Genomic DNA, 56,657 nt, shown 5'->3' on the forward strand with positions numbered 1-56,657 from the left:
ACGGCACGAGGAACGCGGGCAGCGGGGTGGAGGCGATGGCCTCGGCCAGGGCGTCGCCCACGCCGGAGCTGCGGAGCACCTGGCCCAGCGCGCCGCCGGCGCCCGTGATGAGCAGGATCAGACCGGCCGAGGCCGCGGCCTCGGCGAACCAGCCGTGCGCCTTGTTCCGGGCCGTCCACCGGGGCAGGAGCACGTAGAGGGCCAGGACCATGCCGATGATCAGCGCGACCACCGGGTTGCCGATGAAGGCGAACGGGACCGCCCAGGCGGAGGGCTCGTACCCGTCGCCGCCCACGACCCCCTGGGCGTTCTGGTCGATCGCGCCGGTGACCGTGTTGAGGATGATCAGCAGCAGCGGGATGACCAGCGGCAGGGATCCGACGAACGCGCCGATCTGGTGCGGCTCGGCGCCGGCCGGCGGCTCGCCGAGGTCGTGGGACGGCTCCGCGGCGGGCGCCTGGGCAGCCTCGTCGTCGAGACCGTCCCGGGGGCCCTCCTCCAGGTCCGTGCTCCCGACATGGGAGCTGCCCCCGACGCCGGCCGTGGCAACGGTGCCGTAGACGGCCTCGCGCACGTGCTCCTCGATCTTGGGCTCGAGCTGGGGGCCGATCCACTTGGCGTAGAAGACCACGACGGGCAGCAGGAGCACGGTGAAGGCCAGGCCGACGAGGATGATCGCTCCGATGTCCGCGCCGAGGATGCCGGCCACGGCCAGGGGGCCCGGGGTGGGCGGCACGAGGTGGTGGGTGAGCGTCATGCCGCAGCCCAGCGCCAGGGCGAGGGTCACGTAGCCGGCGCGCTTCACCCGGGCGATGGACCGGGCGAGCGGGTTCATGATCACGTAGCCGGAGTCGCAGAACACGGGGATCGAGACCAGGGCGCCCACGCTGCCCATCGCCCACGGCTCGCGGCCGTGGCCGAAGACGCGGAGGAACGCGAGGGCGAGCGCGTTGGCGGCCCCCGACACCTCGAGGATCTTGCCGATGCCCACGCCGAGGCCGATCACGATGCCGATCGAGGCCAGGGTGTTGCCGAATCCGGTGGTGATGGCCGAGACGATGTCGAGCACCGGCTGGCCCGCGACCAGACCGGTGACGAGGGCGGCGATGAGCAGCGCCACGAACGCGTCCAGGCGCGTGCGCAGCACCAGGACGATGATGGTGGCGATGCCCAGCACGAGTGCCAGGAGTAGTTGCAGATCCACGGTGATCGGCTCCTCGGGGACGTGGGGCGACCGGGCTGCTGCCCGGGCGCGCGAATTGACGAGATCGGCGCTCCATGTGAGGCTAATCACACATATGACGTCTGACAAGAGGCAGGTACGCGCCGTGAACCCCGATCCCGACGTGCGCACCGCTCCCCCCGTGAGGGCCGCGGCGCACCGGCGAGCCGATGGCTAGGAAGTCGCTGGTCGAGGCCGTCGCCGAGGACCTGCTCGAGCGCATCCTCGGGGGCGAGGTGGCCCCGCACGAGGCCCTGCCCCCCGAGGCCGAGATCGCACGGGAGTCCGACGTCAGCCGGCTCACCGTGCGCGAGGCCCTCAAGGCGCTCCAGGCGCAGAACATCGTCTACGTGCGGCGCGGCCTCGGGACCTACGTGAACCCGCCCGACGCGTGGACCGGTCTCGAGGCGATCCTGAAGGCCGCCTCCCGGGGGGCGACCTCCCACCAGGTGGCGCTGCGGCTGCTGGAGGTGCGGCGCATGGTGGAGACCGGCTCCGCGGAGCTGGCCGCCGTGCACGTCACCCCGGAGGACCTCGCCGCCATGGAGACCGCGGTCCGGGACCTCCAGCGCGCGCACGAGGCGCAGGACCTGGACGAGGTCACCCGCGCCGACATGGCCTTCCACGACGCGGTGCTCCGGGCCTCGGGCAATCCGTTCGTGCCCGTCCTGCTGGCCCAGCTCTCCCAGCTGCTCTACGCCGAGCGGCGGGCGACCTCCGCCTTCCCCGAGGTGCAGCGGCACGCCATCGAGCACCACCGGCTCGTCCTGGAGGCCATCGGCACCCGCAACCCCGAGACGGCGCGCAAGGCCATGGAGGCCCACATCGACCAGACCTCCGCCGACTACGAGCACTACATCGGCCGCGGGCCCGCACCCGGCGGTCCCGACCCCGCAACCGGCCCCATTCCCCACAGCACAGGAGACGACTGACATGACCGAGACCATCGCCTTCCCCGCCGAGCGCACCGCCGTGCTCACCGGCGCCGCCTCCCCGCGCGGCATCGGCCGCGCCGCCGCCGACCTGCTCGCGAGCCAGGGCTGGAACGTCGCCGTCCTCGACATCGACGGCGAGGCCGCCGCGGAGGCCGCCCAGGACATCGCCGGACGGCACGGGGTGCAGACCCTCGGGCTGCGCACGGACGTGTCCGACCAGGCCTCCGTGGACGAGTCCGTCGCGCGGGTCGAGGCGGAGCTCCCGCCGATCGTGGCCCTCGTCAACCTCGCGGGCATCAGCTCGCCCACGGAGTTCATGCAGGAGACCCGGGAGGCCTGGGACCGGGTCTTCGCGATCAACATGACCGGCACGTTCATGGTGACCCAGCGCGTGCTGGCCGGGATGATCGAGCGCAAGGTCGGCCGCGTGGTCAGCGTCTCCTCGATCTCCGCCCAGCGCGGCGGCGGGACCTACTCCAAGGTGGCCTACAGCGCGTCCAAGGCCGCGATCATCGGCTTCACCCGGGCCGTGGCGCGCGAGATGGGCGAGCACGGGATCACCGTGAACTGCATCGCCCCCGGTCCTGTGGACACCGACATCATGGGCGGCACGCTGAGCGACGAGCGCAAGGCGGACATGTCCAAGGACATCCTGGTGGGGCGTGTGGGCACCGTGCGGGACATGGCGGCCCTGCTCGCGTTCCTCGTGGGACAGGACGCCGGATTCATCACCGCGGCGACATATGACATCAACGGGGGGCTGCAGATCTCCTAGCCGCACCGCATTTCCCGGTCGCGGCGGCTGCCCCGGTCGTCGCCCGGAACGACGCCGGGACGGCGCCGGCTCGGCACTGCCCCGGCGTCGTCCGGCACCTCCCCGGGCTCTTCCGGGGAGGTGCCGGAGGGGCTCACCAGCGGGGGTGGATGTCCGCCCGGAAGTACGCGTCGTAGATCCTGCGGACCCCGGCGTCGATCTCCCGGCCCAGGTCCCCGGTGTCCGCCGCCGAGGCGTTGCCGCGGACCTGCTCCACGCTGCGCGCCCCGGGGATCACGGTGCTGACGCCGTCCTGGGCGATGATCCACGCGATCGCGGCCTGCGCCGTGGTCACCCCGTCCGGGAGCAGCCCGGCGAACTCGCGGACGGCCTCGAGGCCGCGCTGGAAGTCCACTCCGGAGAACGTCTCGCCGACGTCGAAGGCCTCGCCGCCGCGGTTGTAGTTGCGGTGGTCGTCGGCCGCGAACCGGGTGTCCGCCGTGTACTTCCCGGACAGCAGCCCCGAGGCCAGGGGCACCCGGGCGATGATCCCGATCCCGGCCTCCTTCGCCGCCGGCAGCACGGCGTCCAGCGGCTTGAGCCGGAAGGCGTTGAGGATGATCTGGACGGTGGCGGTGCTCCCGCGGGCGATGGCCGCGAGCGCCTCGTCGGTGCGCTCCACGCTGACGCCGTAGTGGCGGATCGCGCCCTCCTGGACCAGGGTGTCCAGGGCGTCGTAGACCTCCTGGTCGCTGTATACCGGCGTGGGCGGGCAGTGCAGCTGGACCAGGTCGAGGGTGTCGGTGCCCAGGTTCCGGCGCGAGCGGTCCACCCACTGCCGGAAGTTCGCGAGGGTGTAGTTCTCCGGGACCTGGTCCGCGCGGCGGCCCATCTTCGTGGCCACGGTGATGTCCAGGTCGGGGCGCTCGCGCAGGAACGCGCCGATGGTCTGCTCGCTGCGGCCGTCGCCGTAGACGTCGGCGGTGTCGAAGAACGTGACCCCCGACTCCACGGCGGCCTCCAGGACGGCGGTGGCCTCGGCGGGGTCGACGTCCCCCCAGTCCGCACCCAGCTGCCACGTGCCCAGGCCCACGGTGGAGACCTTCCGTCCGGTCCTGCCGAGTGTGCGTTGCTCCATGCGTAGAATCCCGTTCCGCGATCGGTGGAGGGTCTCCCGGGTGCCCGGGGGACGGCGGCCCGGGTTCCGGGGGCGCCGGGGACCACCATGCGGTGTGACGTGTCCACCGCGCAAGCACCCGGGGGTGGGGCGGGCCCTCCCGAGGGACCTGTCCGCTGGGTCCGTCCGGTGCCGTGCAGTACCGTTCTGGCCATGACCGTCGACGGTGGTGCGAACTCCGCACGGCCTCCGCGCGCCCCCAACATCCGGGACGTGGCCCGTGCGGCCGGGGTCTCCCACCAGACGGTCTCCCGGGTGATCAACGGGCACCCCGCGCTGCGCGACTCGACCCGGCAGCGGGTGCTGCAGGCCATGGAGGAGCTGCGCTTCCGGCCCAACCGGGCCGCCCGCGCCCTGGTCACGAGCGAGTCGAGGACCATCGGCGCCCTCGTCTCCTCGGGCGCCGAGTACGGTCCGTCCGCCAGCCTCCGGGCGGTCGAGACGGCTGCCGACGAGGCCGGCTACGTGGTGGACACCGTCCACATCGACCACGCGGACCGCGCCTCCATCGAGTCGGCCCTGGACCGGATGGTCGGCCACGCGGTGGAGGGGCTGGTGATCCTCGCGCCGCAGTCGCGCACGCTGGAGGTGATCGAGCAGCTGTCCATCCGGATCCCGTTCGTCACCGTGCACTCCCTGCACAGCGAGGACCACCGGATGTCGGTCGACCAGCTGGCCGGCGCCCGGCTGGCCACCCGGCACCTGCTGGAGCTGGGGCACCACCGCGTGGTCCACGTCCCCGGCCCCGAGGGGTGGGTCGAGACGGACGCCCGCCGCCAGGGCTACCGCGAGGAGATGACCGCCTGGGGGTTCGAGCCCGTGGTGGTCCCCGCCGGCGCGTGGACCGCGGAATCCGGCTACCGTGCGGGTCTCGGGCTGTGCGGGAGCCGGGAGTTCAGTGCGGTCTTCTGCGGCAACGACCACATCGCGCTCGGCCTCGTCCACGCCTTCGCCGAGGCCGGGCTGGACGTGCCCGGGGACGTCAGCGTGGTGGGCTTCGACGACGTCCCGGAGGCCGCGCACTTCCTGCCGCCGCTGACCACGGTGCGCCAGGACTTCCCCGAGCTGGGCCGGCGCTGCATGGCCGTGCTGCTCGCCGAGCTGCGGGGGGAGCAGCCGGTCCGGCCCGGGGACGTGGAGCCGGTGCTGGTGGTCCGCGCCTCCACCGCCGCGCCCCGGACGACGCCCGATCAGGGGCGATAGACGCCGGTCCACCCCGTTACCAAACTGTTACCAAGTGATGTGGGACACGTGCTCCCGCGCTGCGGTAGGTTGGCCCGAACATTAGATGTGACCGTTCACATTCCGAGGTGGGCCGGCCGGTGGCCACCCCTCCGGAGCGTGCGGCTCGAACGACAACGAGGTCCTCCGTGAGCCAGCCCAGCCCAGATCCCACGTACGTCATCGGCGTCGACTACGGCACCCTGTCGGGGCGCGCCGTCGTCGTGCGGGTGCACGACGGCGCCGAGATGGGCTCCGCGGTGCACGAGTACGAGCACGGCGTGATGGACACCGTGCTCGCCGCCACGGGGGAGGCCCTGCCGCCCGAGTGGGCGCTCCAGGTCCCCGCCGACTACGTGGACGTCCTGCGGCACGCGGTGCCCGCCGCAGTCCGCGCCGCCGGCGTGGACCCGAGCACGGTGGTGGGTGTGGGCACCGACTTCACCGCGTGCACCATGGTCCCCGTCCGGGCCGACGGCACGCCCCTCAACGAGCTGCCCGGTCTGGCGGACCGCCCGCACGCCTACGTGAAGCTGTGGCGCCACCACGCCGCCCAGGGCCAGGCGGACCGCATCAACGAGCTCGCGGCCCGGCGCGGAGAGCGCTGGCTGGCCCGGTACGGCGGTCTCATCTCGAGCGAGTGGGAGTTCGCCAAGGGCCTGCAGCTGCTCGAGGAGGACCCCGAGCTGTACCACCTCATGGACCACTGGGTGGAGGCCGCCGACTGGATCGTGTGGCAGCTGACGGGCAGCTACGTGCGCAACGCGTGCTCCGCCGGGTACAAGGGCATCCTGCAGGACGGCGAGTACCCCGACCGCGAGTTCCTCGGTGCCCTGAACCCCGGCTTCGCCGGCTTCGCGCAGGACAAGGTCGACCACCCGATCGGGGCCCTCGGCGCCGCCGCGGGCACGCTCAGTGCGCAGGCCGCGGAGTGGACGGGCCTGCCCGCCGGCATCGCCGTGGCCGTGGGCAACGTCGACGCGCACGTGAGCGCCCCCGCCGCCCGGGCCACCGCCCCGGGGCAGATGGTGGCGATCATGGGCACCTCCACCTGCCACGTCATGAGCTCGGACACCCTGCGCGAGGTCCCCGGGATGTGCGGCGTGGTGGACGGCGGGATCATCGACGGGCTCTACGGCTACGAGGCCGGGCAGTCCGGGGTGGGCGACATCTTCGGCTGGTTCACGGCCCACTTCGTGCCGGGGCGGCTCCAGGAGGAGGCCGCCGAGCGCGGGCTGAGCGTGCACGAGCTGCTCACCGAGCAGGCGAGCCGCGAACCGGTGGGCGCGCACGGGCTCCTGGCCCTGGACTGGCAGTCCGGCAACCGGTCCGTGCTCGTGGACCACGAGCTCTCCGGGCTGCTCGTCGGCCTCACCCTGGCCACCCGCCCGCACGAGGTCTACCGCGCCCTGCTGGAGGCCACCGCCTTCGGGACCCGCACGATCGTCGAGGCCTTCGCCGCCTCCGGGATCCCCGTCACCGAGTTCGTGGCGGCCGGCGGGCTGATCAAGAACGCGTTCCTCATGCAGATCTACGCCGACGTGCTCGGCATGCCGATCTCGGTGATCGGCAGCGACCAGGGCCCGGCCCTGGGCTCCGCCATCCACGCGGCCGTGGCCGCCGGCGCCTACCCGGACGTCCGGTCGGCCGCCGCGGCGATGGGCCGGCTCGAGCGCAACGCCTACACCCCGAACCCCGCGCACACCGAGGCCTACTCCGTCCTCTACGAGGACTACACCGCGCTGCACGACCACTTCGGCCGCGGCGGCAGCGACGTCATGCGCCGGCTCAAGGCGCTGCGGCGCAACGCCCGTTCCACCCAGGAGGTCTCCGCGTGAACGCCCTGACACCCGAGCTCGAGGAGCGGATCGCCCGCGTGCGGCGCGAGGTCGCGGACCTGCACGCCGAACTGGTCCGCTACGGGCTGGTGGTCTGGACGGCGGGCAACGTGTCCGGGCGGGTCCCCGGCACGGACCTCTTCGTGATCAAGCCCAGCGGGGTGAGCTACGACGACCTCGGCCCGGAGAACCAGATCCTGTGCGACCTGGACGGCCGGCCGGTGCCCGGCACCCCCGGCGCGGAGCGCTCGCCGTCCAGCGACACCGCCGCCCACGCCTACGTCTACCGGCACATGCCGGAGGTCGGGGGAGTGGTCCACACCCACTCCCCCTACGCCACGGCCTGGGCGGCCCGCGGCGAGGCCATCCCCTGCGTCCTGACCGCCATGGCGGACGAGTTCGGCGGGGAGATCCCCGTGGGGCCCTTCGCGATCATCGGCGACGACTCGATCGGCCGCGGCATCGTGGAGACCCTCTCCGGCCACCGCTCCCGCGCGGTCCTCATGCTCAGCCACGGGCCCTTCACCGTCGGCAAGGACGCCCGGGACGCCGTCAAGGCCGCGGCCATGCTCGAGGACGTGGCCCGCACCGTGCACCTCTCCCGCCAGCTGGGCGAGCCGCTGCCCATCGACCCCGCGCACGTCGACTCCCTGTTCGACCGCTACCAGAACGTCTACGGCCAGCAGCCCGCGGCCGTCCCCACCACCCCAGGAGCGCACTCCCGTGAATCCTCTGCCCACCGCCCTTGACCACTACGAGGTCTGGTTCCTCACCGGCAGCCAGGACCTCTACGGCGAGGACACCCTGCGCCAGGTGGCCGAGCAGTCCCGCGAGATCGTCCGCGTGCTGGGCGAGGCCGGGCTGCCCGTCGAGGTGGTCTGGAAGCCCACGCTGAAGGACGCGGACTCGATCCGCCGCACGGCCCTCGAGCTCAACGCCGCGGACGGCGTGATCGGGGCGATCGCCTGGATGCACACCTTCAGCCCCGCCAAGATGTGGATCACCGGCCTCGACGCCCTGCGCAAGCCGCTGCTGCACCTGCACACCCAGATCAACGTCGAGCTGCCGTGGGGCGAGATCGACTTCGACTTCATGAACCTCAACCAGGCCGCGCACGGCGACCGCGAGTTCGGCTACATCCAGACCCGGCTCGACGTCCCGCGCAAGACCGTGGTGGGCCACGTCTCGACCCCCGGCGTCACCGCGCAGATCGCCTCCTGGCAGCGCGCGTGCGCCGGCCGCGCGGCGGTCCAGGGGCTCAGGGTGGCCCGGTTCGGCGACAACATGCGCAACGTCGCCGTGACCGAGGGTGACAAGACGGAGGCCGAGCTGCAGTTCGGGGTCTCCGTGAACACCTGGGGCGTCAACGACCTCGTGGCCGTGGTGGACGCCCAGTCCGAGGACCGCGTGGACGAGCTCGTCGCCGAGTACGAGGAGCTCTACGACGTGGCCCCCGAGCTGCGCCGCGGCGGGGAGCGCCACGAGTCCCTGCGCTACGGGGCCCGGCAGGAGCTCGGGATGCTCCAGTTCCTGGAGGAGGGCGGCTTCGGGGCCTTCACCACGAACTTCGAGGACCTCGGCGGGCTGCGCCAGCTGCCGGGCCTCGCCGTGCAGCGGCTCATGGCCCGCGGCTACGGGTTCGGGGCGGAGGGCGACTGGAAGACGGCCCTGCTGGTGCGGGCGGCCAAGGTCATGGGCGCCGGGCTGCCCGGCGGCGCGTCCCTCATGGAGGACTACACGTACCACCTGGTGCCGGGGGAGGAGAAGATCCTCGGCGCCCACATGCTGGAGGTCTGCCCGAGCCTCACCACGGCGCGGCCCTCCCTCGAGGTGCACCCGCTGGGCATCGGCGGACGGGAGGACCCCGTGCGCCTGGTCTTCGACACCGACGCCGGCCCCGGCGTGGTCGTGGCGATGTCCGACATGCGGGACCGCTTCCGGCTCACCGCCAACACCGTGGACGTCGTGCCCCCGGACGCCCCGCTCCCGCACCTGCCGGTGGCCCGGGCCGTCTGGCGGCCGCACCCCGACCTCGCGACCTCGGCCGCGGCCTGGCTCACCGCCGGCGCCGCCCACCACACGGTCCTCAGCACCGCGGTGGGCGCCGACGTGATCCGGGACTTCGCCGACATGACCCGGACCGAGCTGCTCGTCATCGACGGCACCACCACCCTGCGGGAGTTCCAGCGCGAGGTGCGGTGGAACGCGGCCTACTACCGGCTCGCCCAGAAGCTCTGAGCGGGACGACCGGGACGGCCGGAACGACCATGATGACCAGGACCCCCGACGACCACCACGAGATCTCACCAGCACCGACCTCGCTCGAACACTCCCACCACCGGGCAGCGCGGCCCGGACCGACGAAAGGCACGACCATGACCCCGAAGATCGACCTGAAGAAGACCCTCACCGGGGTGACCGCCCTGACCCTCGCCCTGGGCCTCACGGCCTGCGGCGGCAACCGCGGCGGCGGCGGCGAGGAGGGCTCCAACGAGGGCGCCAAGATCGGCGTGGCGATGCCCACGCAGCAGTCCGAGCGCTGGATCGCCGACGGCGAGAACGTCAAGGCGCAGCTCGAGGAGCTCGGCTACGAGGTGGACCTCCAGTACGCCAACGACGACATCCCCACCCAGATCTCCCAGATCGAGAACATGATCAACGGCGGGGCCAAGGCCCTGGTGATCGCCTCGATCGACGGCACCACGCTGACCAGCGTGCTCGACACGGCCGAGACCCAGGAGATCCCCGTGATCGCCTACGACCGCCTCATCAACGAGTCGGACACTGTGGACTACTACACGACCTTCGACAACTACGAGGTGGGCGTGCAGCAGGGCACGTCGCTGCTCACGGGCCTCGGGGTCCTCGACGAGAACGGTGAGCCCACCGGCGAGAAGGGCCCCTTCAACGTGGAGCTCTTCGCCGGCAGCCCCGACGACAACAACGCGACCTTCTTCTGGGACGGCGCGATGGACACCCTCAAGCCCTACCTGGACGACGGCACGCTCAACGTCCCCAGCGGCCAGACGGAGTTCGAGCAGGCCGCCATCCTGCGCTGGCTGCCGGACACCGCCCAGGACCGGATGGAGGACCTCATCACGGTGGGCGGCGGCGACCAGCTCGACGGCGTGCTCTCCCCGTACGACGGTCTCTCGATCGGCATCATCTCCGCGCTGCGCTCCGGCGGCTACTCCCAGGACGAGCTGCCCGTGGTGACCGGCCAGGACGCCGAGGTCGGCTCCGTGAAGTCGATCGTCAACGACGAGCAGTACTCCACGATCTTCAAGGACGTCCGCGAGCTCGGCGAGCGCGCGGTGCTCATGGTGGACTCCCTGATGCAGGGCGAGGAGCCCGAGGTCAACGACGAGGAGACCTACGACAACGGCGTGAAGGTGGTCCCCGCCTACCTGCTCGAGTCGCAGATCGTCACGAAGGACAACTACCAGGAGGTCCTCGTGGACAGCGGCTACTACGAGGCGTCCGAGCTCGAGTGATCGCGACCGGCCGGGCGGCCCTCCGCCGCCCGGCCGGTCCGTCCCGTCCACCCACCCACCAGCTCGAGACGAGGAGGCCCGCATGAGCGAGCACGTTCTGGAGATGCGCCGGATCAGCAAGTCCTTCCCCGGCGTCAAGGCGCTGCAGGACGTCACCCTGGCCGTCGCCCGCGGCGAGGTCCACGCGATCTGCGGGGAGAACGGCGCCGGCAAGTCCACCCTCATGAAGGTCCTGTCCGGCGTGTACCCGCACGGCACCTACGAGGGGGACATCGTCCTGGAGGGCGAGACCGTCTCCTTCCGGGACATCAAGGACAGCGAGCGCAGCGGGGTGGTCATCATCCACCAGGAGCTGGCCCTGTCCCCGTTCCTGTCCGTCGCCGAGAACATCTTCCTCGGCAACGAGCGCGCCACCCGCGGGTTCATCAACTGGAACGAGACCAACGCCAGGGCCGCCGACCTGCTCCGGCGCGTGGGCCTCGACGTGAACCCCAGCGTCCCGGCCGGGGACATCGGGGTGGGCAAGCAGCAGCTCGTGGAGATCGCGAAGGCGCTCTCCAAGGACGTGAAGCTGCTCATCCTCGACGAGCCCACGGCCGCCCTCAACGACGAGGACTCCGCGCACCTTCTGGGCCTGGTCCGCGGGCTGCGCGAGGACGGGATCACCTGCATCATCATCAGCCACAAGCTCAACGAGATCCGGGCGATCGCCGACTCCGTGACGATCCTGCGCGACGGGCAGACCATCGAGACCCTCAGCCTGCACGACGGGTCGGTCACCGAGGACCGGATCATCAAGGGCATGGTGGGCCGCGAGCTCACGAACCGGTACCCCGAGCGGGTCCCCGACATCGGCGCGGAGGTGCTCCGCGTCGAGGACTGGACCGTGCACCACCCCCGGGAGCACTTGCGGGTGGTGGTGGACAACGCGCACCTGTCCGTGCGGGCGGGCGAGATCGTGGGCATCGCCGGGCTGATGGGCGCCGGGCGCACGGAGCTGGCCATGAGCATCTTCGGGCGCAGCTACGGGTCCAACATCACCGGGCGGATGTACAAGAACGGCGAGGAGATCACGGCGCGGACCGTCAGCGAGGCGATCCGGCACGGCATCGCCTACGCCACGGAGGACCGCAAGCGCTACGGGCTCAACCTCATCGACGACATCAAGCGGAACATCTCCTCGGCGGCGCTGGGCAAGCTCACGTCCGCGGGCTGGGTCGACGGCGGGCGCGAGACGCTCGTGGCGCAGGACTACCGCACCAGCATGAACATCAAGGCGCCCTCGGTGTCCTCGATCACCGGCAAGCTCTCCGGCGGCAACCAGCAGAAGGTCGTCCTGTCCAAGTGGATGTTCGCCGACCCCGACGTGCTCATCCTCGACGAGCCCACCCGGGGCATCGACGTGGGGGCGAAGTACGAGATCTACACGATCATCAACAGGCTGGCCGCACAGGGGAAGGCGGTGCTGGTCATCTCCTCCGAACTGCCGGAGCTGCTGGGGATCTGCGACCGGATCTACACGCTCGCCGAGGGCCGGATCACCGCCGAGGTGCCCATCGCCGAGGCCACCCCCGAACGACTCATGCAGCACATGACCAAGGAAAAGGACTGACCCATGGCTTCCACCCTCGTCGACGAGGACCGGGCTCTCGACAGCCGGGGCCCGCAGAAGGCCTCCACCGTGGCCGGCGCCGGCCGGTTCCTCATGAGCCGGCTCCGCCAGATCGGCATCTTCCTGGCCCTGCTGGTGATCGTGACGCTGTTCCAGGCCCTGACCGGCGGCGCGCTGCTGCAGCCGGACAACGTCTACAACATCATCGTCCAGAACAGCTACATCCTGCTGCTGGCGATCGGCATGGTCATGATCATCGTGGCCGGGCACATCGACCTCTCGGTCGGCTCGGTGGCCGCGTTCGTGGGCGCCATGTCCGGGATCATGATCCGGGACTGGAGCCTGCCGTGGTGGGTGGCCCTCCTCGCCGCCCTCGCGGTCGGTGCCCTCGTGGGCGCCTGGCAGGGCTTCTGGGTGGCCTACATCGGGATCCCCGCCTTCATCGTGACCCTCGCCGGCATGCTGGTCTTCCGCGGGCTGACGCAGATCGTGCTCGAGAACCAGCGGATCACCGGCTTCCCGCCGGAGTACCGCCAGCTCGGCGGCGGCTCCCTCTTCCCGGGGCTGTTCCCGCCGGCGACCAACATCCTGGACTGGACCACGGTGGGCATCGGCCTGATCGCCACGGCCATGCTCGTGCTGAGCCAGCTCCGGGGCCGGGCCAACCGGGCGAAGCTCCACCTCGAGGACGAGCCGCGCGCCTGGTTCCTCACGCGGCTGGTCTTCGGCGTCGTCGTCATCCTCGCGCTCACCTTCCTGCTGGCCAGCTCGCGCGGCGGGACGCCGATCGTGCTCGTGGTCCTCGGCGTGCTGGTGGTCGCCTACAGCGCCGTCATGAACCGGACGGTGTTCGGCCGCCACGTGTACGCCCGCGGCGGCAACCTCCAGGCAGCCCAGCTGTCCGGTGTGAACACCAAGCGCGTCGACTTCCTGCTCTTCGTCAACATGGGCGTGCTGGCCGCGCTGGCCGGGCTGGTGTTCACCGGCCGGCTCAACTCCGCCGGGCCGGGCGCCGGAAACCTGTTCGAGCTGGACGCGATCGCCGCGGCCTTCATCGGCGGCGCCGCCGTGACCGGTGGCGTGGGCACCATCATCGGCGCCATCACCGGCGGTCTGATCATGGGCGTGCTCAACAACGGCATGTCCCTCATGGGCGTGGGCATCGACTACCAGCAGTTCATCAAGGGCCTGGTGCTCCTGCTGGCGGTCGGGTTCGACGTGTTCAACAAGCGCCGCGCCTCGAACGCGCTCAAATGACCGCGCCCGCCCCGCGGTCCTTCGGGACGCTGCCCGACGGTCGGGAGGTCACCGCGCACACCCTCGCTACCCCGGGCGGGCTGAGCCTGCGCGTGCTCGACCTCGGCGCCGCGGTCCAGGCCCTGCACCTGCCCGGCCCGGCCGGGGGCCCCGGCACCAACGTGGTGCTGGGGCACCCGGACGCCGCCGGCTGCGCGGCACCCCCGGAGGCCTTCCTGGGGGCGGTGGTCGGCCGCTGCGCCAACCGGATCGCCGGGGCCCGCTTCGACCTCGACGGGACCACCGTGGAACTGGCGGCCAACGAGGGCGGCAACACCCTGCACGGCGGCCCCGACGGATTCCACCGCCGCACCTGGCGGACGGTCTCCGCGAGCCGCGACGTCCTGGTGCTGGAGCTGGTCAGCCCGGACGGTGACCAGGGCTTTCCCGGCGAAGTGGTCCTCCGGGCCCGGTACGCCGTCACGGACGACGTCCTCGCTCTGGACCTGGAGGCCCGCACCGACGCCCCGACCGTGGTCGGGCCCGCGAGCCACGTCTACCTCAACCTCGCCGGGGAGGGGTCGGGGACGGTCGACGACCACACGCTCACCGTCGAGGCCGACCGGTACCTGCCGGTCGGCCGGGACGGGGTGCCGCTGGACGGCCTCGCCGCCGTGCGCGGGACGCCGCTGGACCTCACCGCCCCCGCCCGGCTCGGGGACCGGGTGCGGGCGGAGCACCCGCAGATCGCGGCCGTGGGCGGGATCGACCACTCCTTCCACCTGCGCGGCACCGGGCTGCGCGCCGCCGCCCGGCTGGAGCACCCGGCGAGCGGGCGGTCCGTGGAGCTGTGGACCGACCAGCCGGCCCTGCAGGTGTACACGGGCAACGCCCTGGACGGCACCATCACCGGCACCGGCGGGCGCGCCTATCCGCGGGGAGCGGGGATCGCCCTGGAGCCCCAGTACCACCCGGACTCGCCGAACCGGCCGGAGCTCTCCGACCCGGTGCTGCGCCCGGGGCAGACCTACCGCTCCCGCACCGAGTGGCGCTTCCGGTACTAGCGGCCCCCGGCCTTGTTCTCGCGCCGCTTCGCCATGATGCGGCCGAAGACCGCGGTGCCGACCATGAACAGGATCCTTCGCATGCTGGTGCTCCTTCTTCTCGCTGGGGTGCTGCTCGGATGACGTGCTCGGTCCACGCTACGGGGTGTCCCGGCAAAAGGTAAGTGAGCTGAAGAGTTCTCGACCGAGAGCGAGCGCGCCCGGGGCTCCCTGCGTCAGCGGGTGCGGGGACGGTGCCCGGCGTCGTCACGGTGCCCGGCGCCGACGACGGAACGGCCCCTGCGCCGCAGCGCCGGGGCCGTTCCGTCCGTCCTGCCGGGGATCATGCCTCCGGGAGCTTGGCCGCGAGGATCCCCCGGATGTAGTCCCGGTTCATGGCCGTCACCGTGAGGCCGTCGCCGCCGTAGTGCTCCACGCACATGGGGCCGTCGAAGCCGGCCTCCAGGGCCATGCCGATGGCCTCGCGGTAGTCGATGAAGCCGAGGGCCAGCGGCGCCGGCGCCGAGGCGTAGGAACCGGTCGCGGGGTCGTGGTCCCGGAAGTAGTTCTTGAGCTGCCAGTAGTTGGTGTGGGGGAGCATCTTGGTCAGCATCTCCCGCCAGTCCTCGACCTCCCGGTGCAGGCGGACGATGTTGCCGATGTCGGGGCACAGCCCCACGTTGGGCAGGTCCACGGCGGTGACGAGCTGCACGGAGCTGTCGGCGGTGCCGAGGAAGGTGCCCTCGTACATCTCCAGCGACACGCTGACCCCACGCTCGGCGGCGTACTCGCCGAGCTCGCGGAAGCGGGCGGCGGCCTTCTCCCGGTTCTCCGGGGTCTCCTCGTCCTCGGCGCCCTCCGCGAGCCAGAACCAGGTGGCCTGCTTCTGCGGCTCGGTGAACGGGTCGTGCAGCCCCAGGCACACCATGGGCACCTCGAGGTCCGCCGCGGCGTCGATGGTCCGCTTCGTGTAGGCCATGTTCTCCCGGGCCCGGTCCTCGTCCGGGGTGATCACGCTCTTGCGGGTCACGGCGATGTCGCTGAAGGCGAGGTCGTAGGAGCGGGCCGTCTCGAGCAGCCGGCGGCGGCCGTCGGTGTCGAGGTCGGCGGGCCGGACCCAGGAGTCGGTGAGGTCGACGTGGTCGAAGCCCGCGAGGCGGACCTCGCGCAGCGTCTGCTTCCAGGCCTCGGGGCCGGCGGTGGTGCGGTCGCGGCCGTCGGCGGTGGTGCCGGTGAAGTTCAGCAGGGCGGCGCCGATCGGCCAGGTCTCGGGGGTGTGCGGCATGGTTCTCTCCTTGTCGGGCGCCTCGTCGGGCGCCGTGCTGGGTGGTGTCCGGGGTGCGCGGTGGCACCGGTGCTCGGGGCGGCGCGGGCTCACACCATGTGCTTGCCGCCGTCGATGAAGTACGAGGCGCCGTTGACGAACCCGGCCTCGTGGCTGGTCAGGAAGGCGACGAGGGCGGCCACGTCCTCCGGCTGCCCGACGCGGCCGGCGGGGATGCCCGCGGACATGGCGGACTTGCGGTCCTCGGTGAGCGCGCCGCCCATGATGTCCGTGTCGATGGGGCCCGGGACGAGCGCGTTGCAGGTGATCCCGTGCGCTCCCAGCTCCCGGGCGCCGCCGCGGGTCAGGCCGAGGACCGCGGCCTTCGCCGCGGCGTACCCGGTCTTCGAGAACGTCCCGCCGCCGTCGTAGGCGGTGATCGAGGACGTGTTGACGATCCGGCCGCCGTGGCCGCCCTCGACCATGCGCCGGGCCGCCGCCTGCATCATGAGCAGCGTGCCCGTGGCGTTGACGTCCATGACCCGGGTCCAGACGTCCTTCGTGAGCTCGAAGAAGGAGTGGGGGCTGGCGATGCCGGCGAGGTTCACCTCGGCGAGCACGGGCGGCAGGTGGGCGTCGATCTCCTCGAACGCGGCGTCCACGGAGGCGGGGTCGGCGACGTCGACCGGGATGCCGCGCACCGGGGCCTCCGTCCGTCCGGCGAGCTCGGCGGCGAAGGAGCGGACGCCCTCGGCGTCGACGTCCAGCACCGCCAGGGCCCATCCCTCCCGTGCCAGGCGGCGGGCGACGTGGCGGCCGATGCCGCGCTCGGCCCCGGCGCCGGTGACCACCGCCGTCCGGTGCGCGGGGAACTGTCCATCGGTCATGAGAACTCCTTCGGGGCGATCAAATTCGGGGCGATCAGGTGCGTGGCCATCGGGCGCGCGGTGGATGCCGGGCGTGGTCGTGGTGCCCGTGGCCGGCTCACGCGGCCAGGGCGTAGACGACCCAGGCCAGGGCGAAGGCCATGAAGCCGATCGCGGTGCCGACCACCGACCAGGTCTTCAGCGTGGTCAGGGTGTCGAAGCCGCAGAACTTGCCGATGAGCCAGAAGCCCGAGTCGTTGACGTGCGAGAAGGTGATGGAGCCCGCCGCGATGCCGACGACGATGGCGGCCAGCCCGACGCCGGACAGACCCAGCTCCGCGACGGCGGGCGCCATGATGGAGCCCGCCGTGGTCGCGGCCACGGTGGCCGAGCCCTGGGCCACGCGGAAGGCGATCGCCACGAGGAAGCCGGCCAGGATCACCGGGAGCCCCATCGCGTCCAGGCCGCCGGCGATGGTGCCGCCGATCCCGGTCTCGGTGAGCACCCGGCCGAAGGCGCCGCCGGCGCCCGTGATGAGGATGATCGAGCAGACCGGAGCGAGGGCGTGGTCGACCAGGTCCTCCAGGGCGCCGCCGATCGAGCCGCGGCCGCGCCGCGGCCGCAGGTACAGCAGGTACATCGCGAACAGCGTGGCGATCAGCAGCGCGATCGGGGTGTTGCCGATGAGCCGGGACAGCCGGAACAGGACGTTGTCCTCGCCCACGGACCCGCTGGCCTCCAGCGTGGTGAACAGCGTGTTGAAGAAGATCAGCACGAGCGGCAGCAGCAGGACGAAGATGATCGTCCAGAAGCCGGGCCGGGGCATGTCGTCCTCGAGCTCCACCTCGCCCAGGAGGTTCGGCACGGGCATGTCCGGGTAGCGCTTGGCGATGACCAGGCTGAGCCGGTAGCCGGCGAGGTACCACGTGGGCAGGCCGACCAGGAGCGAGACGAGCACGACCATCCCGACGTCGGCGCCCATCACCGTGGCGGCGGCGGTGGGGCCCGGGTGCGGCGGGGTGAGGGCGTGCATCATCAGGAAGGCGCCGATGGAGGGCAGCACGTAGAGCATGAAGGAACCGCCCAGACGCCGCGCCACCGTGTAGATGATCGGCAGCATCACGATGAAGCCGGCGTCGAGGAAGATCGGGAACGCGTAGAAGAGGGAGGCCACCGCCAGGGCGAGCGGGGCCCGCTTCTCCCCGAACCGCCGCAGCATCGCGTCGGCGAGCACCTGGGCGCCGCCCGAGACCTGGACCAGGCGGCCGAGCACCGCGCCGAAGCCCACGAGCAGGGCCACGTTGCCCACGGTGGTGCTGAACCCCGCGACCACCACGCCCACGACGTCGGCCACGCCGATGCCGGCGGCCAGCGCCGTGAGCAGGCTGATGATGATCAGGGAGAAGAACGCGTGGACGCGGAGCTTGATGATCAGGAAGAGCAGCGCGGCGATGGCCGCGACCGCGATGGCGAGCAGGGCCCACGTGGGCCTTTCCGCCAGGACGAGCGCGTCCGCCGTGGCGGCGGGAAGAAGGATGTGCATAGCTGAATCACCTTTGATCAGAACGCGGGCGGGCCACCCTGTGCTGTGGCGTGGACCACATTCGACGGGCCATTGGCCAATACCCTATAGGATATTGGTGGACTGTCCAGTGGGTGGGGCGTCGTCCGGAGCGGTCCGGCCGCCCTCCGCGCCCGCTACTGCGTGGGACAATGCCTGTTACGGCGGACGCGAGTGAGGAAATCGGCATGGACACGACTGTTCCGGGCGGGACGTGGGTGCAGCGCAGCATCCTCGCGGACCAGGTCTACAAGGAGATCCTCGCGCGCCTCATGGACGGTGACCTGAAGTCCGGGGACCCCATCAGCATCGACGGCACGGCGCGCGCGCTGGGCGTCTCGCCGACCCCGGTCCGGGAGGCCCTGGCGCGGCTGGAGTCCACGAACATGGTGGTCCGCGCCGCGCTGCGCGGCTACCGCGTGGCACCCCTGCTCACGCACGAGGAGCTGCTGGACCTCATGGACGCGCGCCTGCTCATCGAGCCGTACAACGCCGAACTGGCGTGCGGCCGCGCGGACGCAACCTTCCTGGAGTCCCTCGAGCGGTCCATCGACGACCTCCGCGAGGCGCCGAACGGGCCCCACTTCTCCGACTACCGCTCCTACTGGGAAGCGGACGAGCGCTTTCACCGGCTCATCGCGGAGCAGGCCGGCAACAAGTTCGTCCTCGGCGCCTACGAGTCCCTCGGCGGGCACGTGCACCGGTTCCGGCTCTTCAGCGGACTGGGGGTGCAGGACGCGCGGAGCGCCATCGAGGAGCACGCGCGGATCCTCCAGGCGCTGCGCCGCGGCGACCCCGCGGCCGCGCGGATCGCCATGGCCGGGCACATCTGCGGCGTGCGGGAGCGGGCCATCCACGAGCACGAGAGCGCCGGCCAGGACGCCCGGAGCGAGAGCGCCTGAGGCCCCTCCCGCACCCCTCGACACCTCCCGGTGTGGTTGACACCACACTCCGGTCCGTGGATCCTATAGGAAACACGGCGAAGACCTGATCCGGTTCCCGCGGTCGCTCGCGACCCGCGCTCCGATGCCGCCGTGTCCCACAGACAGAACATGTGCACATCAGAGGAGATGGGGATCATGGCTCAGCGCTCGGTAGCAGTAGTCGGTTCGGGATACATGGGCGGGGGCATCGCCCAGGTGCTCGCCCTCGGCGGCGCGCGGGTCGCGCTCGCCGACATCTCGCAGGAGATCGCCGAGAAGAACCTCGAGCGCCTGCTCGGGGAGGCGGAGCAGTTCGTCGCCGACGGGCTCTTCCCGGCGGACGCGGTCGAGCGCCTGCGGGAGAACCTGTGGGCCGCTCCCAGCATCGAGGAGGCCGTCGCGGACGCCTCCTACGTGGAGGAGGCCGTCCCGGAGAAGCTCGACATCAAGCACGGCACCCTGCGCCGGATCAGCGACGCCGCTCCGGCGGACGCCGTGATCGGCTCCAACACCTCCACCATCTCCATCGCCCAGCTCGCCGAGGTCGTCGAGAACCCGGGCCGTTTCCTCGGGGTGCACTTCTCCAACCCCGCGCCGTTCATCCCCGGCGTCGAGGTCATCCCGCACGCGACCACCACGCCCGAGACGGTCGCGGCGGCCCAGGAGATCGTCGAGCTGACCGGCAAGAAGTCCGCCGTGGTCAAGGACGTCACCGGTTTCGTGCTCAACCGCCTGCAGTACGCCCTCTTCCACGAGGCCGCCCAGCTGGTCGAGGAGGGCATCGCCACCGCCGAGGACGTCGACACGCTGGTGCGCACCACCTTCGGCTTCAGGCTGCCGTTCTTCGGCCCCTTCGCGATCGCGGACATGGCTGGACTGGACGTCTACTCCTTCTGCTACGCCTCCCTGCAGACCTCCTTCCCCGAGCGCTTCGCCACGCCCAAGGCGCTCCAGGACCTCGTCGACGCCGGGAAGCTCGGCACCAAGTCCGGCGCCGGCTTCCTGCAGATCCCCGCCGAGCGCTCGAACGACCTCGTCGCGTACCGCAACAAGGCGTACGTGGCCATGGGGCAGCTCCTGGACGACCTGGGCCCCAGCCCGGTCGACGAGGAGACCGCCCAGCAGGGCGGCGCGTCCGCCCCCGCCGGCTGAGCTGGCGCCACCGCACACCCCGCCGGCCGGAGCGGCGCTCGACGTCGATCGCCGCTCCGCCCGGCCACCCTTCCGAGACCACGAGGCTGGAACGATGACTTTTCTTGTGAACGATCCTGCGGAGTTCGCGTCCGACGCGCTGCGGGGCTATGTGGCCGCCCATCCCGAGCACGTGGTGGCCGCCCACGGCGGGGTGGTGCGCGCCTCCGAGACGCCGGCGGGTCAGCCGGCGCTGGTGATCGGCGGGGGGTCGGGGCACTACCCGGCGTTCGCCGGGTGGATCGGGCCGGGGATGGGCCACGGCGCCCCGTGCGGCAACATCTTCTCCTCGCCCTCGGCCTCCCAGGTGTACTCCGTGGCGCGCTCGGCGGAGAACGGCGGGGGCGTGGTCCTGGGCTTCGGCAACTACGCCGGGGACGTGCTGCACTTCGGGCAGGCCGCGGAGAAGCTGCGCGCCGAGGGCGTAGACGTGCGGATCATCCGGGTCTCCGACGACATCGCCTCGGGTCCGGCCGGGGCCCACCGTGAGCGCCGCGGCATCGCCGGGGACCTGCCGGTGTTCAAGATCGCCGGGGCGGCGATCGAGGCCGGGGCCGATCTGGACGAGGCCGAGCGGGTGGCGTGGAAGGCCAACGACGCGACCCGGTCCTTCGGGGTGGCCTTCGAGGGCTGCACCCTGCCCGGTGCCGGGGAGGCGCTGTTCCACGTGCCGGCCGGGGAGATGGCGATCGGGCTCGGGATCCACGGCGAGCCCGGCGTGCGCGAGGTGCCGATGGGCACCGCCGACGAGGTCGCCGACCTCCTGCTGGACGGTGTGCTGGAGGAGGAGCCCGAGCGGACCGAGGGCGGCTACCAGGGGCGGGTGGCGGTGCTCGTCAACGGTCTGGGCACGGTCAAGTACGAGGAGCTGTTCGTGGTCTACGCCCGGGTGGCCGCCCGGCTGGCCGAGAAGGGACTCACCGTGGTGGCCCCGGAGGTCGGGGAGCACGTCACCAGCCTGGACATGGCAGGGTGCTCGCTGACCGTGGTGTTCCTCGACGAGGAGCTCGAGCGCTACTGGCTGGCCCCGGCCGACACCCCGGCGTTCCGCCGGGGTGCCCCGGACACGGCCGGGCGGCCGGCGCGGACCGGGGTGCACACCCCCGGCGCGGAGGAGGTGCCCGAGGCCACCGCGGAGTCCCGGTCGGCGGCCGAGCGGGTCGTGGCGGCCCTGGCGGTGCTGGAGGCGACCGCGGCCGAGCACGAGGAGCACTTCGGCAAGCTGGACGCCATCGCCGGCGACGGCGACCACGGCCAGGGCATGGCCTACGGGACCCGGGGCGCGCTGGCGGCCGCCCGGGACGCGGCCGCGGCCGGTGCCGGGGCGCGGACCGTGCTGCTGCGCGCCGGGGACGCCTGGGCCGAGGAGGCCGGCGGCACCTCCGGTGCCCTGTGGGGCGCGGCGCTGACCGCGGCCGGCGGGGTCTTCGACGACGCCGCCGGGGCCGGGTCGGACGAGGCGGTGGCCGCCCTGGTGGCCGGGATCGACGCGGTCGTGCGGCTGGGCGGGGCCCAGCCGGGGGACAAGACCATGGTCGACGCCGCCCTGCCGTTCCGCGAGGCGCTGCTGGCCGAGTTCGAGACCTCCTCCGACCTGGCGGGCGCCACGAAGAAGGCCGCCGCCGTGGCGCGGGAGGCCGCCGAGGCCACCGCGGACATCACCGCCCGCCGCGGGCGCTCAAAGGTGCTGGGCGACAAGAGCCTGGGCACCCCGGACCCCGGGGCGCTGTCCTTCTCCGTGCTCATGGACGCCCTGGGCGATCTCTTCGCCCGGACCCCGGACGCCCGGTAGGAGGCGGTCGTGACGGTGTGGGTCGGCACGAGCTGGAAGATGAACAAGACCCTGGCCCAGGCCACGGACTGGGCCCGGGGCCTGGCCGAGGCCCTGGCCGGGCGGGACCTCGGGGACGTGCAGCCCTTCGTGATCCCCCCGGCCACGGCGATCGCCGCGGTGGCCCAGGTCCTGGCGGAGGAGCCCCGGGTGCTGGTCGGGGCGCAGAACGCGCACTGGGCCGAGGCCGGTGCCTGGACCGGGGAGGTCTCCGTGCCCCAGGTCGCCGACGCCGGGGCCCGGATCGTGGAGATCGGCCACTCCGAGCGCCGCGAGCACTTCGGCGAGACGGACGAGACCGTCCGCGCCAAGGTCGCCGCGACCCTGGGCCACGGGCTCGTCCCGCTGCTGTGCGTCGGGGAACCGGCGGAGGTGCAGGCCGCCGGCGGGTCCGGCGCGCACGTCCTCGGCCAGGTCGAGCGCGCCCTGGCCGGCCTCGAGGCCGAGCAGCTGTCCCGGGTGCTGATCGCCTACGAACCGATCTGGGCGATCGGCGAGCACGGCCGCCCGGCCACCGTCGCGGAGCTGGCCGAGCCCTTCGCCGCCCTGGGTGCGCACTGGGGGTCCCGGGTGCGCGGGCTGCTCTACGGCGGGTCGGTCAACCTGGACAACGCCGCGGACCTGCTCGGCATCGACCACGTGGACGGCCTGTTCGTCGGCCGCACGGCCTGGCGGCTGGAGGGCTACCTGCGCCTGCTCGAGATCGCGCGGAGCGCTGAGGCGGCCCGCGCGAGGACCACCAACGACGAGAACGACGACAAGGAAAAGGTGAAGTGATGAGCGAGAAGAAGCTGCGGATCGTGATCGGCGGCGACGACGCCGGGTTCGACTACAAGGAGGCCCTGCGCCGGGACCTCGAGGCCGACGACCGCGTGGAGAGCGTGGTCGACGTCGGCGTCTCGAAGACCGAGAACACGGACTACCCGCACGTGGCCGTCGAGGCCGCCCGGAAGGTCGCCTCCGGGGAGGCCGACCGGGCGCTGCTGATCTGCGGCACGGGCCTGGGCGTGGCGATCTCGGCGAACAAGGTCCCCGGGATCCGGGCGGTGACCGCCCACGACTCCTACTCGGTGGAGCGCTCGGTGCTCTCCAACAACGCCCAGGTGCTGTGCATGGGCCAGCGGGTCGTCGGCCTGGAGCTGGCCCGGCGCCTGGCCAAGGAGTGGCTGGGCTACACCTTCGACACCACCAGCGCCTCGGCGGCCAAGGTCGAGGCCATCACCGGCTACGAGAACGGCTGACCGCACCCCGGCACCAGCCCCGCCGGGCCCCGGCACGGGACACCGTGCCGGGGCCCGGCGCGTGTCCGTGCCGGGGCCCGGCGCGTGTCCGTGCCGGGGCCCGGCGCGTGTCCGTGCCGGGGCCGCGACTACGTCCGCGCAGCACGCAGGTGCGCCAGGACGGCCGCCCCCACCTCCTCCGGCCGCTCCTCGGCGAGGAAGTGGCCCGCGTCCACGGCCCGCCCCGTGGCCCGCGGGAACTGCCGCCGCCACAGCGCGAGCGGGTCCTCCCGCGCGCCGACCCGCCCCCGGGCGCCCCACAGGACGAGGGCGGGCAGGTCCCGCTGCTCGTGCTCGTCCGCCTCGTCGATCTCCCGGTCCGGGCCGGCGGCCGCGCGGTAGTCGCGGCACCAGGCGTCGACCACGGCGGGATCCCGCGCCGCGTCCTCGTAGGCGGCGAGCGCCGCCGGGTCGAACGGGACCTGCGTGCCGCTGAGCCCCTGGAGCGTCCGGCGCACGAAGTACACGGGGTCGTGGCCGATCAGGGTCTGCGGCAGGCCCTCGCCCTGGGCGAGGAAGGCCCAGTGGTAGTACTGCAGGGCCATCCACGCGTCCATCGACCGCCACACCTCCAGGGTGGGCAGGATGTCCAGCAGGGCCACGGACGCCACCGCGCCGGGGGCGTCGAGCGCCATCCGGTGGGCGGTCCGGGCGCCGCGGTCGTGCCCGACGACGGAGAACCGCTCGTGGCCCAGCGCCCGCATGAGCTGCACCTGGTCGGCGGCCATCGCCCGGAAGGTGTGGTCCTCGCTGCTCGTGCGCGAGCCGCCGTAGCCGCGCAGGTCGGCGGCGACCACGGTGAACTCCTCGGCCAGCACGGGGGCGAGGTGGTGCCACATGGCGTGGGTCTGCGGGAAGCCGTGCAGCAGGAGCACGGGCGGGCCGTCGCCGCGCGTGCGGGCGTGGATCGTGCCGTCGGCCACGGGGACGTCGTGGGCGGTGAAGTCGGGGAACACGGTTCCTCCTGCAGGTCGGGGACGGGCCGCGCGGCGCGGGGCCGGGACTGTAATGCGGGCCCGGCGGCGTTGTACGTGATGGGCTGGACCGCACACGCTCCAGACAACACCAGCGAGGAACCGGGAGAAACCCCATGAACCACGCCCCGACGCAGTTCGTCGACCCCGCGGCCGGCACCGCTCACGGCACGAGCACGCGGGAACTCGTGGAGACCGCCGAGCGGTACACCGCGCGCACGTACTCCCCGCTGGACGTGGTGGCGGCCCGGGCCCAGGGCACCACCGTCACGGACGTGGAGGGCCGGGAGTACCTCGACTTCCTCGCCGGCTACTCGGCGCTGAACTTCGGCCACGGCCACCCGGCGGTCCTCGAGGCGGCCCGGACCCAGCTGGAGCGCGTGACGCTGACCAGCCGGGCCGTCCACAACGACCAGCTCGGCCCCTTCGCCCGGGAGCTGTGCGAGCTGCTCGGCCAGGACATGATGCTGCCGATGAACACCGGCGCCGAGGCCGTGGAGTCGGCGATCAAGGTCGCCCGCAAGTGGGGCTACGAGCGCAAGGGGGTGGCCCCGGGCCGGGCGCAGATCGTGGTGGCGGCGGGGAACTTCCACGGCCGCACCACCACGGTCATCAGCTTCTCCGACGACGACGAGGCGCACCGCAACTACGGCCCCTACACGCCGGGCTTCGTGACCGTCCCGTTCGGGGACCTCGCCGCCCTCGAGGCGGCCGTCACCGAGGACACCGTCGCGGTGCTGCTGGAGCCCATCCAGGGCGAGGCCGGGGTGATCGTGCCGCCGCCGGGGTACCTGAAGGGCGTGCGGCGGTGCACGGCCGAGCGCGGCGTCCTGCTCGTCGCGGACGAGATCCAGTCCGGGCTGGGCCGCACCGGCCGGACGCTGGCGTGCGAGCACGAGGACGTGGAGGCGGACCTCTACCTGCTGGGCAAGGCCCTGGGCGGGGGAGTCCTGCCGGTGTCCGCGGTGGTGGGGCGGGCGGACGTGCTCTCGGTGCTGCGGCCCGGCCAGCACGGCAGCACGTTCGGCGGGAACCCGCTGGCCGGCGCCGTCGGCCGCGCCGTCGTCGCCCTCCTCGCCACCGGGGAGCCCCAGGAGCGGGCGCGGGTCATGGGGGAGAAGCTGCACGCCGGCCTGGCGGAGCTGGCGCCGCTGGGCCTGACCGAGGTGCGCGGGCGCGGGCTGTGGGCCGGGATCGACATCGATCCGCGGCTCGGCACCGGCCGGGAGTGCTGCGAGCGGCTGGTGGCCCACGGGATCCTCGCCAAGGACACCCACGGCTCCACCATCCGGCTGAGCCCGCCGCTGGTGATCACCGACCGGGAGCTGGAGCGGGGCCTGACCGCGCTCGCGGACGTGCTGCGGGAGATGGCCGGCCGCTGACCCGCCTCAGCCCGTCCCGGCGGACTCCGTCCCGGCGGGCGCCTCCCCGTGGGCCAGCGCCGACTCGATGCTGCCGGCGAGCTGCGCCGGCGAGGTCTTCGGGGCGAAGCGGCGGATCACCCGCCCGTCCCGGCCCACGAGGAACTTGGTGAAGTTCCACTTGATGGCGTCGCCCATGATCCCGCCCCGCTCCCCGCGCAGCCACGACCACAGGGGGTGGGCGCCGGGGCCGTTGACGTCGACCTTCTCGAACATCGGGAACGTCACGCCGTAGTTGCGGCTGCAGAAGTCGGCGATCTCCTCCTCGCTGCCCGGCTCCTGGTGCCCGAACTGGTTGCAGGGGAAGCCCAGGACCACGAGCCCGTCCTGCCGGAAGTCCCGCCACAGCTGCTCGAGGCCCTCGTACTGCGGTGTGAACCCGCACTCGCTCGCGGTGTTGACCACGAGCACCACCTTCCCGGCGTACTCGGACAGCGGCTGCTCGCGCCCGTCCAGGGTGGTGGCGGTGAAGTCGTGCAGCGTGGTCATGGGAGCCTCCGGAGCGGTCGGGGACGGCGGTCTGCTCCCATTCTGCCGCCGACGCGCCGCCCGCGCCCGCGAGAGCGCCCGCGATCCCGCGGGTCAGTGCTGCGGGCCCTTCATCCGGGCCAGGAAGCGGAACCGGTCCCCGCGGAACACTGAGCGGGTCCACTCCACGGGGGAGTCGTCCGCCGTGAACCCGAGCCGGTGGATCAGCAGCAGGGGAGCCCCCATCTCGATGCCCAGGAGCCGGACGTCGTCCGGGCCGGCGAGCCGGGTCTCCACGGTGTCCTCGGCCGCCACGATGTCGATGCCGTAGTCCTGGCGCAGCGCGGTGTACAGGGAGCCGGTCCGGTCCAGGTGCGCCGCCAGGCCGGGCAGCGCTCCGGCGAGCAGGGCGACCTCGTGGGCCAGCGGCTCGCCGTTGATGAGGCGGATCCGCTCCACCCGCGCGAGCTCGGCGCCGACGGGCACGCGCAGCCGGGCCGCTGCGTCGTCGTCGGCGGCCGTGCGGCTCACGTCGAGGACCGTGGAGGAGCTCACGAGGCCCTGGGCGTCGGCGTCGTCGCTGAACGAGGTGAGCTGGCGGACGTAGGTGAACCGCGGCGGGGCCACGAAGGTCCCCCGGCCCTGGGCCCGGCCCAGCACCCCTTCCGCCACGAGCTCGCCGATGGCCTGGCGGACCGTGGTCCGGGAGGTGGCGTACTGCTCGGCGAGCGCCCGCTCCGTGGGGATGAGCGCGCCGGGGGTCGCGTCCCGCACGAGCGCCCGGAGCTGCTCCTTGAGCAGGTAGTACTTCGGGACGGCCCGCGGCTCCGCGCTCATGGGGCCAGCATATCGACCGCGCCGCCCGGTCCTGCGGGCACCGTTTCCCGAGGTGTGAGCATTGACACACAAATTGGTCTAGTCCAAGCTGGGGGAACGACAGCTGTGACGATCGCGAACACTGCGGCCGAGAGAAGGGGAACTGCTCATGAGTGCACGAACGAGGCGCCGGTCCCGGGCCGTGGTGCTGGGGACCGGCCTGTCGATGGCCGTGGTGCTGGCCGCCTGCGGCGGCGGTGGGGAGAGCGCGAGCGGCAGCGGGGAGGGCGACGGCGTGATCGAGGTCTGGGCCCACAGCGGCCAGGCGGCCGAGGCCGAGGCGCTCGAGGCCCTCGTCGCCGAGTACAACGACTCGCAGGAGGACGTCAGCGTCGAGCTGACCCTCATCCCCGAGCCGGACTACACCAACACCGTCCAGGCGACCGCCGCGGAGGACCTGCCCGACGTGATGGAGATGGACGCCCCGACGATGGCGTCCTTCGTCTACGACCGCAAGCTCGTGCCCCTCGACGACGTGGTGTCGCAGGAGACCCTCGAGAACCGGATCGAGGGCGTGCGGGAGAGCGGCACGTACCAGGACCAGACCTACGCCGTCGGCATGTTCGACGTCGGGCTCGGGCTGTGGGGCAACCAGCAGCTCCTCGACGCCGCGGGCGTGGAGGCCCCGGCCACCGCCGACGAGGCGTGGACGGCGGAGGAGTTCGAGCAGAACCTGCAGAAGCTGGCGGAGGTCAGCCCGTCGGGCAACGCGATCGACCTGGGCGAGGCCAACGGCTTCGCCGCCGAGTGGGGAACCTTCACCACCTCCCCGGTCCTGTGGTCCAACGGCGGCACGCTGATCCGGGACGGCGCGGCGGAGGGTGTGCTCAACAGCGCCGAGAACGTGGAGGCCCTCGAGGAGTGGGCCTCGTGGAAGGAGCACACGGACCCGAACACCAGCGGCACCGCCTTCCCCGACGGGGACGTCGCCCTGACCTGGACGGGCAACTGGATGTACCCCACCTTCAGCGAAGCCCTCGGCGAGGACCTGGTCCTCATGCCCCTGCCCGACCTCGGCAACGGCACCAAGGCGGGCCACGGCTCCTGGCAGTGGGGCGTGACGCCGGCGGCCGGCGGCGACCAGGCCGCGGCCGGTGCCTTCCTCGACTTCCTGCACTCCGACGAGAGCATCGCCACGATGGTCGAGGCCAACGCGGCGGTGCCCGGCACCACGAGCGCCCTCGAGGGCAGCGAGCTCTACGGCGAGGGCGGGCCGCTGGGGCTGTTCGCGTCCAACCTGGCCTCGGCATGCAGCTCGGAGGAGGTCACCCCGGAGTGCATCGCGGTGGCGCGGCCCATCACCCCGGGCTACCCCACGGTCACGAGCTCCTACGGCAGCGCCCTCGCGGCGATCTGGGGCGGAGCGGACCCGCAGGAGGAGCTCGACAGCGCGGCGCGGGCCATCGACGCCGACTTCGAGGACAACAACGGCTACCAGGACGAGTGACCGCCGCGGCGGGGCCGCCCAGCGGCCCCGCCGCGCACCTGCGAGGAGTGCACCATGACCACCACACCGGGCCTCGCGGCCCCCGCGTCCGCCCCGGCGGACGTGCTAGAGGCTCCACCGCCCCGCAGGGGGCTCCGGCGGGACGGGCTCGCCGGGGTCCTCATGGCGGGTCCCGCCGTGCTGCTGCTCGTCCTGTTCGTCGCGGTCCCGTTCGTCGCGGCCATCGGCTTCTCCTTCCACAACGTCCGGCTCGGCGACCCGCGCGATCCCGCCTTCATGGGGCTGACCCAGTACGCCCGGATCTTCACCGACCCCGACGTGTCCAGCCGGTTCCTCAGCGCGCTGCTCCACAACCTGGTCTTCGCGGCCGTGGTGGTCCCGGTGCAGACCGCCCTCGCGCTCGCGCTGGCCCTGCTCGTGCAGAAGACCGTCCGGGGGATCGGGATCTTCCGGTCCGTCTTCTTCCTCCCCGTCGTCTTCCCCATCGCCCTGGTGGCCCTCATCTGGCGGCTGATCCTCGCCCGCGGGGACGACGGCCTCCTCAACTCCCTGCTCGGGTTCTTCTCGGGCGGCGCCTTCGGGGCCCAGGACTGGCTGGGCTCCGAGCTCACGGCGCTGGCCTCGGTCATCGTCCTGTCGATCTGGCAGGGCGTCGGCTTCCAGATGGTGATCCTGCTGGCGGCCCTGCAGCAGGTGCCCGCCGACCTCTACGAGGCGGCCCGCCTGGACCGGGCCGGTGCGTGGCAGCGCTTCGTGCACGTCACCCTGCCCGGGATCAACACCACCCTCGTCTTCGTGGCGCTCTACACGATGATCCTGTCGCTGCGCGTGTTCGACCAGATCTACGTGCTGGCCCGCTCCGGCGGGGGGCTCAACGAGGACGCCACCCGCACCGTGATGTACGAGGCGGTGACGTCCGCCTTCGACGAGAACAACATCGGGCGCGCGAGCGCCATCTCCGTGGTGTTCTTCGTGATCGTGGTGGTCCTGTCCCTCGTCCAGCGCCGCGCCACCCGCGAACGGGAGGACTGACATGACGCAGACCGCCGCCGCCCGCCGCCGCCGCCGCAGGACGGACGTGCCCCGCTACGCGGTGCTCGTCGTCACGAGCCTCCTGTTCTTCGCCCCGGTCGCCTACATGGTGGCGGCCTCGCTGGCCCCCGCCTCCCGCACGCTCGCCGGCTTCGAGGTCTTCGACCCGCGCGAGTGGGGCCTGCACAACTACACCGGCGTGGCCTCGAGCCTGTCCTCGGACAGCACCGGCCACCTGTGGCGGTTCTTCTTCGTGTCCGTCACCGTCACGGTCTGCGTGGTGGGGCTCGGGCTGGTCGTGAACTCGATGGCGGCCTTCGCCCTGTCGCGGCTGACCTGGCGGGGCAGGAACCTGGTGCTCCTGGGCGTCCTGCTGCTGCTCATCGTCCCGTTCGAGGCCGTGGCCGTGCCCATGTTCTACCTCTACAACGACGCCCGGAACACCCTGTGGATCCAGATCGTCCCCTTCATCGGCAACGCCCTGTCGATCTTCCTCTTCTACTCGTTCTTCTCCGGCATCCCCCGCAGCATCGACGAGGCCGCGCGGATGGACGGCGCCGGGCCGCTGCGGGTGTTCTGGCAGATCATCGCGCCCATGAGCAAACCCGCGTACGCGTCGGTGGCGGTGCTGACCTTCCTGACCCAGTGGGGGGCGTTCCTGTGGCCGGTGCTGATGATCTCCGAGCCGAACCTGCGCCCCCTGCCCCTCCAGATCAGCGTCTTCGCGGGCCAGCTCCCCCCGGCGTGGGGCGAGGTCATGGCCTTCGGGGTGCTCCTGGTGGTGCCCGTGATCGTCGTGTTCCTCGTCTTCCAGCGCTGGTTCATCGAAGGCGTGGCGAGCTCCGCCGTCAAGGGCTGAGCCGGACCGCCCCGGCACCGCCCGCCTCCACCCGTCGTCCGGAAGGACCCCCATGCAAGTGCTCGTCCTGCCCACGGCCGGCGACGTCGACGCGCGCGCGGCGGACCTCGTCGCCGAGCAGGTCTCGCGCCGGCCGGACACCGTGCTGGGCGTGGCCACGGGCTCGTCCCCCCTGGGGGCCTACCGGGAGCTCGCCCGCCGCCAGGCCCACGGTCTGCTGGACCTCGCGCGGCTCCGCTGCTTCGCCCTCGACGAGTACGTCGGGCTGCCCTCCGGGCACCCGGCCGGCTACGCCGCCGTCCTGGAGCGCGAGCTCGCCCGGCCCTTCGGTCTGCCCCCTTCCCGGGTGCAGGTCCCGGACGGCTCCCGGGGCGACCTCGGAGCGGCCTGCCGCGACTACGAGGAGGCCGTCGCCCGCGCCGGCGGCATCGACCTCCAGATCCTGGGCATCGGCGCCAACGGCCACATCGGCTTCAACGAACCGGGGTCCTCGCTGTCCTCCCGCACCCGGGTCAAGGCGCTGTCCGCGCGGACCCGTGCCGACAACGCCCGGTTCTTCGAGGCCCCCGAGCACGTCCCCACCCACTGCGTGACCCAGGGGCTGGGCACGATACTCGACGCCCGCCGGGTGCTGCTCGTCGCCCAGGGCGAGCGCAAGGCCGCCGCGGTGGCCGCAGCCGTGGAGGGGCCCGTGTCCGCGATGTGCCCGGCGTCCGTCCTGCAGTTCCACCGGGCGGTCACGGTCGTGGTGGACGAGGCGGCGGCGAGCCGGCTCGTCCTGACCGACTACTACCGGTTCGTGGCCGAGGCCGAGCACCGGCTGCCCCGGGAGGAGGGATGACGTTCCGCCTCGCGGACCACTGGGTCTGGGACAGCTGGCTGGCCGACGACGGACAGGACTACCACCTGTTCTTCCTGCGGGCCAGCCGCGCCCTGCGGGACCCCGACCGGCGTCACCGCCGGGCCTCGATCGGGCACGCCGTCTCGTCCGACCTGGAGAACTGGACCCTCCTGCCGGACGCCCTCGTGGCCGCCGACGAACCGTCGTGGGACGACATGGCGACCTGGACGGGCAGCACCGTCCAGGGCCACGACGGCCGCTGGCACCTCTTCTACACCGGTGTCAGCCGCGCCGAGGACGGGCTGCGGCAGCGCATCGGATCGGCCGTCTCGCACGACCTGATCAGCTGGGAGCGCACCGGTGCGGGCCCGCTCGAGGCGGACCCCCGCTGGTACGAGAAGCTTGGGGAGGGCACCTGGCCGGACGAGGCGTGGCGGGACCCCTTCGTCTTCTACGACGACGACAGCCGGCAGTGGCAGATGCTCGTGACGGCACGGGCCGCCACGGGGGAGCCGGACGCCCGCGGCGTGGTCGGCCACGCCGTGAGCGACGACCTGGAGCACTGGACGGTCCGCCCCCCGCTGACCGCGCCCGCCGGCTTCGGGGAGATGGAGGTCGTCCAGTCCCAGGTCGTGGACGGGACCGCAGTGCTCCTCTTCTCCTGCCTCCCGCGGCTGGCGCCCGGCATCCCGTTCTCGGAGACGAGCACCGGGACCTGGATCGCCCCCGGCGCCGGCCGGCTCGGACCGTGGGAGCTCGAACGGAGCTCCAGCTTCTTCGTGCCCGGCGTCTACGCCGCCCAGCTGGTCCGCAGGCGCGACGGCCAGTGGGTCGTCTTCGGCTTCCAGAACGGGGTGGACGGCAGCTTCGTCGGCGAGATCGCGAGCCCGGTGCCCCTGGCGGACCTGCTGACGGAGGGGCGGCTCTTCCCCGTCCACGAACGACCACCCATCCCCACCCCCTGCACAAGGAGCACCTCATGATGAAGAAGCTGATGGCCGTGGGATCCGCGGCCGCCCTGCTCGTGACCGCCGGCGCGCTCGGCGCGTCCCCCGCCGCGGCGGCCCCGGGCCACGGCCCGGACCGCAGCACCGACCTCCGCGTCATGTCCTTCAACATCCACCACGGCGCGGACGGGGACGACGTGCTGGACCTCGAGCGCACCGCCGCCGTGATCGAGGCGTCGGGCGCGGAGGTGATCGGGCTGCAGGAGGTCGACGACGCCTGGTCCTCGCGCAGCGACTTCGAGGACCAGGCGGCCCGCCTCGCGGAGCTCCTGGACATGCACTACGTCTACGGCGCGAACCTGGACGCAGCGCCCGCCGAGGGGCGGACCGAGAACAGCCGGTACGGCAATGCGATCCTCAGCGAGCACCCGATCATCGACTCCGAGAACCACCTGCTGACCAGCATCGAGTACGCGGAGCAGCCCACCGAGCAGCGCGGTCTGCTGGAGGCGGTGATCAACGTGAAGGGTCACCACGTCGGGTTCTACAGCACCCACCTCGACCACCAGCGCGCCGAGCAGCGCGCCCTGCAGGCCCGGGAGATCCTGCAGATCACCGGCGAGAGCTCGCGTCCGGCGGTGGTCGTCGGGGACCTCAACGCCGAACCCGACGCCCCGGAGCTGCAGGGCCTGTTCGAGGTGTTCACGGACGTCTTCGCGGCCCTGGGCCAGGACGACGCCTACACCTTCACCCCCGACGGCGCCCCGGGCGAGGACGCCGGCCTGCGGATCGACTACGTCCTCGTGTCCGAGGACGTGCGGCCGCGGGCCGCGCACGTGGTGCGCACCTCCGCGTCGGACCACCTGCCGATCGTCGCCGACCTCGCGATCCCGCGGTCCCCGAACGGGCTGGTCCGGTAGCCCCCCGCCGGTTCGACGTCCCGCACCACCGGAAGGAGGAGAGGCCCTTGGTCACCGAGGACTCCCCGCGCAGGACGGTCCTCTCGGGCCGCGTGCACACGGGGCACACCGAGCACCCGGACGGTCTCGTGGTCGTCGAGGGGGATCGCGTCGTCCACGCCGGGCCGCGGTCCGGCCACCCCGGTGGCGACCCGGGGGAGCACCACGTCCTGGGCCCCGGGCAGACGGTGCTGCCGGGACTCGTGGACGTGCACTGCCACGGTGGTTTCGGCGCGGACTTCTCCTCCTCGGCGGAGGAGGAGATCCGCGCCACCCTCGAGCACGTCCACCGCCAGGGCACCACGACGCTCGTGGCCAGCCTGGTCACGGCCTCACGGGAGGACCTGCTGGGCGCCGTGCCGCTGCTGGCGGCGCTCACCGGGGAGGGGCTGATCGCCGGGATCCACCTCGAGGGCCCGTTCCTGTCCACGGCCCGGTGCGGGGCGCAGGACCCCGCATGGATGCTGGAACCGGACCTCGGGCTGGCCGCCGACCTCGTCGCCGCCGCGGCGGGGACGCTCCGGACGATGACCTTCGCCCCGGAGCTGCCCGGTTCCCGGGACCTGGCCGAGCTGCTCGTCGACCACGGCGTAGTCCCCTCCCTCGGGCACACCGACGCGGACACCGCGACCGTCGACGACGCGCTGCGCCACCTGCAGGGCCTGCTCCGCGATGCCCCCGGGGACGGCCCGCCCCGCTCGCCCACGGTGACGCACCTGTTCAACGCCATGCCCGCCATCCACCACCGGTCGCCCGGGCCGGTGCCGGCCTGCCTGCGCGCCGCGGCGCAGGGCCGGGCCGTCGTCGAGCTCATCGCGGACGGCACCCACCTGGATCCCGGCATCGTGCGGTGGGCGTTCGAGCTGGCCGGCGCGGACAGCATCGCGCTGGTCACCGACGGGATGGCCGCGACCGGGCTGACGGACGGCACCTACACGCTCGGTGCGGCGGAGGTGCGGGTGCAGGACGGGGTGGCCTCCCTGGTCTCCAACGGCTCGATCGCCGGAGGCACGGCCACGATGCTGGAGGTCCTGCGCCGGACGGTCGCGGCGGGTGTCCCCCTCGGGGACGCGCTGCGCTCGGCCACCGTGGTCCCGGCCCGCGTCCTGGGCCTGGCCGGGGAGGCCGGGAGCCTGACGGCGGGCGCGCTCGCGGACCTCCTGGTCGTGGGGGAGGACCTCCGGCTGGAGGCCGTCATGCGCCGGGGCGAGTGGATCTCCGGGGACCCACCCCGCTGAGTCGGCCCCGGCGGCGCCGAGGTCGCAGCCGACGGCCACGCAGCCGGGCGCGGTGGCCGTCGGCTGCGACCTCGCGGGGCAGGGGCGGGGCGCGGGCGCAGGTGGGTAACGATCCCCCGGGCGGCTCCTGTGGGCCCCGGGGGAGCGGCGTACCCTGGCCGTGTCGGAAGGAGCCCGTCATGACACAGCGCAACGAAGCGTGGCCCGCCGGAACCCCCTGCTGGGCCGATCTGACCGCGTCCGATCCGGTCCGCACGCAGGACTTCTACCGTGCGGTGCTCGGCTGGGAGTACAGCGAGCCGCGGCCGGAGCACGGCGGGTACCGCAACGCCCTGGTCGGCGGGAGGCCCGTGGCCGGGCTCTCCCCGGCGGCCCCGGACCTGACGGGCGTCCCGCACGTGTGGCAGGTCTACCTTGCCTCGGACCGGATCGACCTCTGCGCCGAGCGGGTCCTCGCCGCCGGCGGCACCCAGCTGATGGAGCCGGTGGAGGTGGGCGGGGCCGGCCGGATGGGCGTCTGGCAGGATCCCACCGGGGCGTCCTTCGGGATGTGGCAGGCCGGGGAGCACATCGGCTTCGCCGTGCTCGACGTGCCCGGCAGCGTCGCCTGGTGCGACCTCATGACCCCCGACCACCACACCGCCCGCGACTTCTACGCGCACGTCTTCGGCTACCACTACGAGGACATCGGCGAGGACGGCGTCGCCTACGCCACGTTCACGGTGCCGCACGGGGACCGCCCGGCCGGCGGCATCGGCGGGACCGACCCCGCGGCGGAGAACGCTCCCGCGGTCTGGTCGGTCTGCTTCCAGGTCGACGACGTCGACGCGGCCGTCCAGCGGGTGCGCGACGCCGGCGGAGCGGTCATGGAGGACCCCTTCGACTTCGCCTACGGGCGGCTGGCGGTCGTGGCCGGCCCGGACCGGGAGTCCTTCGCGATCATGACCCCGGGGGAGCCGATGTAGGTCGTCGGCGCGCCCCGCTCCGCCCCCTGCGGGACCGTGGCGGAGCGTGCGCGGGCGGTCCGTGATCCCGGTCACCCGGCGGTAGCATGGTGATCCAGCGGACATCCACCCACCTCCCCAGAGATCGGAGCGACATGAACTCCATCGTCCTCGCCGTGGTCGGTGTGGCCATGATGATCCTCGGGTACATCCTGTACTCGAAGTTCGTGGCCCGCCGGATCTACCAGCTCCAGGACTCCTTCGTCACCCCCGCCCACGAGCTCAGCGACGGCGTGGACTACGTCCCCACCAACAAGTACGTGCTGTGGGGCCACCACTTCACCTCCGTGGCCGGTGCGGCGCCCATCGTGGGCCCCGCCATCGCCGTCATCTGGGGCTGGGTGCCCGCCTTCCTCTGGGTGACCCTCGGCACCGTCTTCTTCGCCGGCGTGCACGACCTCGGCGCCCTGTGGGCGTCCAACCGGCACCGTGGCAAGTCCATCGGCTCGCTCTCCGGGCAGTACATCGGCCACCGCGGCCGCAACCTGTTCCTGGTCGTGATCTTCCTCGTGCTGCTCATGGTCAACGCCGCGTTCGCCGTCGTGATCTCCAACCTGCTGGTCGGCACCCCCACCTCGGTCATCCCCACGTGGGGCGCCATCGTGGTCGCGCTGCTCATCGGCCAGGCGGTCTACCGCTACAAGTGGAACCTCGCCGTCGTGTCCGTGGTCGGCGTCGTGGCGCTCTACGCCCTCATCCTGCTCGGCGACCGCTTCCCGGTGGTCCTGCCGGAGACGGTCCTGGGCCTGCCGGCCAACGCGTTCTGGATCGTGGTGCTCTTCGTCTACGCGGGCATCGCGTCCGTGCTGCCCGTGTGGATGCTGCTGCAGCCGCGCGACTACATCAACGGCCTCCAGCTGTTCATCGCCCTGGGCATCCTCTACGGCGCCGTCCTGATCTCCGCCCCGACCGTGGTGGCGCCCGCGTTCAACACCTCCGTGCCCGAGGGCACGTCGAGCATCGTGCCGCTGCTGTTCGTGACCATCGCCTGCGGCGCGATCTCCGGGTTCCACGGGATCGTGGCCTCGGGCACGTCCTCCAAGCAGCTGGACAAGGAGACGGACGCCCGCTTCGTCGGCTACTTCGGCGCCGTGGGCGAGGGCCTGCTGGCACTCGGCGCGATCATCGCGACCACCGCCGGGTTCCGCACCCTCGCCGACTGGGAGGCCGTGTACAGCGCGTTCGGCCAGGGCGGCGTGGCCGCGTTCGTCCAGGGCGGCGCCTCGGTCGTCAACTCCGGGCTGGGCATCCCGCCGTCGCTGAGCGCGACCATCCTCGCCACGATGGCCGTGCTCTTCGCGGCCACCACGATGGACACCGGCATCCGCCTGCAGCGCTTCGTGGTGCAGGAGGCCGGGCACATCATGGGCGTCAGCATCGGCAAGGTGGTCTCCACCCTCATCGTCCTCGCGGTGGCCATGGGGCTGACCTTCAGCGCCGGCGCGGACGGCTCCGGCGGCATGCTGATCTGGCCGCTGTTCGGCACCTCCAACCAGCTGCTGGCCGGTCTGACGCTGTCGATGATCGCGGTGATCCTGCTGCGCAAGGGCCGCCCGGTCCTGCCCGTGCTGGTGCCGCTGGTGTTCCTGCTGGTGATGTCCGTCTACGCGCTGATCGTGCAGCTGGGGCAGTTCTGGGCCGCCGAGAACTGGTTCCTGCTCGTGCTCGACGTGATCATCCTGATCGCGGCCCTGTGGGTCATCGTGGAGTCCGTGGCCGCCATGAACGCGGCCCGGAAGAGCCCGCCCGAGCTGGACGAGGAGACCGTCAGCACCTCGGCCGGGGAGAACCGCTCCCTGTGAGCCGGTGAGGGCCCTCGACCGGCTGCGCTCCGTGCAGGCCCGCCTCGGTGCGGGCCTGCACGAGTTCTACGTGGCGCCCTACCGTCGCACCTTCGCCCGCGCCCAGCGCGACGAGGAGGACCTGTTCATGATGCTGGTCCTCTCCGAGGCCCTGGGCGTGCCCAACCCCGTCAGCTACTACACCGTGGAGCTGCTGCCCGTGGTCTACGACCGGTTCCACGACTGGCACCGGCGGATGGGCATGGAGCGCTCGCCCCTGGAGCACATCTCATGCTGCTAGAGCTCGCCGCCGCCCGCCGGGTCCTGTTCGTGGGCGGCAAGGGCGGCGTCGGCAAGACCGCCGTCGCCTCCGCCACCGCCCTCGCCCAGGCCCGCGCCGGCCGCCGGGTGCTCGTCGTCTCGACCGACCCCGCCCACAACCTCGGGCACCTGTGGGAGCGCCCGGTGGGTGACCGGATCACCCCGCTGGCCCGCGATCTCGGCGGCGGCGCCCTCGACGGCATCGAGGTGGACCCGGTCGCCACGACCGACGCCCACCTCGCCGCCGTGGGCGCCACCATCCGCCGGCTGATGCCCGAGCACCTCGCCGCCGAGGTCGACAAGCACATGGAGCTCGCCCGGGACTCGCCCGGCACCCACGAATCGGCGGTGCTCGAGCGGATCGCGGAGCTCGTGGACACGGGCCTGGACGACTACGACCTCATCGTCTTCGACACCGCACCCTCCGGGCACACCGCCCGGCTCATGGCCCTGCCCGAGATCATGTCCGCCTGGACCGAGGGGCTGCTGCGGCGCCGCGGGAGGGCGGAGAAGTTCGGGGCTGCCCTGCGCGGCCTCGAGGACCGGGACGCCGCGAGCGAGAGCATCTTGGGCACCGGCCGGCCCCGGGACCCCCGCGAGGAGCGGGACCTCGAGATCCGGCGGATCCTGCTGCGCCGCCGCGAGCGCTTCGAGGCCCTGCGCGAGGTGCTGGTGGACGCCGAGCGCTGCAGCTTCGTCATCGTCCTCGCGGCCGAACGGCTGCCCGTCCTCGAGACCGCGGAGCTGCACGAGCAGCTGGTCCGCGCCGGCGTGCACGTGGGGGCCCTCGTGGTCAACAAGCGCTCCCCGGCGGACGCCGGGGACTTCCTCGCCGAGCGCCGCGCGCTGGAGGAGGTGCACGTCGCCACCCTGCGCGGCGCCCTCCCGGGCGTCCCGCTGCTGCAGGTCCCCCTGCTGCCGGGGGACGTCGTGGGCCAGGAGGCGCTCGAGCGGTTCGGGGACGCGCTCGCCCAGGCTGATCTCAGGGCCACGTGACACGCTGACGCGCATGACCTCCACCGCGGACCGCCCGGACACCGGGCGACGACGATGGGCCCCCGCCGACCTCGGGCCGTGGATCCTCGCCGGGGTCGCCGCGACCGCCCTCGCCGTGGGCCTGGCCGAGCTGCTCGCCTGGGTGACCGGGCCGGTCGGCGCGCCCCTCACGGCGGTGGGCGGGGTGATCGTGGACGCGGTCCCGGCCCCGGTCAAGGACGCCGCGATCGCCCTGTTCGGCACCGCGGACAAGCTCGTGCTGCTGCTCGTCATGGCCGCCGGCCTCGTGGCGGTCGGCACGGGCATCGGGGCGGCGCAGCGCGCCAACCCGCCCATGGGCACGGTGCTGCTCGGCGTGCTGGGGCTCCTCGGGCTGCTGGCCGTGCTGACGCGGGCGGGGCCCACCGTGGCGGACACGGTCCCCGTCGTCGTCGGCACGGGGGCGGGGGCGCTCTTCCTGACGGTGCTCACCCGCCGCGCCGCTCCGTCCGGCCGGTCCGGGGACGCCCTCGACCGCCGCGGCTTCGTCCGGCTCTCCGCGGCCGCCGCGGTGCTGGGCGCCGCCGCCGGCGTCGCGGGACGCTGGGCGTCCGCGGCCGCGTCCCGGGCGCCCGCCGCCCGGGACCTGTTGCGCATCCCCGCCCCGGCCGTGCGGGACCCGGTCCCCGCCGGGGCCGACCTCGGCGTGGCGGAGGTGGAGCCCTGGCTCACGCCCGCCGACGACTTCTACCGCATCGACACGGCCCTGTCCGTGCCGCGCATCGACGTGGACGCGTGGGAGCTGCGGATCCACGGCATGGTGGAGCGCGAGCTGACCCTGCGCTTCGACGACCTCACGGCCCGGCCGCTCGTCGAGCGGATCGTGACGCTGGCGTGCGTGTCCAACCCCGTGGGCGGCGACCTCGTGGGCAACGCGGTCTGGACCGGCGTGCCGATCCGGGACCTGCTCGCCGAGGCCGGGCCCTCCGCCGAGGCGGACATGGTGCTCTCGACCTCCGAGGACGGGTTCACGGCGAGCACCCCGCTCGAGGCCCTGACCGACCCCGGCCGGGACTCCCTGCTCGCGGTGACCATGAACGGGGAGCCGCTGCCGTTCGAGCACGGCTACCCCGTGCGGATGGTCGTGCCGGGGCTCTACGGCTACGTCTCGGCGACCAAGTGGGTCGTGGACCTCGAGGTCACCCGCTTCGACCGGGCGGAGGCGTACTGGACCTCGCGCGGCTGGACGGCCCGGGGGCCGATCAAGATGTCCTCCCGCATCGAGGTGCCGGCCGAGGGCGGGCGCACGGAGCCGGGGCCCGCGGTCCTCGCCGGCACGGCGTGGGCCCAGCACACCGGGATCGCCGCCGTCCAGGTCAGCGTGGACGAGGGGCCGTGGCAGGACGCCGAGCTCGGCTCCGTGGGCACGGACGACACCTGGCGGCAGTGGGTGCTGCGCACCGACCTCCCGGGCGGCCGGCACACCGCGCGGGTGCGGGCCGTCGACCGGGACGGGACCGTCCAGACCGCCGAGCAGGCTCCGCCCGCCCCGGACGGCGCCTCCGGGTGGCACGAGCGGACCTTCACCGTGGCCTGACCGGCCCGTCCTGCGCTCCCTCCGCGCCGACCGCCGGGTCAGGGGCGGTGGTCGGAGGCCGGGGCCGGGCCGGTGGAGGAGCGGGCGACGAAGTGGGCCGGGAAGAGCTCGTTCGACGGTTCGCGGCTCCCTCCGGCCAGGTGCTCGAGGAGCCGCTCCACAGCGCGGGTGCCCTGCTGCCGGGCGTGCTGGTCCAGGGTCGTCAGGCCGAAGGCCTCCCCGATGGGGTGGGCGTCGACGCCGATGACGGACAGGTCCCCGGGCACGGTGAGCCCGAGGTCCCGCGCCGCCAGGATCGTCCCGGCCGCCATCTCGTCGGACGAGGCGAAGATGGCGGTCGGGCGGTCGGCGGGGTCCGCCAGGAGATTCTTGGCCTGCTGGTACGCGTCGGTGAACGTGTAGTCCGCGACGAGCGACCACGCGGGTTCCACGGCCAGCCCGGCGTCCGCCATCGCCTGCTCCCAGCCGTCCCGGCGGTCGCTGGACATGGGGAAGTAGCGCCTGCCCTCCTCGGCCCCGCCGAGGTGCGCGATCCGCCGGTGGCCCAGCCCGATGAGGTGCTGCGTCGCGCGGCGCCCGACGTCGAGGTCGTCGATGCTGATGGTGGGCGCCCCCACCAGCGGGCCCCCGACCCCGACGAGGGGGATGCCGGCGGCGAACATCTGCTCCGTCTCCGCCGGGTCCAGGTGCAGGGACACCGCCACGGCCGCGTCCAGGCGCTTGCGCAGCAGGAAGTCGGTCAGCACGGTCTCCCGGTAGCGGTCCCCCTCGAAGTTGTAGAGGGTCAGGTCGTACCCGGCCTCCATGAGCGCGCCGGCCACTCCTTCGAGGACGGTGGAGAAGTACCACCGGTCGACGTGGGGGAGGACCACCCCGATGTTGCGGCTCCGGCCGCTCGCCAGGCTCGAGGCGTGGTAGGAAACGACGAAGCCCAGCTCCTGCGCCGCCTCGCGGACCCGGGCCCGGGCGCGGGGCGAGACGTGCCCCTTGCCGCTGAGCGCGCGGGAGACGGTCGCGGTGGACACGCCCGCCCGCGCGGCGACGTCCTGGAGCCGGGGTGGGTTCATCGTCCGGTCGTGCCGGGGTCCTCCGTCTGCAGCCATGCGCACTCCTCCGGGTCCAGGATATGCGGCGCGGAGGCCGGGGACCCGCTGCGGAGCAGGACCGGCAGGTCCGGCAGCTCGACCGGGGCGGAGCCCGTGTTCAGCAGCACCAGGACGCCGTTGTTGACGAGCCCGAGACAGTCCGGGCCCGTGAGGTCCTCCGCCCACGCGAGCGAGCCCGAGCCGAGCCCGTGCTCGCGCCGCAGCGCCAGCGCGGAGCGGTAGAGGGACAGCGTGGACGCCGGGTCGTGGCGCTGCGCCTCGCGCGAGAGCTCCGCCCAGCCCTGGGGCTGCGGGAGCCAGGCCTCGCCCGTGGCGCTGTAGCCCAGGGACGCCCCGGTGCTGGTCCAGGGCAGCGGCACCCGGCAGCCGTCACGGCCGAGCCGGCTCCCGCCGGTCCGGTGGTAGGTCGGGTCCTGGCGGACGTCGTGGGGGAGGGTCGTGTGGTCCGGCAGGCCCAGCTCCTCCCCCTGGTACAGGTACACGCCGCCCGGCAGGCCGAGCATGAGCAGGGACGCGGCACGTGCCCGCCGCGTGCCCAGCACGTGGTCCGGCTGCTCGTCCTCGGGCCCGCGGCCGTCACCCGGGCGCGGGGAGTCCGCGGTCAGCGCCAGGCGGGTCGGGTGCCGCACGACGTCGTGGTTGGACAGCACCCAGGTGGTGGGGGCCCCGACCGCGTCGAACGCCTCGAGGGAGGAGGTGATGATCCGGCGCAGCTCCGCGGCGTCCCACGGCGCCGCCAGGTAGGAGAAGTTGAACGTCTGGTGCATCTGGTCGGGGCGCACCCAGTCGGCCAGGCGGTCCAGCGGGTCCACGCTCGCCTCGGCGCAGAGGATCCGCTCGCCGTCGTACTCCGCGAGCACCTCGCGCCAGCGCCGGTAGATGTCGTGGATCTGCGGCTGCCCGAACATCGGGGCGTCGGTGAACGGGTAGCCCGGGATGCTCCCCCCGTCGGCCCGCCCGTCCCAGTCCGGGAGGCCCTCCGCCTTGATGAGCGCGTGCGCCACGTCCACCCGGAAGCCGGCGACGCCGCGGTCGAGCCAGAAGCACAGCACCCGCTCGAACTCCTGGCGGACCAGCTCGTTGTCCCAGTTGAAGTCGGGCTGCGACGAGTCGAACAGGTGGAGGTACCACTGGCCGGGCTGCCCGTCGGACTCGGTCACCCGGGTCCAGGCCGGGCCCCCGAAGTGGGACTGCCAGTTGTTGGGGGGCAGCTGCCCGGACGCGCCGCGGCCGTCCCGGAAGACGAACAGGTCGCGCTCCGGGGCGTCGGGACCCGCCGCGAGGGCCTGCCGGAACAGGACGTGCTCCTGCGAGCAGTGGTTGGGCACGAGGTCGATGATCACCCGGATCGACAGGGCGTCCGCGGCCGAGACCAGTGCGTCGAAGTCCGCGAGGGTGCCGAAGGAGGGGTCGACGTCGCAGTAGTCGCTCACGTCGTAGCCGCCGTCGAGCTGCGGGGAGGGATAGAAGGGGGAGAGCCAGATCGCGTCGATGTCCAGCTCCGCCAGCTGTCCCAGCTCGGCGGTGATGCCGGCGAGGTCGCCGACACCGTCCCCGTCGAGGTCCCGGAACGAGCGGGGATACACCTGGTAGATCACCGAGGAGCGCCACCACTTCGGCTCCTGGTCGCGGTCGTGGACGGGTGTGAGGCGCAGGGACTGCAGCGCACCGTAGGTCGTGGACATGCGGTCCATCGTAGAGCGGATCCCCACAGACTGGAAGCGCTATCACATCGAGTGCATTGGCAAGGCGGGTGCTGTATCGGGTGTGGACAGCCGTGGTGGTAACGCTTACAGTAGTGAGCCAACTCACCTCCCGGGTGAAGCCCCCGGCGGCAGCAGCCCCACCGACCCGCACCACCCCCGCAGACCGACGGCCGTCGCGACCGCGCGACCACGGAAGACATCGAGGAACCCCACCATGAAACACCTCCACCGGGCGGCCTGCGCCGTCGGTGCCGTGCTCCTGCTCGCGGGGTGCTCGTCGGCGCCCACGGCCGGGGTCGCCGGCCTGGCCGGCGGGCCGGGCAGCATCAAGATCCAGGCGGGGTCCGACGAGATCCCCGCCCTCCAGCAGATCGCCGAGGAATTCACCGCCGACACCGGGGTGGAGGTGGAGTTCGTCCAGCGGGAGATCAACGCGCAGGCGATCTCCAACTTCATCTCCCAGTCGCCCACGGGGCAGGCCCCCGACATCATCGTCTCGCCGCACGACAACCTCGGGCAGCTGGCGTCCAACGGCGTCGTCGTCCCCGTGGAGATGGGGGACCGGGCGGAGGACTTCACCGAGAACGCCCGGGAGGCCGTCGTCTACAACGGGGTGAGCTATGGGGTGCCGTACGCGATCGAGAACGTGGCGATGCTGCGCAACAACGAGCTCGCTGCCCAGGACCCCGCCACGTTCGACGAGCTGCGGGCGATCGGTCACCGGCTCATGGAGGAGCGGGGCATCGAGTACCCCTTCACGGTGAGCCAGTCGCCCGAGGCCGGCGACCCGTACCATCTCTACGCCCTGCAGACCTCGTTCGGGGCCGAGGTGTTCGAGCGCACCGCGGAGGGGGAGTACACCGGCAACCTCACCATGGGGGGCGAGGACGGCAACGAGTTCGCCCGCTACCTGCAGGAGCTCGGAGCCTCCGGGGACCTGCGCACCTCCATGACCCCGGACATCGCCAAGGAGTCCTTCCTCAACGGCGAGTCCGCCTTCCACCTGGGCGGCCCGTGGGAGCTGACCGATGTCGAGGCCGCCGGGATGGACGTGAGCGTCCTGCCCGTGCCCCCGGCCGGGGACGAGGAGGCCCGCCCGTTCGTGGGCGTCCAGGCGTTCTTCGTCAACGCCAACGCGCAGAACCCGATGGCGGCCCAGGACTTCGCCGCCAACTACCTCACGCGCCCCGAGGCGCAGACGGCCATGTACGAGAGCACGGGCCGGCCCCCCGCCAGCCAGGTGGCCGTCGACCGCATGCAGGGCGACCCGCTGCGCTCCGCCTACGCGGAGATCGCCGAGACGGGTCTGCCCATGCCGGCCATCCCCGAGATGGGCGCGGTGTGGAGCTTCTGGGGCACGACGGAGAACGCCGTCGTGGACGGCCGCGGGGACCCCGTGGAGCTGTGGAACCGCATGATCGACAATATCGAAGGACAGATCTGATGAGCACGCGCACCCCCATCCGGGGCGGGACCGCCGCCCCCGGAGCGACCGGCGGGGGCGCCGGCCTCGGCGCCCCCCTCGAGCTCCAGCACGCCCATTCCCGCGGATTCGGCGTGGGCTTCGTGGTCAAACTGGTCCTGATGGCGCTGATCAACGCGTTCGGCCTCTTCGGCATCCTGGCGGCCTGGGCCGCCGGCAGCTGGGGCATCCTGGCCTTCCTCGTCGTCGCCCTGATCGCAGCCGATCTCGTGTACTTCCTGCCGACCAGGAAGCTGCTGCCCGCGAAGTACCTGTTCCCCGGGCTGATCTTCCTGCTGGTGTTCCAGATCTTCGTGCTGATCTACACCGCCGCCACGGCGTTCACGAACTACGGCGACGGCCACAACGCCACGAAGGACGCGGCGATCACGCAGCTCACCACCACGTACGAGCAGAGGATCGAGGGCTCCGGGGCCTACCCGGTCACGGTGCTCGAGGGCGCCGACGGCCTGGCCCTGGCCACGGTGCGCGACGGCCAGGTGCTCGTGGGCACCACCGGCGAGCCGCTCGCGCCGCTCGAGGGGGCGACCGCCGCCGACGGGCGCGTCGCTGAGGCGCCCGGCTACGAGGTCCTCGACTACGGGGGCGTCGTGGCGGCCGCCGGCGAGCTGGCGGACCTGCGGGTGCCCGTGGGCGAGCAGGAGGCCGAGGGTGTGCTGCGCACCGACGACGGCCGGACGGCCTACGCCTACGAGCCCACGCTCGTGCACGACGAGGCGGCCGACGCCATGGTCGCCGACGACGGCACCGTGTACGCGAACAACGGCGAGGGCGCGTTCGTGAGCGCCGACGGCGAGGCCCTGCGACCGGGCTGGCGGGTCTTCGTGGGCCTGGACAACTTCGGGGCGATCTTCGACCCGGAGGTCCTGGGCGGCCCGTTCGTCTCCGTGACCCTGTGGACCTTCGCCTTCGCGATCCTCTCGGTGGCGCTGACCTTCTTCCTGGGGCTGCTCCTGGCGATCCTGTTCAACGACGAGAAGCTGAGGTTCCGCAACGTCTACCGGGCCGTCATCTTCCTGCCGTACGCCTTCCCCGCCTTCCTGTCCATCCTGATCTGGGCCGGTCTGCTCAACGCGGACTTCGGCTTCGTCAACCAGGTCCTGCTGGGCGGCGCCGGGGTGCCCTGGCTCGAGAACCCCTGGCTGGCCAAGCTCTCGCTGCTGCTGGTCAACCTCTGGCTGGGCTTCCCGTACATGTTCCTCGTGACCACCGGCGCCCTGCAGGCCATCCCGGGAGAGCTCTACGAGTCGGCCGAGATGGACGGTGCGGGGCCGGTGCGCCAGTTCGGGGCGATCACCCTGCCCATGCTCATGGTGGCCGTGGGCCCGCTGCTCATCGCGTCCTTCGCCATGAACTTCAACAACTTCAACGTGATCTACCTGCTCACCGGCGGCGGTCCCCAGGACCTGGAGTCCACCACCGGGGTGGGCGCCACGGACATCCTCATCTCGTTCGTCTACAAGATCGCGTTCGCCGGCGGCACCAACGACTACGGTCTGGCCTCCGCCCTGTCCATCCTCATCTTCATCATGGTGGCCGTCATCTCCGCGCTGACGTTCCGCCGCAGCAAGGCTCTCGAGGAGATCAGCTGACATGTCCACTCCCACCGCACCCACCCCGGGCGACCGCCCCGGCCCCGACGGCACGGACCGCGCCCCCTGGGCCGCCGCCGCGGCCGCGCCGTCCGCCGGAACCCCGACCACCCTCCAGTCGACGGACACGCTGCGGCCTCCCGGCGCCGCACCCGGGGCTCCCCGGCCCCGCCGGCGCCGCCGCTCCGCCCGCGGCGGGTGGAAGCACCTCGCCGCGATCGCCGCGTGCGTCTTCGCCCTCTTCCCGCTGGTCTACGCCTTCTCGGCCTCGCTGTCCGCCTCGGGCTCCCTGCTCGGGTCCAACCAGCTGTTCTCGGACGTCACCGGCGCCAACTACACCAACCTGCTCAACGACCCGCAGAACCCCTACCTGACCTGGTTCGGGAACTCGCTGTTCGTCTCGGTCACCACGGCCGTGGGCACCGTGCTCATGGGTGCGGCCGCCGCCTACGCGTTCTCCCGGTTCCGCTTCCGCTCCCGCAAGGGCGGGCTGCTGGCACTGCTGGTCATCCAGATGTTCCCGCAGCTGCTGGCGTTCGTGGCGATCTTCCTGCTGCTGTTCGCGATCTCCGGGGTCTACCCGTTCATGGGCCTGAACTCCCGGCTGGGACTGGTGGCCGTCTACCTGGGCGGGGCGCTGGGCGCCAACACGTTCCTGATGTACGGCTTCTTCAACACCATCCCCAAGGACCTCGACGAGGCCGCGGAGATCGACGGCGCCTCGCACGCCCAGATCTACTGGACGATGATCCTGCCGCTGGTGACCCCCATCCTCGTGGTGGTCGGGATGCTGTCCTTCATCGCGTCCTTCTCGGACTTCCTGCTGGCCCAGATCGTGCTCCAGGACCCGGACAAGTACACGCTGGCCGTGGGGCTGTACCAGTTCGTCTCCGTGCAGTTCGGGGAGAACTGGGGCGTCTTCACCGCCGGGGCGATCCTGGCGGCGATCCCGGTGGTCGCGCTGTTCCTGTTCCTCCAGCGCTACATCGTCTCCGGGCTCACCGGCGGCGCCGTGAAGGGCTGACCACCCGCCCGCCACCTGCGCCGCACCCACCGGTCCGGCCCGGGGGACGGGCCCTGTCATGATGGGGCGGGACGGGCGACGGACAGAACGGGAGGTGGCACGCGGTGACGCTGGTGGACAACGTGGTGTACGTGGAGGGCCGGCGCACGTCGACCCCGGAGGACCTCGACGAGACCTACGCGGCGCTGCGCGGGCGCGGTGGGATGGCCTGGATCGGTCTCTACCGCCCCGAGCCGGCCGAGGTGCAGTCCGTGGCCGCGGAGTTCCGGCTGCACGACCTCGCGGTGGAGGACGCCCTGAAGGGCCACCAGCGCGCCAAGCTGGAGCGCTTCGGGGACACCCTCTTCGTGGTGCTGCGCCCGGCCCGCTACCTGGACGACGTGGAGAAGGTCGAGTTCGGGGAGCTGCACGTGTTCGTGGGCCGCGACTTCGTGGTCACGGTCCGCCACGCCGAGTCCCCCGACCTGGCGGCGGTCCGGCGCCGGCTGGAGGCCGCGCCGGAGCTGCTGGGCACAGGCCCGCAGGCGGTGCTGTACGGGATCCTGGACGAAGTGGTCGACGGCTACGCCCCCGTGGTCGCGGGACTCGAGAACGACATCGACGAGATCGAGGACGAGATCTTCGGCGCAGACCGGGACGTCTCCCGCCGCGTCTACGAGCTCTCCCGGGAGGTCATCGAGTTCCAGCGCGCCGTCCACCCGCTGGTGGCCATGCTGGAGGCCCTGCAGCACGGGGCGGAGAAGTACGGGCTCGACCTCGAGCTGCAGCAGCGGCTGCGGGACGTGCAGGACCACGCCATCCGGGTGGCCGAGCGCGCGGACGCGTTCCGGGTGCTCCTGCAGAACGCCCTCACGGTGCACGCGACCCTGGTGGGCCAGCGGCAGAACGACGAGATGCAGCGGCTCACCGAGTCGGCCCTGGCGCAGAGCGAGGAGGTCAAGCGGATCTCCTCCTGGGCCGCGATCCTCTTCGCCCCGACCCTGGTGGGCACGGTGTACGGGATGAACTTCGAGCACATGCCCGAGCTCGCGTGGACGCTGGGCTACCCGCTCGCGCTGCTGGCCATGCTGGGCATGGGGGTGGCCCTCTACGGGGTGTTCAAGTGGAAGCGGTGGCTCTGAGCGTCACCGGGCGACCTCCGCGGCGACCCCCCGGCGACCTTCCCGGCGACCTTCCCGGTGGGCCCCTCAGATGCTGTTGCGCATCGCCCGGATCCCCACGGTCAGCCCCAGCGCGGCCAGCACGACCGCCGCGAGGGCCCCGGCGGCCACGGCCGGATCACCGAACTGGCCGTTGAACAGGGCCCGCTCGGCGTCGACCATGTAGGTGAGCGGGTTGAACCGCGAGAGCACCTGCATCCACCCCGGACCGGCCTCGAGCGGCAGGAGCATCCCGGAGAGCAGCATGAGCGGGAACAGCAGCCCCTGCTGCACGGTCCAGAACATCCAGTCCCGGTTCCGGGAGACGATGGCGAGGGCGTAGCTCAGCGCCCCGAGCCCCACCCCGAAGACCGCGAGGATCGCCAGGCCCACCACCATGCCGGGCAGGGACGGGCGGAAGCCGAAGAACGCGGCCACCCCGGAGAGCACCAGGGCCTGCAGGACCAGCGGCACCATCTCCTTGCACGCGCGCCCCACCATGAGCGCGGAGCGGGTCACCGGCGCCACGAGCATCCGCTCGTGCGCCCCGGACTGGATCTCGAACAGCAGGTTCGAGCCGGTCATCGCGGTGCCGAACAGCGCGATCATCACCACGATGCCCGGCACGAACCACTGGAACGCCTGGTCGAGGGGCCGCCCGGTCATCCCGCCCAGGAGCGGGCCGAAGAAGGCCAGGAACATCAGCGGCTGCATGAGCGAGAACACCAGGCTGAAGGGATCCCGGACCACGGGCCGGAGCTCGCGGACGAAGACGCTGACGGAGTCGTGGACGATCCCTGCCGGGCGGGCCCGGTCGGTGCCGCCGGGGGACTCGCGGGTGGTCGGAACGGCGGTCATCGGGGTGCTCCCACGCTCGTGGCCTCGGCGGCCGGGTCGGTCTCGGACGCGTCGGCCCGCTCCTCGCGCAGGCTCCGGCCGGTGAGCCGGAGGAAGACGTCGTCGAGGGTCGGGCGGGTCAGCTCGGCGGTCCGCACGGCGTGGCCGGCCCGGTCGAGCTCGCGCAGCAGGGCGGGCAGCACGCGCTCGCCGTGCTCGACCGCGACGACCACGCGGGTGCCCTCCCCGGCGGGGACCGCCTCCGGCTCGGCGCCGCCGGCCCCCGCCGCGGCGGCCGCGCGCCGGACGGCCGCCGCGGCGGCGGGCGGGTCGGCGTCCAGGGTGAGGGCGATCCGGTCGCCGGCCAGGTCCGTCTTGAGCCGGGACGCGGTGTCGTCGGCGATGATCCGTCCCCGGTCCACGACCATGACCCGCTCGGCGAACTGGTCGGCCTCGTCGAGGTAGTGGGTGGTGAGGAACAGCGTGGTCCCGTAGCGGCGGCGCAGCTCGAGGATGTGCTCCCACAGGTGCGCACGGGACTGGGGGTCCAGCCCGGTCGTGGGCTCGTCGAGGAAGAGCAGCTGGGGGCCGGGGATCAGTCCCAGGGCGATGTCCACGCGGCGGCGCTGGCCGCCGGAGAGCTTCATCGTGGGCCGGCGGACGAGGTCGCCGAGGCCGAGCGCCTCCACGAGCTCGTCCACGCGGCGCCGCGTCTCCGCCCGGCTCAGCCCGTACAGGGCGCCCTGGCTGAGCAGCTCGTCGCGGACCCGCTGGTACTGCCCGGCCCCGTTCTTCTGCCCGATGTAGCCGATGCGGGCGCGCACCTCGGCCGGCTGCCGGGCGACGTCGAACCCGCACACGGTGGCGGTGCCGCCGGTGGGCCGCAGCAGCGTGGTGAGCATGCGCAGCGAGGTCGACTTGCCCGCGCCGTTGGGCCCGAGGAACGCGGTCAGCGTGCCGGGCGCCACGTCCATGGTCAGGTCGGCCACCGCTTCGACGGTCCGGCCGCCGGGCCCGCGGAAGCTCTTGCTCAGCCCGCGGGCGCTGATGATGGGTGGGGTGCTCATGGGTCCACGGTAGAGCGCATTCAGGCCACCAGCTGTCCGCAGGGGGGCATAGATTGCGGGTCATGTCCGATCCGACGTCGCGGGTGCTCCGGCTGCTGTCCCTGCTGCAGACCCACCGCTACTGGTCCGGGCCCGAGCTCGCCGAGCGGCTGACGGTCTCCGAGCGGACGCTGCGCCGGGACATCGACCGGCTGCGCGAGCTCGGCTACGAGGTCACGGCCCGCCCCGGCACGGCGGGCGGGTACCAGCTCGCCGGCGGCACCAGCATCCCGCCGCTGCTGCTCGACGACGACGAGGCCGTGGCCATCGCCGTGGGGCTGCGCACCGCCGCGGTGCACGGCGTCGGCGACGGCGAGCAGACGTCGCTGAGCGCCTTGGCCAAGGTCCAGCAGGTGCTGCCGCGGCACCTGCGCCGCCGGGTCGCCGCGCTGCAGGCGCACACCGTCCCGGTGGCCCGCACGGACGCGCACGTGGCCACCGAGGTCCTCGCCCAGCTCGCCCTGGCCTGCCGCGACCACGAGCGGGTGCGCTTCCGCTACGTCGATCGGCAGGGCCGGGAGAGCGCCCGGCTGGTCGAGCCGCACTCCCTGGTCCCGCGGGACCGGTGGTGGTACCTCGTGGCCTGGGACGCCGACCGCGCCGACTGGCGCACGTTCCGCATCGACCGGCTGCGGAGGCTGGCGGGCACCGCCGTGCGCGTCGCGCCGCGGGAGCTGCCCGCCGCGGACGCCGCCGAGTTCGTCCTGGCCGCCCACGGCGCGGACGCCGCGCGGCACGAGCTGACGGTGCGGATGACCGTGGGCCTGGACCGGGTCCGGGAGCACTTCGGGCCGTGGGCGGCCACGGCGGTGCAGGGTCCCGGGGACACCGTCGACTGGACCGTCACCGACGGCTCCGTCCCGGAGCTGCTGATGGCGCTGCCCTGGATCCCGGCGGACGTGCCGTGGCGGCTGCTGTGCTCGGACGAGGTGGCCGAGGCCGTGCGCGGGTTCCGGGACCGCCTCGGCGACGCCCTGGACGGCCCGTCGCCCCCTGACTCCAGCGGGCCGGGGGCGGAGGCGGGGGAACCCAGCCCTTAGAGTCGTGGACGTGACCGTCCAGACCACCGCCCTCGACCCCGCGCGGGTCCGGCGCGCCCGGATCGCGGTGTCCGCGTTCTTCCTCACCAACGGCGCCCTCTACGCCAACCTGCTGCCGCGCCTGCCGGAGGTCAAGGACGCGTTCGGGCTCTCCAACACCCTCTACGGCCTGCTGGTCGTGGCGTTCCCGCTCGGGGCGATCCTCGTGGGCGCCCTCCCCGCCCGGGCGATCCGCCGCTTCGGCTCCGGCCGGGTGGCGGCCCTGGGCACCGTTCTGCTCTCCGTGTGCCTCGCGGCCGCCGGGGCCGGGGCGGGCCTGGGCGCCGGCACGGGGCTGGGCGCGGGGGTGTTCCTCGCGGCGATGTTCCTGGGCGGCGCCCTGGACGCCCACGTGGACACCGCCCAGAACGCCCAGGGGATGGAGGTCCAGCGCGCCCGCGGCCGCTCGATCATCAACTCCCTGCACGCCCTGTGGAGCCTGGGCGCCGTGGTCGGCGGGCTCATGGGCACCGCGGCGCTCGCCCTCGGCGTGCCCCTGGGGTGGCACCTGCCGGCGAGCGGGCTCGTGTGGAGCGCGGTCGCCCTCGTGGCGCTGCGCGCCGCGCTGAGCCCGGCCGAGGGGCAGGAGCTGCGCACGGTCAGCTCGGACGACCCGCCGCCGGAGGATCCGCTTCCGGACGGCACGACGACGACGGGCCTGGGCACCACCGGCTCCCGGCCGGACCCCGGCTCCGGGCCCGCCGGGACGGGGCGGCGGTCGGCGGGGCGCATCGTCGTCGTCAGCCTCCTGCCCGTGGCCGTGATCGCGATGGCCGGGGTGATGGTCGAGGACGCCGGGCAGAACTGGTCGGCCGTGTACCTGAACGCCGAGCTGGGCGCCCCGCTGGCCACCGCGGGGCTCGGGCTCGTGGCGCTCATGGCGGCGCAGTTCGTGGGCCGGATGCTCGGCGACCCCATGACCGACCGCTGGGGTCGTGCCGCGGTGGTCCGCGCCGGCGCCGCCCTGAGCGCGGCCGGGATGCTGCTCGTGGTCCTCGCCCCGGCGCCGGTCCCGGCCGTCGCGGGCTTCGCGCTGGCCGGCTTCGGCTGCGCCACGCTCGTGCCCGCGGCCTTCCACGCCGCCGACGACATCCCCGGGCTGCGGACCGGGACGGGCCTGGCCCTGGTCAGCTGGCTGATGCGGATAAGTTTCCTCGGCCTGTCCCCGGCCGTCGGGGTGCTCTCCGACGCCGTGGGGCTGCGGGCAGCACTGCTCGTGGTCCCGGTCTTCGCGCTCGTCGCGGCCCTGATGGCCGGCGTCCTGCGGGAGCGCCGGACCCCCTGACCTGGGGCCCCACGCCCACCTTGCCCTGAGCGTCGAGTCCCCCGTGTGGTCGCAGTTCCCCCCGATCGAGCGGGGGGAACTGCGACCACACGGGGGACTCGACGGGGTCGGCGGGTAGGGAGCAGGGCAGGGCAGGGAAGTGTGTCAGCCGTTCCACTGGGTCAGCTGCGCGAAGACCAGGAACAGCGCGCTCAGCACCACCCAGATGCCGAACAGCGGGAGGAAGAACCGGACCCACTTCTCCCACCGCACGCCGCCGATCGCGAGGGCGGCCATGAAGTACCCGGAGGTGGGGTAGAGGATGTTGGACGGGCCGTCGCCCAGCTGGTAGGCGAGCACGGACGTCTGGCGGGTGACACCGACCAGGTCGGCCAGCGGCGCCATGATCGGCATGGTCACCACGGCCTGGCCGCTGCCCGAGGGGACCACGAAGTTGAAGAGGGTCTGCACCGCGAACATGCCCAGCGCCGCGAGCGCGGCGGGCAGCGCGTCCACGGCGTTGCCGAGGGCGTGGACGACGGTGTCCAGGATGTTGCCGTCCTCCAGCACCACGGCGACGGAGCGGGCGACGCCCACGATGATCGCGCCCTCGAGCACGTCCCGCATGCCCTCGGTGAAGGCGGCGCAGACCTCGTTGACGGACAGGCCCGCCACGAGCCCGACGACGACCGACAGGACGATGAACATCCCGGCCATCTCGAGGAAGAACCAGCCCTGGGTGAGCACGCCCCACACCAGCACGCCGACGATCGGCGCGGCGGTGAGCAGCGCGGCGCCCTGGCGCCGGGCGAGGACGAGGGGCTCGCCGGAGTGCCCGTCGGCGTAGAGGCGGCGCTTCTCCGCCTCGGCCGGCTCGTCGTGCAGCAGGCCCCGCTCCGGGGAGCGGCTGATCCTCCGGGCGTAGCGCATGACGTACACGGAGCCGGTGACGACCAGGGCCAGGAGCGCGAGGAGACGGAGACCGAGTCCGGAGAAGGGCTCCAGACCCGCGATCTGCTGGCCCAGCCCCGTGTTGATGGGGTTGAGGACGCCCGCCGTGAAGCCGGCGGTGGTGCCCACGAGGGCGACGGCGACGGCGGTCAGGGAGTCGTAGCCGAGGGCGATCATGACCGGCAGGATCACCGGGATGTAGACGAGGGCGAGCTCCTGGGTGCCGATCAGCGAGGCGATCACGGCGAAGGCGGTGATGAGCACGGGGATCAGCAGCGTCCGCCGGGACGCGAAGCGCCGGCTGGTGCGGTCGAGGGCTGCCTCGATGATGCCCGTGCGCCGGAGCACCATGAACGTCCCGCCGATGACGAACGTGAAGAACACGACCTCCGAGGCGTCGACGAGCCCCCGCGGGATCGCGGTGACGAAGTCGACGAGGGAGGTCGGCGAGGACTCGACGGCGCCGTAGCTGGACGGGTCGATCATCTCGCGGTCGTCCGGTCCGAGGACGCGTTCGTACCGGCTGGCCGGCACGAGGTAGGTGGCCAGGGCGGCGAGTCCGGACAGGACGAAGAGCACCACGTACACGTGGGGCATCCGGAACCGCGGGCGGTCGCCGGCCGGTCGCCGGTCGAGCGGGGTGGCTGTGGTGGCCATGGGAGTTCCTTCGGTGGCGCGGGAGGAGGGCGACAGCCACGGTATGGAACCCGCGTTTCATCGACGCCGCCACAAGATGTCGGAATCGTTTAATGCAACTCGGTTTGTGCTGGAACGATCGTTTCATCCGGGCGGGGCCCCCGGTGGTTGCCCACCCGGGCTATCCTGGGGCGACCATGTTCCACCACTTCTTCCTCTGACGGGTTCCGGATCCCGCCGCGCTTCCGCCGCGGCGGTCCGTCGTCCTGCCCACCCGTCCCCTCGTCAGGAGCCCCGGCCGTCCGGCCGCTCGTGGCTCCGCACCCCGGAGGAAGCATGTCCGCCGTTCCCGTCCACCGTCCCGCCGTGCCCGCGGGCGAGCACGCCCAGCTGACCGCCACCGGGATCCGCCTGGTCCGCGGCTCCCGCACCGTCCTGGACGGGCTCGACCTCACGATCACCCCCACCACCCGCCTCGGCGTGGTGGGGGAGAACGGCCGCGGCAAGACCTCGCTGCTGGAGGTGCTCTCGGGCGCCCTCCTCCCGGACGCCGGCACCGTCCGCCGCACCGGCACGCTCGCCGTGGTCGACCAGGAGCTGCCCGTGCCGCCCGAGGGCACCGTGGGGGACCTCCTGGACCTCGAGCTCACCGCCGAGCACACCGCGGTGGCGCAGGTCGAGGCCGCCGCCCGCGCCCTCGCCGCGGACCGGCCGGGCGCCCCGGAGCAGTACGCGCAGGCGCTGGCGGTCGCCCAGGCCCTCGACGCCTGGGACGCCGACCGGCGGGTGGACCTCGCCCTGCAGGCCCTGCACGCCGTGACCGACCGCTCCCGGGTGCTCGGCACCCTCTCGGTGGGCCAGCGCTACCGGGTGCGCCTGGCCTGCCTGCTCGGCACCGTCCACGACCTCCTGCTGCTGGACGAGCCCACCAACCACCTCGACGCCGCGGGGCTGGCCCACCTGGGGGCGGCGCTGCGGGAGTTCCGCGGCGGCGTGGTCCTGGTCAGCCACGACCGGCGGCTGCTGGGCCAGGTCGTGGACACCGTCCTGGACCTGGACCCCAGCCGGGACGGCCGCCCGCGGTGGTACGGCGGCGGGGTGGCGGGCTGGCGCGCCGGCCGGACCGCCGAGCGCTCGCGGTGGATCCACGACCACCGGGAGCAGCAGGCCGAGCACGCCCGGCTGGCCGGGAACCTCCAGCGCGCCCGCTCCCGTCTGGTCGACGGATGGCGCCCGGACAAGGGCACCGGCAAGCACACCCGCGCCACCCGAGCCCCGGGGCTCGTCCGCTCGGTGCACCGCCGCCAGGAGGACCTCGAGCGGCACCGCGTGGACGTCCCCGAGCCCCCGCTGGAGCTGTCGGTGCCGGAGCTGCCGGCGCTGCCCGGCGTCGAGCTGGTGCGCGCCGAGGGCGTCGCGGTCATGGGCCGGCTGCTCCGGCCCGTCGACGTGGTGCTGGGGTCCGGGGACCGGCTGGTCGTCGCAGGCCCCAACGGGGCGGGCAAGTCCACCCTGCTGCAGGTGCTCGCCGGTGCGCTGGCTCCCGACGCGGGGCGGCGCACCGCAGCCCCCGGGGCGCGGATCGGCCACCTGCTGCAGGACGGGATCCGGCACGGGGCGCGCTCGGCCCAGGAGGTCTACGAGCAGGAGCTCGTCCGGCTCGTGCTCGCGGACCGGCTGGCCGAGCACGAGGTGGCCCCTCTGGAGTCCCTGGGGCTGCTGGCGGCGCGGGACCGCGGACGCCCCGTGGCGGAGCTGTCGGCCGGGCAGCGGCGGCGCCTCGAGCTGGCCGTGGTGCTGGCGTCCCGGCCGCACGTGCTGCTGCTGGACGAACCGACCAACCACCTCTCGATCGCCCTCGTGGACGAGCTCACCGAGGCCCTCGCCGCCACGGCCGCGGCCGTGGTGCTGACCACCCACGATCGGCAGCTCCTGCGGGACACGAAGGGCTGGCCGCGGCTGACGCTGTGACGGTCCCGCCGTGGGCGGGGCAGGACGGGCCGGCCCCGGACCGCGGAGCAGAGGGACGGTCGGACGCCGTCACAGAGGGGCGCGGCAGCGTCACACCTCTTGCTCCCGCATACCCCCTGGGGTATGTTGTGATCGGTGTCACCGCAGACCGTCGAGCCGAGCGACCCCGCCGGGCCGATCCTCCCAGGATGGAGAACGGATCATGCACCAGAGACTGATCGTCCCGGCCGCCGCGGTGCTCCTCGTGACGGCCGTCAGCGCCTGCGGCCCGCAGGCTTCCCCGCCGACCGGGGACGGCACCGTCCCGACGTCGAGCCCGTCGAGCCCGGCGACGACGAGCCCCGCGTCGCCGGGCCCGACCACGTCGGGCTCGGCGACGCAGCCCGGAACGGCGCCGGCCCCGGGCGCTGCCGGGGCGGTCCCCTCGGTGTCGACTCCTCCGGCCCCCGCCGACCCCGTGGCCGCGGCCGCGTGGGAGGCCCTGATGTCCCCCGAGGGCGAGTACGCCGCCTCGGCGCAGTACCGAGCGGTCGTCGACGAGTTCGGACCCGTCGAGCCGTACGCGAGCATCCAGG

49 protein-coding genes (2 of these 49 only partly in view) are annotated in these 56,657 nt (G+C 72.9%); 36 read left to right on the forward strand and 13 right to left on the reverse strand.

Annotated features, from left to right (window positions below; translation table 11 throughout):
* Positions 1 to 1,204, reverse strand: the 5' portion of a protein-coding gene (locus ACZ2G1_RS13700; RefSeq protein WP_470377002.1) for a GntP family permease. The gene continues 299 nt to the left of window position 1, outside the view; only the first 1,204 of its 1,503 coding nucleotides appear in the window; its start codon is at positions 1,202 to 1,204; its stop codon lies off the left edge, out of view.
* Positions 1,205 to 1,392: 188 nt separating this feature from the next.
* Between ACZ2G1_RS13700 and ACZ2G1_RS13705 the strand changes: the two genes are divergently transcribed.
* Positions 1,393 to 2,154, forward strand: a complete 762-nt coding sequence (locus ACZ2G1_RS13705; protein ID WP_136341133.1) for a FadR/GntR family transcriptional regulator — start codon at positions 1,393 to 1,395, stop codon at positions 2,152 to 2,154.
* A gap of 1 nt (position 2,155) precedes the next feature.
* Positions 2,156 to 2,932, forward strand: coding sequence for an SDR family NAD(P)-dependent oxidoreductase (locus ACZ2G1_RS13710; protein WP_284562902.1), 777 nt, complete (start codon positions 2,156 to 2,158; stop codon positions 2,930 to 2,932).
* A gap of 133 nt (positions 2,933 to 3,065) precedes the next feature.
* On the opposite strand, the gene ACZ2G1_RS13715 is transcribed toward ACZ2G1_RS13710, so the two are convergent.
* A complete protein-coding gene (locus ACZ2G1_RS13715; RefSeq protein WP_470377003.1) occupies positions 3,066 to 4,049 on the reverse strand; it encodes an aldo/keto reductase in 984 nt (327 codons plus the stop codon).
* 192 nt (positions 4,050 to 4,241) lie between these two features.
* Here ACZ2G1_RS13715 and ACZ2G1_RS13720 point away from each other — a divergent pair, with 192 nt between their 5' ends.
* From ACZ2G1_RS13720 to ACZ2G1_RS13755, 8 genes are all read left to right on the forward strand, one after another.
* Positions 4,242 to 5,291, forward strand: a complete 1,050-nt coding sequence (locus ACZ2G1_RS13720) for a LacI family DNA-binding transcriptional regulator (RefSeq protein WP_115163400.1) — start codon at positions 4,242 to 4,244, stop codon at positions 5,289 to 5,291.
* Between the two features lie 167 nt (positions 5,292 to 5,458).
* Positions 5,459 to 7,147, forward strand: a complete 1,689-nt coding sequence (gene araB / locus ACZ2G1_RS13725; RefSeq protein WP_470377004.1) for a ribulokinase — start codon at positions 5,459 to 5,461, stop codon at positions 7,145 to 7,147.
* Positions 7,144 to 7,896, forward strand: a complete 753-nt coding sequence (locus ACZ2G1_RS13730; RefSeq protein ID WP_470377005.1) for an L-ribulose-5-phosphate 4-epimerase — start codon at positions 7,144 to 7,146, stop codon at positions 7,894 to 7,896. The genes araB and ACZ2G1_RS13730 overlap by 4 nt, the downstream gene beginning before the upstream one ends.
* Positions 7,871 to 9,385, forward strand: a complete 1,515-nt coding sequence (gene araA, locus ACZ2G1_RS13735) for an L-arabinose isomerase (RefSeq protein ID WP_470377006.1) — start codon at positions 7,871 to 7,873, stop codon at positions 9,383 to 9,385. The genes ACZ2G1_RS13730 and araA overlap by 26 nt, the downstream gene beginning before the upstream one ends.
* Before the next feature lie 137 nt (positions 9,386 to 9,522).
* Entirely contained in the window at positions 9,523 to 10,641 is a 1,119-nt protein-coding gene (chvE, locus tag ACZ2G1_RS13740) for a multiple monosaccharide ABC transporter substrate-binding protein (RefSeq protein WP_470377007.1), read from the forward strand.
* 82 nt (positions 10,642 to 10,723) lie between these two features.
* On the forward strand, positions 10,724 to 12,253 hold the full coding sequence (gene mmsA, locus ACZ2G1_RS13745) for a multiple monosaccharide ABC transporter ATP-binding protein (RefSeq protein WP_470377008.1): 1,530 nt from the start codon (positions 10,724 to 10,726) through the stop codon (positions 12,251 to 12,253).
* 93 nt (positions 12,254 to 12,346) lie between these two features.
* Positions 12,347 to 13,510, forward strand: a complete 1,164-nt coding sequence (gene mmsB, locus ACZ2G1_RS13750) for a multiple monosaccharide ABC transporter permease (protein ID WP_095650319.1) — start codon at positions 12,347 to 12,349, stop codon at positions 13,508 to 13,510.
* A complete protein-coding gene (locus ACZ2G1_RS13755) occupies positions 13,507 to 14,553 on the forward strand; it encodes an aldose epimerase family protein (RefSeq protein WP_176337000.1) in 1,047 nt (348 codons plus the stop codon). The genes mmsB and ACZ2G1_RS13755 overlap by 4 nt, the downstream gene beginning before the upstream one ends.
* Before the next feature lie 322 nt (positions 14,554 to 14,875).
* Here ACZ2G1_RS13755 and ACZ2G1_RS13760 read toward each other — a convergent pair whose 3' ends face one another.
* From ACZ2G1_RS13760 to ACZ2G1_RS13770, 3 genes are all read right to left on the reverse strand, one after another.
* The gene (locus tag ACZ2G1_RS13760; RefSeq protein WP_115163405.1) at positions 14,876 to 15,817 is read right to left on the reverse strand and encodes a sugar phosphate isomerase/epimerase family protein; all 942 of its coding nucleotides are present in this window, start codon (positions 15,815 to 15,817) and stop codon (positions 14,876 to 14,878) included.
* 89 nt (positions 15,818 to 15,906) lie between these two features.
* Entirely contained in the window at positions 15,907 to 16,683 is a 777-nt protein-coding gene (locus ACZ2G1_RS13765; protein WP_470377009.1) for an SDR family NAD(P)-dependent oxidoreductase, read from the reverse strand.
* Positions 16,684 to 16,780: 97 nt separating this feature from the next.
* Positions 16,781 to 18,205 (reverse strand): GntP family permease, encoded by a 1,425-nt coding sequence (locus ACZ2G1_RS13770; RefSeq protein ID WP_017833598.1) that lies wholly within the window; start codon positions 18,203 to 18,205, stop codon positions 16,781 to 16,783.
* A gap of 206 nt (positions 18,206 to 18,411) precedes the next feature.
* Between ACZ2G1_RS13770 and ACZ2G1_RS13775 the strand changes: the two genes are divergently transcribed.
* The 5 genes from ACZ2G1_RS13775 to ACZ2G1_RS13795 all read left to right on the forward strand — a co-directional run bounded on the left by ACZ2G1_RS13775 (position 18,412) and on the right by ACZ2G1_RS13795 (position 23,409).
* On the forward strand, positions 18,412 to 19,125 hold the full coding sequence (locus tag ACZ2G1_RS13775; RefSeq protein WP_017833597.1) for a GntR family transcriptional regulator: 714 nt from the start codon (positions 18,412 to 18,414) through the stop codon (positions 19,123 to 19,125).
* Positions 19,126 to 19,302: 177 nt separating this feature from the next.
* Complete coding sequence (locus tag ACZ2G1_RS13780) at positions 19,303 to 20,298, forward strand: 3-hydroxyacyl-CoA dehydrogenase family protein (protein ID WP_115163651.1); 996 nt, start codon at positions 19,303 to 19,305, stop codon at positions 20,296 to 20,298.
* Positions 20,299 to 20,392: 94 nt separating this feature from the next.
* Positions 20,393 to 22,129: a dihydroxyacetone kinase family protein gene (locus tag ACZ2G1_RS13785; protein WP_426120059.1), complete on the forward strand. Its 1,737-nt coding sequence runs from the start codon at positions 20,393 to 20,395 to the stop codon at positions 22,127 to 22,129.
* A gap of 9 nt (positions 22,130 to 22,138) precedes the next feature.
* Positions 22,139 to 22,945 carry a triose-phosphate isomerase gene (locus ACZ2G1_RS13790; RefSeq protein WP_426120058.1) on the forward strand — a complete coding sequence of 269 codons (807 nt, stop codon included), beginning with the start codon at positions 22,139 to 22,141 and terminating at the stop codon, positions 22,943 to 22,945.
* Positions 22,945 to 23,409: a ribose-5-phosphate isomerase gene (locus ACZ2G1_RS13795; protein ID WP_017833593.1), complete on the forward strand. Its 465-nt coding sequence runs from the start codon at positions 22,945 to 22,947 to the stop codon at positions 23,407 to 23,409. The genes ACZ2G1_RS13790 and ACZ2G1_RS13795 overlap by 1 nt, the downstream gene beginning before the upstream one ends.
* A gap of 128 nt (positions 23,410 to 23,537) precedes the next feature.
* Here the strand turns inward: ACZ2G1_RS13795 and ACZ2G1_RS13800 are convergent, their stop codons facing one another.
* Entirely contained in the window at positions 23,538 to 24,404 is an 867-nt protein-coding gene (locus ACZ2G1_RS13800; protein ID WP_426120057.1) for an alpha/beta fold hydrolase, read from the reverse strand.
* 134 nt (positions 24,405 to 24,538) lie between these two features.
* On the opposite strand from ACZ2G1_RS13800, the gene rocD reads away from it, so the two are divergent.
* Positions 24,539 to 25,804, forward strand: coding sequence for an ornithine--oxo-acid transaminase (rocD, locus tag ACZ2G1_RS13805; RefSeq protein WP_470377010.1), 1,266 nt, complete (start codon positions 24,539 to 24,541; stop codon positions 25,802 to 25,804).
* A 6-nt stretch (positions 25,805 to 25,810) separates the two neighbouring features.
* Here the strand turns inward: rocD and ACZ2G1_RS13810 are convergent, their stop codons facing one another.
* Positions 25,811 to 26,332: a glutathione peroxidase gene (locus ACZ2G1_RS13810; protein ID WP_109268397.1), complete on the reverse strand. Its 522-nt coding sequence runs from the start codon at positions 26,330 to 26,332 to the stop codon at positions 25,811 to 25,813.
* Positions 26,333 to 26,425: 93 nt separating this feature from the next.
* Positions 26,426 to 27,148: a GntR family transcriptional regulator gene (locus ACZ2G1_RS13815; RefSeq protein ID WP_035923531.1), complete on the reverse strand. Its 723-nt coding sequence runs from the start codon at positions 27,146 to 27,148 to the stop codon at positions 26,426 to 26,428.
* 148 nt (positions 27,149 to 27,296) lie between these two features.
* Here ACZ2G1_RS13815 and ACZ2G1_RS13820 point away from each other — a divergent pair, with 148 nt between their 5' ends.
* The 12 genes from ACZ2G1_RS13820 to ACZ2G1_RS13875 all read left to right on the forward strand — a co-directional run bounded on the left by ACZ2G1_RS13820 (position 27,297) and on the right by ACZ2G1_RS13875 (position 40,188).
* On the forward strand, positions 27,297 to 28,634 hold the full coding sequence (locus tag ACZ2G1_RS13820) for an ABC transporter substrate-binding protein (RefSeq protein ID WP_470377011.1): 1,338 nt from the start codon (positions 27,297 to 27,299) through the stop codon (positions 28,632 to 28,634).
* Between the two features lie 54 nt (positions 28,635 to 28,688).
* Positions 28,689 to 29,666, forward strand: a complete 978-nt coding sequence (locus ACZ2G1_RS13825) for a carbohydrate ABC transporter permease (RefSeq protein WP_017833587.1) — start codon at positions 28,689 to 28,691, stop codon at positions 29,664 to 29,666.
* 1 nt (position 29,667) lies between these two features.
* Positions 29,668 to 30,525: a carbohydrate ABC transporter permease gene (locus ACZ2G1_RS13830; RefSeq protein WP_095650204.1), complete on the forward strand. Its 858-nt coding sequence runs from the start codon at positions 29,668 to 29,670 to the stop codon at positions 30,523 to 30,525.
* Positions 30,526 to 30,577: 52 nt separating this feature from the next.
* Positions 30,578 to 31,366 (forward strand): glucosamine-6-phosphate deaminase, encoded by a 789-nt coding sequence (gene nagB, locus ACZ2G1_RS13835; protein ID WP_470377012.1) that lies wholly within the window; start codon positions 30,578 to 30,580, stop codon positions 31,364 to 31,366.
* Entirely contained in the window at positions 31,363 to 32,349 is a 987-nt protein-coding gene (locus ACZ2G1_RS13840) for a family 43 glycosylhydrolase (protein WP_470377013.1), read from the forward strand. The genes nagB and ACZ2G1_RS13840 overlap by 4 nt, the downstream gene beginning before the upstream one ends.
* Complete coding sequence (locus tag ACZ2G1_RS13845; protein ID WP_470377014.1) at positions 32,346 to 33,233, forward strand: endonuclease/exonuclease/phosphatase family protein; 888 nt, start codon at positions 32,346 to 32,348, stop codon at positions 33,231 to 33,233. Before ACZ2G1_RS13840 ends, ACZ2G1_RS13845 begins: the two co-directional genes overlap by 4 nt.
* Before the next feature lie 47 nt (positions 33,234 to 33,280).
* Positions 33,281 to 34,510 (forward strand): N-acetylglucosamine-6-phosphate deacetylase, encoded by a 1,230-nt coding sequence (gene nagA, locus ACZ2G1_RS13850; RefSeq protein WP_470377015.1) that lies wholly within the window; start codon positions 33,281 to 33,283, stop codon positions 34,508 to 34,510.
* Positions 34,511 to 34,689: 179 nt separating this feature from the next.
* On the forward strand, positions 34,690 to 35,475 hold the full coding sequence (locus ACZ2G1_RS13855) for a VOC family protein (RefSeq protein ID WP_109221444.1): 786 nt from the start codon (positions 34,690 to 34,692) through the stop codon (positions 35,473 to 35,475).
* A gap of 134 nt (positions 35,476 to 35,609) precedes the next feature.
* Positions 35,610 to 37,316 (forward strand): carbon starvation CstA family protein, encoded by a 1,707-nt coding sequence (locus ACZ2G1_RS13860; RefSeq protein ID WP_470377016.1) that lies wholly within the window; start codon positions 35,610 to 35,612, stop codon positions 37,314 to 37,316.
* A gap of 4 nt (positions 37,317 to 37,320) precedes the next feature.
* On the forward strand, positions 37,321 to 37,596 hold the full coding sequence (locus ACZ2G1_RS13865) for a cory-CC-star protein (protein WP_017833569.1): 276 nt from the start codon (positions 37,321 to 37,323) through the stop codon (positions 37,594 to 37,596).
* Positions 37,587 to 38,612: an ArsA family ATPase gene (locus ACZ2G1_RS13870; protein WP_017833568.1), complete on the forward strand. Its 1,026-nt coding sequence runs from the start codon at positions 37,587 to 37,589 to the stop codon at positions 38,610 to 38,612. Before ACZ2G1_RS13865 ends, ACZ2G1_RS13870 begins: the two co-directional genes overlap by 10 nt.
* 13 nt (positions 38,613 to 38,625) lie before the next feature.
* Positions 38,626 to 40,188: a molybdopterin-dependent oxidoreductase gene (locus ACZ2G1_RS13875; RefSeq protein WP_470377017.1), complete on the forward strand. Its 1,563-nt coding sequence runs from the start codon at positions 38,626 to 38,628 to the stop codon at positions 40,186 to 40,188.
* Positions 40,189 to 40,226: 38 nt separating this feature from the next.
* On the opposite strand, the gene ACZ2G1_RS13880 is transcribed toward ACZ2G1_RS13875, so the two are convergent.
* Together ACZ2G1_RS13880 and ACZ2G1_RS13885 are read right to left on the reverse strand one after the other, a co-directional pair.
* Positions 40,227 to 41,291 (reverse strand): LacI family DNA-binding transcriptional regulator, encoded by a 1,065-nt coding sequence (locus ACZ2G1_RS13880; RefSeq protein WP_232035203.1) that lies wholly within the window; start codon positions 41,289 to 41,291, stop codon positions 40,227 to 40,229.
* The gene (locus tag ACZ2G1_RS13885) at positions 41,252 to 42,979 is read right to left on the reverse strand and encodes a glycoside hydrolase family 13 protein (protein ID WP_017833565.1); all 1,728 of its coding nucleotides are present in this window, start codon (positions 42,977 to 42,979) and stop codon (positions 41,252 to 41,254) included. Before ACZ2G1_RS13885 ends, ACZ2G1_RS13880 begins: the two co-directional genes overlap by 40 nt.
* A gap of 235 nt (positions 42,980 to 43,214) precedes the next feature.
* Between ACZ2G1_RS13885 and ACZ2G1_RS13890 the strand changes: the two genes are divergently transcribed.
* The 4 genes from ACZ2G1_RS13890 (at position 43,215) to ACZ2G1_RS13905 (ending at position 48,220) form a co-directional block, all read left to right on the forward strand.
* Entirely contained in the window at positions 43,215 to 44,444 is a 1,230-nt protein-coding gene (locus ACZ2G1_RS13890; protein WP_109221439.1) for a sugar ABC transporter substrate-binding protein, read from the forward strand.
* On the forward strand, positions 44,444 to 46,075 hold the full coding sequence (locus ACZ2G1_RS13895) for an ABC transporter permease subunit (protein ID WP_470377018.1): 1,632 nt from the start codon (positions 44,444 to 44,446) through the stop codon (positions 46,073 to 46,075). The genes ACZ2G1_RS13890 and ACZ2G1_RS13895 overlap by 1 nt, the downstream gene beginning before the upstream one ends.
* Position 46,076: 1 nt before the next feature.
* A complete protein-coding gene (locus ACZ2G1_RS13900) occupies positions 46,077 to 47,099 on the forward strand; it encodes a sugar ABC transporter permease (protein ID WP_470377019.1) in 1,023 nt (340 codons plus the stop codon).
* 104 nt (positions 47,100 to 47,203) lie between these two features.
* Positions 47,204 to 48,220 carry a magnesium and cobalt transport protein CorA gene (locus ACZ2G1_RS13905; protein ID WP_017833561.1) on the forward strand — a complete coding sequence of 339 codons (1,017 nt, stop codon included), beginning with the start codon at positions 47,204 to 47,206 and terminating at the stop codon, positions 48,218 to 48,220.
* A 66-nt stretch (positions 48,221 to 48,286) separates the two neighbouring features.
* On the opposite strand, the gene ACZ2G1_RS13910 is transcribed toward ACZ2G1_RS13905, so the two are convergent.
* Entirely contained in the window at positions 48,287 to 49,096 is an 810-nt protein-coding gene (locus tag ACZ2G1_RS13910; RefSeq protein WP_017833560.1) for an ABC transporter permease, read from the reverse strand.
* Positions 49,093 to 50,142, reverse strand: coding sequence for an ABC transporter ATP-binding protein (locus tag ACZ2G1_RS13915; RefSeq protein ID WP_197722653.1), 1,050 nt, complete (start codon positions 50,140 to 50,142; stop codon positions 49,093 to 49,095). Before ACZ2G1_RS13915 ends, ACZ2G1_RS13910 begins: the two co-directional genes overlap by 4 nt.
* Positions 50,143 to 50,204: 62 nt before the next feature.
* Between ACZ2G1_RS13915 and ACZ2G1_RS13920 the strand changes: the two genes are divergently transcribed.
* Both ACZ2G1_RS13920 and ACZ2G1_RS13925 read left to right on the forward strand, forming a co-directional pair.
* Positions 50,205 to 51,221 carry a helix-turn-helix transcriptional regulator gene (locus ACZ2G1_RS13920; protein WP_470377020.1) on the forward strand — a complete coding sequence of 339 codons (1,017 nt, stop codon included), beginning with the start codon at positions 50,205 to 50,207 and terminating at the stop codon, positions 51,219 to 51,221.
* A 10-nt stretch (positions 51,222 to 51,231) separates the two neighbouring features.
* Positions 51,232 to 52,545 (forward strand): MFS transporter, encoded by a 1,314-nt coding sequence (locus ACZ2G1_RS13925; RefSeq protein WP_470377021.1) that lies wholly within the window; start codon positions 51,232 to 51,234, stop codon positions 52,543 to 52,545.
* 144 nt (positions 52,546 to 52,689) lie between these two features.
* On the opposite strand, the gene ACZ2G1_RS13930 is transcribed toward ACZ2G1_RS13925, so the two are convergent.
* On the reverse strand, positions 52,690 to 54,132 hold the full coding sequence (locus tag ACZ2G1_RS13930) for a YfcC family protein (RefSeq protein ID WP_217987521.1): 1,443 nt from the start codon (positions 54,130 to 54,132) through the stop codon (positions 52,690 to 52,692).
* Positions 54,133 to 54,447: 315 nt separating this feature from the next.
* On the opposite strand from ACZ2G1_RS13930, the gene ACZ2G1_RS13935 reads away from it, so the two are divergent.
* Positions 54,448 to 56,082 (forward strand): ATP-binding cassette domain-containing protein, encoded by a 1,635-nt coding sequence (locus tag ACZ2G1_RS13935; protein ID WP_336650332.1) that lies wholly within the window; start codon positions 54,448 to 54,450, stop codon positions 56,080 to 56,082.
* 202 nt (positions 56,083 to 56,284) lie between these two features.
* Positions 56,285 to 56,657, forward strand: partial view of a ferritin family protein gene (locus ACZ2G1_RS13940; protein ID WP_470377022.1) — the 5' portion only. It continues 323 nt past the right edge of the window; only the first 373 of its 696 coding nucleotides appear in the window; the start codon lies at positions 56,285 to 56,287; its stop codon lies off the right edge, out of view.

Source organism: Kocuria sp. KKT182, assembly GCF_055635395.1.

Excerpts from the sequence above, each read along its gene's own strand:
- ACZ2G1_RS13840 (WP_470377013.1), top strand. The coding sequence starts at position 31,363 with ATGACGTTCCGCCTCGCGGACCACTGGGTCTGGGACAGCTGGCTGGCC.
- ACZ2G1_RS13825 (WP_017833587.1), top strand. The coding sequence starts at position 28,689 with ATGACCACCACACCGGGCCTCGCGGCCCCCGCGTCCGCCCCGGCGGAC.
- ACZ2G1_RS13780 (WP_115163651.1), top strand. The coding sequence starts at position 19,303 with ATGGCTCAGCGCTCGGTAGCAGTAGTCGGTTCGGGATACATGGGCGGG.
- ACZ2G1_RS13910 (WP_017833560.1), bottom strand. The coding sequence starts at position 49,096 with ATGACCGCCGTTCCGACCACCCGCGAGTCCCCCGGCGGCACCGACCGG.
- ACZ2G1_RS13785 (WP_426120059.1), top strand. The coding sequence starts at position 20,393 with ATGACTTTTCTTGTGAACGATCCTGCGGAGTTCGCGTCCGACGCGCTG.
- ACZ2G1_RS13920 (WP_470377020.1), top strand. The coding sequence starts at position 50,205 with ATGTCCGATCCGACGTCGCGGGTGCTCCGGCTGCTGTCCCTGCTGCAG.
- ACZ2G1_RS13845 (WP_470377014.1), top strand. The coding sequence starts at position 32,346 with ATGATGAAGAAGCTGATGGCCGTGGGATCCGCGGCCGCCCTGCTCGTG.
- mmsA (WP_470377008.1), top strand. The coding sequence starts at position 10,724 with ATGAGCGAGCACGTTCTGGAGATGCGCCGGATCAGCAAGTCCTTCCCC.
- ACZ2G1_RS13935 (WP_336650332.1), top strand. The coding sequence starts at position 54,448 with ATGTCCGCCGTTCCCGTCCACCGTCCCGCCGTGCCCGCGGGCGAGCAC.
- ACZ2G1_RS13710 (WP_284562902.1), top strand. The coding sequence starts at position 2,156 with ATGACCGAGACCATCGCCTTCCCCGCCGAGCGCACCGCCGTGCTCACC.
- ACZ2G1_RS13720 (WP_115163400.1), top strand. The coding sequence starts at position 4,242 with ATGACCGTCGACGGTGGTGCGAACTCCGCACGGCCTCCGCGCGCCCCC.
- ACZ2G1_RS13775 (WP_017833597.1), top strand. The coding sequence starts at position 18,412 with ATGGACACGACTGTTCCGGGCGGGACGTGGGTGCAGCGCAGCATCCTC.
- ACZ2G1_RS13810 (WP_109268397.1), bottom strand. The coding sequence starts at position 26,332 with ATGACCACGCTGCACGACTTCACCGCCACCACCCTGGACGGGCGCGAG.
- ACZ2G1_RS13890 (WP_109221439.1), top strand. The coding sequence starts at position 43,215 with ATGAAACACCTCCACCGGGCGGCCTGCGCCGTCGGTGCCGTGCTCCTG.
- ACZ2G1_RS13930 (WP_217987521.1), bottom strand. The coding sequence starts at position 54,132 with ATGGCCACCACAGCCACCCCGCTCGACCGGCGACCGGCCGGCGACCGC.
- ACZ2G1_RS13815 (WP_035923531.1), bottom strand. The coding sequence starts at position 27,148 with ATGAGCGCGGAGCCGCGGGCCGTCCCGAAGTACTACCTGCTCAAGGAG.
- ACZ2G1_RS13765 (WP_470377009.1), bottom strand. The coding sequence starts at position 16,683 with ATGACCGATGGACAGTTCCCCGCGCACCGGACGGCGGTGGTCACCGGC.
- ACZ2G1_RS13795 (WP_017833593.1), top strand. The coding sequence starts at position 22,945 with ATGAGCGAGAAGAAGCTGCGGATCGTGATCGGCGGCGACGACGCCGGG.
- ACZ2G1_RS13855 (WP_109221444.1), top strand. The coding sequence starts at position 34,690 with ATGACACAGCGCAACGAAGCGTGGCCCGCCGGAACCCCCTGCTGGGCC.
- ACZ2G1_RS13870 (WP_017833568.1), top strand. The coding sequence starts at position 37,587 with ATGCTGCTAGAGCTCGCCGCCGCCCGCCGGGTCCTGTTCGTGGGCGGC.
- ACZ2G1_RS13830 (WP_095650204.1), top strand. The coding sequence starts at position 29,668 with ATGACGCAGACCGCCGCCGCCCGCCGCCGCCGCCGCAGGACGGACGTG.
- ACZ2G1_RS13875 (WP_470377017.1), top strand. The coding sequence starts at position 38,626 with ATGACCTCCACCGCGGACCGCCCGGACACCGGGCGACGACGATGGGCC.
- ACZ2G1_RS13770 (WP_017833598.1), bottom strand. The coding sequence starts at position 18,205 with ATGCACATCCTTCTTCCCGCCGCCACGGCGGACGCGCTCGTCCTGGCG.
- mmsB (WP_095650319.1), top strand. The coding sequence starts at position 12,347 with ATGAGCCGGCTCCGCCAGATCGGCATCTTCCTGGCCCTGCTGGTGATC.
- ACZ2G1_RS13760 (WP_115163405.1), bottom strand. The coding sequence starts at position 15,817 with ATGCCGCACACCCCCGAGACCTGGCCGATCGGCGCCGCCCTGCTGAAC.
- rocD (WP_470377010.1), top strand. The coding sequence starts at position 24,539 with ATGAACCACGCCCCGACGCAGTTCGTCGACCCCGCGGCCGGCACCGCT.
- nagB (WP_470377012.1), top strand. The coding sequence starts at position 30,578 with ATGCAAGTGCTCGTCCTGCCCACGGCCGGCGACGTCGACGCGCGCGCG.
- ACZ2G1_RS13880 (WP_232035203.1), bottom strand. The coding sequence starts at position 41,291 with ATGGCTGCAGACGGAGGACCCCGGCACGACCGGACGATGAACCCACCC.
- ACZ2G1_RS13895 (WP_470377018.1), top strand. The coding sequence starts at position 44,444 with ATGAGCACGCGCACCCCCATCCGGGGCGGGACCGCCGCCCCCGGAGCG.
- ACZ2G1_RS13755 (WP_176337000.1), top strand. The coding sequence starts at position 13,507 with ATGACCGCGCCCGCCCCGCGGTCCTTCGGGACGCTGCCCGACGGTCGG.
- ACZ2G1_RS13885 (WP_017833565.1), bottom strand. The coding sequence starts at position 42,979 with ATGTCCACGACCTACGGTGCGCTGCAGTCCCTGCGCCTCACACCCGTC.
- ACZ2G1_RS13820 (WP_470377011.1), top strand. The coding sequence starts at position 27,297 with ATGAGTGCACGAACGAGGCGCCGGTCCCGGGCCGTGGTGCTGGGGACC.
- ACZ2G1_RS13860 (WP_470377016.1), top strand. The coding sequence starts at position 35,610 with ATGAACTCCATCGTCCTCGCCGTGGTCGGTGTGGCCATGATGATCCTC.
- chvE (WP_470377007.1), top strand. The coding sequence starts at position 9,523 with ATGACCCCGAAGATCGACCTGAAGAAGACCCTCACCGGGGTGACCGCC.
- ACZ2G1_RS13705 (WP_136341133.1), top strand. The coding sequence starts at position 1,393 with ATGGCTAGGAAGTCGCTGGTCGAGGCCGTCGCCGAGGACCTGCTCGAG.
- ACZ2G1_RS13900 (WP_470377019.1), top strand. The coding sequence starts at position 46,077 with ATGTCCACTCCCACCGCACCCACCCCGGGCGACCGCCCCGGCCCCGAC.
- ACZ2G1_RS13915 (WP_197722653.1), bottom strand. The coding sequence starts at position 50,142 with ATGAGCACCCCACCCATCATCAGCGCCCGCGGGCTGAGCAAGAGCTTC.
- ACZ2G1_RS13715 (WP_470377003.1), bottom strand. The coding sequence starts at position 4,049 with ATGGAGCAACGCACACTCGGCAGGACCGGACGGAAGGTCTCCACCGTG.